This window comes from Massilia sp. HP4, from assembly GCF_005222695.1.
Lineage (GTDB): Bacteria > Pseudomonadota > Gammaproteobacteria > Burkholderiales > Burkholderiaceae_D > Telluria.
The window spans coordinates 1-56,442 of sequence record NZ_STGG01000010.1; the positions used below are offsets into that span (position 1 = coordinate 1).

Below are 56,442 nucleotides of genomic sequence, written 5' to 3' on the forward strand. Positions count from 1 at the left end.
TGATACCTGGCGGAGACGGTGGGATTCGAACCCACGATACGGGTATAAGCCATATGCATCCTTAGCAGGGATGTGCCTTCGGCCACTCGGCCACGTCTCCAATCAGAACCAACCGGTTTCGGTCAGCGCTGAGTGCAAGCATCTTAAGGGCTGGACCTCATTGCGTCAAGAACGCACGCCCAAAAATTTTGAAATTTGTTAACCTTGCTCGAGGTTAAAAGCCTTGTGCAGCGCACGGACGGCCAGCTCCATGTATTTCTCGTCGATCAGCACCGAGATCTTGATCTCCGAGGTCGAGATCATCTGGATGTTGATGCCCTCTTCCGACAAGGTGCGGAACATCTGCGATGCGACGCCGACGTGGCTGCGCATGCCCACGCCCACGGCCGACACCTTCGACACCTTGGCGTCGCCCAGCACCCGGGCTGCGCCCAGCGCTTGCTGCTGGCTCTCGAGCACGCCCATCGCGCGCACGTAGTCATTGCGCGGTACGGTGAAGGTGAAATCGGTCTTGCCGTCCACCGACTGGTTCTGGATGATCATGTCGACTTCGATGTTCGCCTCGGCGATCGGGCCCAGGATGTGATAGGCCACGCCTGGCTTGTCCGGCACGCCCAGGACGGTGATCTTGGCTTCATCGCGATTGAACGCGATGCCGGAGATGACGGCTTGTTCCATATTGCTTTCTTCCTCAAACGAAATCAGGGTGCCGGACTGGGCTTCTTCTTCCAGCGGCATCAGGGGATCGGTCAGCGACGACAGCACGCGCGTCGGCACCTGGTAGTTACCGGCGAACTCGACCGAGCGAGTCTGCAGCACTTTCGAGCCCAGCGAGGCCAGTTCGAGCATTTCCTCGAACGTGATCTTCGACAGGCGGCGCGCTTCGTCCACCACGCGCGGGTCGGTCGTGTAGACGCCGTCGACATCAGTGTAGATCAGGCATTCGTCGGCCTTCAGCGCGGCCGCAATCGCCACCGCGGAAGTATCCGAGCCACCACGGCCCAGGGTCGAGATATTGCCTTCTTCGTCCACGCCCTGGAAGCCGGTGATGATGACGATCTTGCCGGCCGCGACGTCACGCAGCACGCGGCTGTCGTCGATCGACTGGATGCGCGCCTTGGTGAACGAGGAATCGGTGCGGATGCCCGCCTGCCAGCCGGTGTACGACACCGCATCCTTGCCGATGGCCAGCAGTGCCATGGCCAGCAGGCCAACCGACACCTGCTCGCCGGTCGAGGCGATCATGTCCAGTTCACGCGGGTCCGGTTGCGGCATGATTTCCTTGGCCAGACCAATCAGGCGATTGGTCTCGCCCGACATCGCGGACGGGACCACGACGATTTGGTGACCTGCGTCATGCCACTTGGCCACCCGGGCCGCGACATTCTTGATACGGTCCGTCGAGCCCATCGACGTTCCGCCATATTTGTGGACAATTAAAGCCATATCAGGAAGGGTTCCAGCTTGTGTAAAGATCAAAGGGGACCCTTACAATAGCATGCTGCAACGCCGCATCACAAGGCTCGAAGAACGAAAAAGCTATATGGAAACAAAATAACTTAATGCGTTTTTGGAATACACTTGCCTATACAATTTAGCTTGAAACCGCTTCCCAACGCAGCCCAATGAGCGCCCCGCCGGTCGCTGACCAGTGCCGGCAATCCATGCCAATGCCCGCTGCAAACAGCAGGTCTAGGTTGCGGCTGACCGTCGGGAGCCGCTCGCGCTCCCAGGCCGGCACGCCCAGCGCCTGGTAGTGCGCCTTCAGGCTGCGCGACGGCCGATTGCTGGCCGGTTTCAGGCGCTCGCCGCCCTTGCGGAAATCGATCGTCAGGGTCTGCGCACGCAGCCAGGCAGCATCGAAGCCCTGTTCGGCCGGTTCGAAGTACAGCACACCGCCATAATCCGGGAAGGCGATCGACGCCTCGCCCTGCCATCGGAAGGATTGCCCCTCCTTGTCGAGCACGCCGATATCGTCCGGGTCGCGCATGCCGGCCAGGTCCGGCAGATGCGGCGTCAGGAGCAGCTTGCCGCGATGGCGACGGATGAGGCAGCCCGGATGGTTCACCTTCAGCTGCGCATCCTCGCGCGCCGAAAACAGCTGCGCCACCATCTCGTTCAGCCACGCGGTCGACGGCATGGCCAGGCCGCGCACGGTAAACAGATGGCGCATGAAGTTGTTCACGCGGTCCGCGCTCAGGCCGGCCAGGTAGGCCAGCTCGATCGCGTCGCCCTCCTGGCAGGCCGCCAGGTCCTGGGCCGCGAGTTCATCCAGCAGGCGCTGGGCCGAGGCCACATGCGCCGCGCCGCGCGCCAGGCGCGCCTGGAAGCCGGGGAAATTGGCCGCCAGCGCAGGCATCACCTGGTGGCGCAGCGCATTGCGGGTATGACGCGGATCCTGGTTCGATTCATCCTCGACCCAGATCAATCCGTGCTCGGCTGCATACGTTTCCAGCGCCGCGCGCGACTGCGCCAGCAGCGGTCGCGCCATCGCCAGTCCGGCGCTGCCCAGCAGGCCTCGCGCGCGATTGTCCGCATCCATGCCCGCCAGGCCGGCGGGACCGGAACCGCGCAGCAATTGCAGCAGCACGGTTTCGGCCTGGTCGTCGAGGTGATGGGCGGTCAGGAGCAAGTCGGCGCCATGCGCGCGGCACATCTCGCCCAGCGCCGCATAGCGCAGCTTGCGCGCCGCGGCCTCGATGCCGGAGCCGTCGTTCGGGATCGTCACGCGCCGATGGTCGACACCGATCCCGAGGGCAGCAGCGCTGCGCTCGCAATGCGCCAGCCAGGCGTCGGCGTTCGGGCTCAAGCCATGATGGACGTGGAAAGCGTGCAGCGCGATGCCCGCTCGCCGGCACCAGTCGTGCGCAAGCCGCAGCAAGACCATCGAATCGAGGCCGCCGCTACAGGCAACTGCTATGGATAGTGGAGAGTATTTTGCGCGCAGGCCGGACATGGCCTGCGCAAACGATGCCGGGACCAGCCCGGCCGGGTCGGCCCCGCGTGTGGAACGGCTCAGAGGATTACTCCTCGCGCGGCAAGGTTTCCTTGAACTTGCCATAGCTCATCAGCTTCGCGTGACGGGCGTCGAGCAAGTCCTTGGTTTTCACGCCCTGGAACTGGCGCAGCGTGTCGGCCAGTGCGCGCTTGAGCAGTTGCGCCATCTGGGCCGGATCGCGGTGCGCGCCGCCCAGCGGCTCGTTGACGATCTTGTCGACCAGGCCCATCGCCTTCAGACGGTGCGCGGTCAGGCCCAGGGCCTCGGCCGCTTCGCTGGCACGCTCCGACGTCTTCCACAGGATCGAGGCGCAGCCTTCCGGCGAGATCACCGAATAGGTCGAGTATTGCAGCATCAGCACGGCGTCGCCCACGGCAATCGCCAGCGCGCCGCCCGAACCGCCCTCACCGATGATGGTGGCGATCAGCGGCACTTTCAGTTCGGCCATGACGAACAGGTTGTGGCCGATGGCTTCCGACTGGCCGCGCTCTTCGGCGTCGATGCCGGGGAACGCGCCGGGTGTGTCGACGAACGTAAAGATCGGCAGGCCGAACTTCTCGGCCACCTTCATCAGGCGCATCGCCTTGCGATAGCCTTCGGGCTTGGGCATGCCGAAGTTGCGCATCGCGCGTTCCTTGGTGTCGCGACCCTTCTGGTGGCCGATCACCATGCAGGGCTGGCCGTTGAAACGGGCCAGGCCGCCGATGATCGACTGGTCGTCGGCAAAGGTGCGGTCGCCGTGCAGTTCATGGAAATCGGTGAAGATCGCGTTCACATAGTCCATCGTGTAGGGACGCTGCGGGTGGCGCGCGATCTGCGACACTTGCCACGGAGTCAATTTGGCATAGATGTCCTTGGTGAGCTGCTGGCTCTTCTTGTCCAGACGGTCGATCTCTTCGGAGATGTCGACGGCGGAATCGTCTTGCACGAAACGCAGCTCTTCAATCTTGGAATCGAGCTCGGCAATTGGCTGCTCAAAATTGAGGAAAGTTGTTTTAGTCATTGTAACTCCGGGGTAATGTCGTGGCCGCGCTCCGTTATGCGCGGCGGATCAGGGCGCTATTCTACCGTAAGCCGGAACGCCTGAATTGCTCACTTATTTTGCTCAGTTACTGGGCTGCACTGCCGGCAATACCGGGTCCAGGCTGCGCCACAAATACCATGTAGCAACCGTGCGCCAGGGTTCCCAGTTGGCCGAAACCTCGCGCGCATCGCTGCGCGAGACCGGTTCGCCCGAGAAATAGTTTTGGCTGATGCCCTGGATCAGGCCGGCATCGTCCAGTGGCAGGACGTTCGGCCGCAGCAGATTAAATATCAAAAACATCTCGGCTGTCCAGCGCGTGATGCCGCGGATCTGGACCAGCTCGGCGATGACGGCTTCGTCATCCATTTCCGACCACAGGTCGGCATGCACCCGCTTGGCCTTGAAATGGTCGGCCAGGTCGAGGATGTATTCGGTCTTGCGCTTGGACAGGCCGCAGCCCGACAGTTGGACGGCGCCCAGCTTGATCACCTGGCTCGGCGCCAGCTTCGGGCAGACGGCAAGGAGTTTGCCCCAGGCCAGGTCGGCCGCCTTCGGCGTTACCTGCTGGCCGACGATCGAACGCGCCAGGGTAGTGAACGGATCGGGCTGGCCGCGCAGGTGCAGGTCGCCAAACTGGGGGATCAGCTTGTTCATGATGCGGTCGCGCTGCATCAGCTCGCGCTTGGCCTCGGCCCAGTAGATCGGCACCGCCAGCGCGTCTTGTGGCGCCGTCGATTGCACGTCGGCGCCTGCGGCGACGCCGCCGGCCTTGTCCTTGTTCGCTGCCATTATGCGCGGCGCCAGGTCGTTCCGTCGGCCTTGTCTTCGAGGACGATGCCGGCAGCCGTCAGTTCCTTGCGGATCGCGTCGGCCTGGGCGAAGTCGCGTGCGGCCTTGGCGGCCGCGCGGCGCGCGATCGCACCCTCGATCGCCGCTTCATCCAGACCGCTGCTGCCCGGCGCGCCGGCCTGCAGGAAGGCTTGCGGCGAACGCTCGAGCAGGCCCAGCACGGCGGCCAGCGCCTTCAGCTGACGCGCCACCTCGACCGACTTGCTGCGGTTGACTTCGCTCACCAGGTCGAACAATTCGGCCACCGCCAGCGGGGTATTGAAATCGTCGTCCATCGCTTCGCGAAAACGCCTGGCGTGCGGCTCGTCCCAATTGACGGTCGGTTCGCCTGCACCGAGGTCGATGTCGTTCAACGCCGTGTACAGGCGCGTGAGCGCGCCCTTGGCGTCGTCGATGTGGACGTCGGAGTAGTTCAGCGGGCTGCGGTAATGTGCGCGCAGGATGAAGAAGCGCACCACTTCGGCGTCGAACTTTTCAAGCACTTCGCGGATGGTGAAGAAGTTGCCCAGCGATTTGGACATCTTCTCGTTATCCACGCGCACGAAGCCGTTGTGGATCCAGTAGTTGACCATCGGGCCGCCGAAGACGCCTTCGGATTGCGCGATCTCGTTCTCGTGGTGCGGGAACTGCAGGTCGGCGCCGCCGCCGTGGATGTCGAAGTGTTCGCCGAGCGTCGCGCACGACATCGCCGAGCACTCGATGTGCCAGCCCGGACGGCCGCGGCCCCACTGCGAATCCCATTTGGCTTCAAGCGGCTCGGATTCCTTGGCGGCCTTCCAGAGCACGAAGTCGAGCGGATCGCGCTTGCCCGTATTGACGTCGACGCGCTCGCCGGCGCGCAAGTCGTCCAGGGACTTGCCCGACAGCTTGCCGTAGCCTTCGAAGCCCCGCACGGCGTAGTTGACGTCGCCTTCGTCGGTCTTGTAGGCCAGGCCTTTCTGCTCGAGCTTCTCGATGATCGAGAGCATCTGCGGCACGTATTCGGTGGCGCGCGGCACCACGGTCGGCGGCAGGATGCCGAGCGCGGCCGTGTCTTCGTCCATGTATTTCTCGAAGCGCGAGGTCAGCGCGCCGATCGTTTCGCCATTCTCGACCGCACGCTTGATGATCTTGTCGTCGATATCGGTGATGTTGCGCACATAGTTGACGTCATAGCCGGACGCCATCAGCCAGCGGTACACGACGTCGAAAGCCATCATCATCCGCGCGTGGCCGACGTGGCAGTAATCGTAGATGGTCATGCCGCACACATACATGCCGACCTTGCCGCTGACCTTGGGAACGAATACCTGCTTGTCACGCGCGAGCGTGTTGTAAATCTTGAGTTGGCTCATTAAATTCCGTTTCGGAAGAAGAACACAGGCGAAGCGGAGACCGCAATACCCATCCCGGCGCAGCAAGCGGCGCGCGCCTTGGACGGGTGCGGCGTCGGGTTCGCCTGGTTCCTCGGTGTTGTTCTTATTTGATAGAATGTGACGTTGCTTCGCGAACGCCTGTTTGTAAAGTATAGCATTGATAAAATCCCGGCTGGCCGCATACGGTCCAGCTTTATTTTTCGGGAAAACCCTTGACAGCGCCTTGCGCGAGGTCCACCAGAGGAAGCCAGATGTCTTCATTGAACACCCGTCGTTCCCTGCTCGCCCGCATGACGGGCGCCACCGCCGCGCTGGCCTGCGGCCTGCTGTTCTCCGGCGCCGCGCCGGCCCAGGAGACTGCCGAGCCGGCAGCGGAACCGCAAGCTGCCGAAGCCCCGGCCATGGTCGGCCCGCAGTATGCGATCAAGACCACGATGGGCACCATCGTCGTCCAGCTCGACCAGGAAAACGCACCGAAAACGGTCGCCAACTTCGCCGCCTACGTCAAGTCGGGCTTCTACAATGGCACGATCTTCCACCGCGTGATCGACGGCTTCATGATCCAGGCCGGCGGCATGAACGAGAAGTTCGAAGGCAGGAAAACGCTCAAACCAGTCAAGAACGAGTCGAACAACGGCCTGTCGAACAAGCCCTACAGCATCGCCATGGCGCGCGAGGACAATCCCGACAGCGCCACCTCGCAATGGTTCATCAACGTTGCCGACAATTCGGGCATCGACCATCCCTTCGTGAAGGGCTCGGGCTATACCGTGTTCGGCAAGGTCGTGAAGGGCCAGGAAGTGGTCGACAAGATCAAGGGCGTGGTCGTGGACGATGTGCGCGGCATGCAGAACGTGCCGGTCGTGCCGATCAAGATCACGTCGGTCACCCAGCTCAAGGGCGACAAGCTAGTAAAATAATGTTTTTGCCGTAGTTGCAGTCGCATTTGTCATACCACGCAACCACAACAACCTTTAGAACAGGACACACCATGACGACTATCCTCATCACCACCAACCAGGGCAATATCACCGCCGAGCTGGACGCAGAAAAAGCACCGAAGACCGTTGCCAACTTCCTGGACTATGTCAACCAGGGCCACTTCGCCAACACCATCTTCCACCGCGTGATCAAGGACTTCATGATCCAGGGCGGCGGTTTCGAGCCAGGCATGAAACAAAAGCCGGCCGACACCACCGTGGAAAACGAAGCCAAGAACGGCCTCAAGAACGACAAGTACACGCTGGCCATGGCCCGCACCTCGGCGCCGCACTCGGCATCGGCCCAGTTCTTCATCAACACCAAGAACAACGCCTTCCTCGACTACCCGGGCCAGGACGGCTGGGGCTACGCCGTGTTCGGCAAAGTGACCGAAGGCCAGGATATCGTCGACGCGATCAACGGCGTCAAGACCAGCCGCAGCGGCATGCACTCGGACGTGCCGGTCGACGCCGTCATCATCGAAAAGATCGAAGTGCTGTAATGCGCGGCGCGCACCAGCTCAAGTCGTTCCAATGACGCTGCCTGCGCGCCCGCTCGCGCTGTTCATCTCCGACCTGCACCTGCAGGTCTCGCACCCGCGCACCGTCCAGGCCTTTCTCTCCTTCCTGACGGAGCGCGCGATGCAGGCCGAGCGGCTCTACCTGCTCGGCGACATCTTCGAATACTGGGCCGGCGACGACGACCTCGCCGACCCGTTCAACGCCCATATCGCCGCCGCCATCCGCGCGGTCAGCGATGCCGGCACGGCCGTCTTCTGGATGGCCGGCAATCGCGATTTCCTGGTCGGCGAGGCCTTCGCGCACGCCGCCGGCCTGCAGCTGCTCGATGAGCCGCATGTGATCGAGGCCGGCGCGCGCCGCGTGGCCCTGGTCCACGGCGACGCCCAGTGCACGCTCGACACCAGCTACATGGCGTTTCGCGCCCAGGTGCGCCAGCCCGCCTGGCAAGCCCAGTTTCTCGGCATGCCGCTGGCCCAGCGCAAGGCCATCATCGCCGGCCTGCGCGAAGGTTCGCGCGAGGCGCATACCGAAAAGTCCTGCGAGATCATGGACGTCACGCCAGAGGCGATCGACGCCGTGTTCGCCGCGACCGGGGCCGACGTCATCGTCCATGGCCATACCCATCGCCCGGCCGTGCACGAGCATGATCACGAGCACAATTCACGGCTACGCTACGTGCTGCCCGATTGGGAACTCGATGCCGAGCCGGCACGCGGCGGCTGGATCGCCCTCCACGCCGATGGCGGCATCGTGCGCCACGGCCTGGACAGCTCTCCCCTGTAAGTTGGCGGCCTGAGCCGCCAGCCCTGCATTATTTACGGATATGCATGTTTACATGTGCGTCAATAGTGTTATAGTTAAGTACAACACCACCGCAATACATCACCAAGGAGGCAGGTATGCACCGTGTTCTGCACCGCACCGGCAGGGAGGCCGACCATGACCGCCGGCTGGAACGATAACGCCCCGATCTACCGCCAGCTCAAGGAGCGGGTGGTCGGCATGATGCTCGACGGCGTATTGAAAGCCGGCGACGCCCTGCCCTCGGTGCGCTCGATCGCTGCCGAGTATCAACTCAATCCGATCACCGTTTCAAAGGCGTATCAGGAACTGGTCGACGACAATCTCGTGGAAAAGCGAAGGGGAATCGGCATGTATGTCACCGAGGGAGCAAGCGAAAAACTGCTGGCGAGCGAACGCGAGCGCTTCATCCGCGAAGAGTGGCCGGCCATGGTCGAGCGCATCCGCCGCCTGGGCCTGGATGTCGAGCAACTGCTGCGCAGCGCAAATGGAGGTGCGGCATGAATTCGCCCCGCAACGAGGTCCAGGGCACAGTCCTGTCGGCACGCGGCTTGAGCAAGCGCTACGGCAAGCAAGTGGCCGTTGACGGCATCGATTTCGAGATCCCGGCCGGCCGCATCGTCGGCCTGATCGGCCCCAACGGCTCGGGCAAGACCACTACCTTGAAAGCCGCGCTCGGCCTGATCCCTTTCGAGGGCGAGCTGTCGGTGCTGGGCCTCGATCCGCGCACCCAGCGCGACGAGCTCATGAAGGACGTGTGCTTCATCGCCGACGTCGCCATCCTGCCGCGCTGGCTGCGGGTCAGGGATGCGGTCGACTTCGTCGCCGGCGTGCATCCGCGCTTCGACCGCAGCAAGGCCGAACGCTACATCGCCAGCACCAAGCTCAGGCCGGCCATGAAGGTCAAGGAAATGTCGAAAGGCATGGTGGTGCAGCTGCACCTGGCGCTGGTGATGGCGATCGACGCCAGGCTGCTGGTGCTGGACGAGCCGACCCTGGGCCTCGACATCCTGTATCGCAAGCAGTTCTACCAGAACCTGCTGGAAGATTATTTTGACGAGGGCAAGACCATCGTCATCACCACCCACCAGGTCGAAGAGATCGAGCACATCCTGACCGACCTGCTGTTCATCCGCGAAGGCAAGATCGCGCTGGCGGCCTCGATGGAAGAGATCGGCCAGCGCTATGTCGAGGTGATGGTGCCGAACGAAAAAGCCGCCGCCGCCCGGGCGCTGCAGCCGATCGACCAGCGCGCCGTGTTCGGCAAGTCGGTGATGCTGTTCGATACCGAGCGCGCCGGCGGCCTGTCGCGCACCCAGCTCGAGGCCCTGGGCGAAGTGCGCCACCCGAGCGTGGCCGACCTGTTCGTCGCCACCATGAAAGGGAGCTACGCATGAATACGATGAAATGGCTGATCCGGCGCGAGCTGTGGGAACACAAGGGCGCCTTCATCTGGGCGCCGCTGGCGGTGGCCGCGGCCCTGATCCTGCTGATCGGCGGCGGCTTCGTCTACGGCATGGCCAGCTCGGGCGTGATTCACCTGAACGCCGGTGAAGGCGCGACGATGACGATCACCGGCCTGCCGCCCGATGTGTATGCCAAGATCGCGGCCGTCGCGGCCTCGAGCTACCTGGCGATCACGGCGCCGCTGTTCCTGGTGCTGCCGGTGGTCGTGTTCTTCTACTGCCTGGCCGCGCTGCACGACGACCGGCGCGACCGCAGCATCCTGTTCTGGAAGTCGCTCCCGCTGTCCGACCGCGACACCGTGCTGTCGAAGGCCGCGACCGCGCTGGTGGTGGCGCCGGTGGTGACGGTGGCGATCGGCATCGCGGCGGCGCTGGCGCTGCTGCTGCTCGGCCTGGTCGGCGGCGCCATCCGCGGCGTGAACCTGATCGCCCCAGTGCTGGCCAATGTCAATTTCTACCTGTCGCCGCTCTACCTGCTGAGCTTTTTGCCGCTGTACATCGTATGGGCGCTGCCGACCGTCGGCTGGCTGCTGCTGGTGTCGAGCTGGGCGCGCTCGAAGGTCTTCCTGTGGGCGGTCGGCGTGCCGCTGGTGACCCTGGCCCTGCTGGCCTGGTTCGACTTCCTGATGGCCCGCTTCGCCGGCGTGTCGATGAACGTCAAATGGTTCGGCGAGGAAGTGGTGGCGCGGGTGCTGCTGGGCGTGATGCCGGGCGTGTGGTTCGGCGACTCGAACGGCGCGGCCCTGATCGACCAGAGCGCCGGCCTCGACGCCCCCATGCTGCTGGCCCTGTCCTACGGCACCCTGGCCACGCCCGGCGTGTGGATCGCGGCGGCCGCCGGCTGCGCCATGATCTATGGCGCGATCCGGCTGCGCCGCTGGCGCGACGAGGGCTGAGCACCGTGCGCTCCCTGCCCTGCATCGCGTTCACGGTCCTGCTGGGCGCCGGCGCACCTGCCGCCGCCCAGGACAGCCAACCCGACAGTCCCGAGGAAATCAAGGTCAATGCGATGCGCGATCCAGAGGTGCGCAAGTACGAGGCGATCGTCGCCGGCCTCGATGCCTTCGACGAGTATCACCGGATGGCCCCGAAGGTACCGGTGCTGCAGTTCCGGGTCGAGCCACGGAGTAGCGCGCAAAAACCGGTGCTGCCCGCGGCGCGCCTTGGCGGCGATGACGGCTTCAGCCTGGCGCTGGCGGTCGACACGGATGGCATGTTCATCGTGCCGCGCAGCCAGGCCGCGCTCGACGCCAACAGCGAACTGGTGCTGAACCAGAAACGGCGCCAGTACCGGGTAACGCCGGTGGTGCGCTCGCCTGGCTTGCCCGGGAACGTGCGGCGGCTCGGCGACCTGCGCCTGGAGTGTCGGGTGCAGGTCGCGATCATCAAGGAAGAGATTCCGCTGTGGGTGGTGCTGGCCGCGAATACCTTGCTGCGCACGCGCGACTGGTGCGGCTTTACCTTCGAGGGCAAGTCGGGCTTCACGTTCAAGCACACGCAGACGCTGCATGCCGCGGTGCTGGTGGATGGCAATCGCAGCGCCCTGCTCGAGACCGAAGGCAAGGGTTTCCGCGTTCCACTGGGCGACACCAGCTGGAGCGACGATACCCTGGTCGAACTCGAGGGTGAACCCACGCCTACTGGAACTGCTGGCGAAACGCCTCGAACTGCCCCTTGAGTTCATCCATTTCGCCGCGCAGCGAGGCGACTTCTTCTTCGAGTTGGGCGATGCGGCCGCCTTGGGTCAGGCCGCTCGCGCTGCTCGAGGTCTGCTCGCTGCCGGCCACGATGGTGATCTCGCCGCCCAGCAACTGGCCGTAGCGCGATTCCTTGGTACCGGGCGCGCGCTCGAGCTTGACCACCAGCGGCGGGTATTTATCGATCAGGAACTGCAGCGCCGTCTCGACGTCCTGCACGCTCTTGAACTCGTGCAGGCGGCCGCTGCGGGTGCGGATCTCGCCCGCGGTCTGCAGGCCGCGCAGCATCAGGATGGTGAGCACGGCCAGCTTGTCCTGTTCCAGCGTCCACTTGATGCGCATCCGGTGCTCGTACTTGACCACGCGCGCGCCGGCCTGCGAAATGGCGTTGACCAGCTTGCGCTCGGTGAGGCGCTGCAGGGTGTCGAGGACGATGTCGTCGGACAGCTGCATCACCGGATCGCGGCTCGACAGCTGGTTGCAGCCGTTCACGATCGCGTTCAGCGACATCGGATAGTTATCGGGCGTCAGCCCTTCTTTTTCTGCCAGCACGGCCAGCACGCGCAGCTCGACGGGATCCAGCACGGCTGCAGCGTCGTTGCTGCCGGCAGTGCTGCTTGCCATTTCGTTTGTCATCCGTTTCCTTAATCTACCAACCGGTTCAGTTGTTCCGAGTCGAGTTTATCACCCTCCTCCACCCGCGGGCAGCACAGGCCGGCGGCGCGCATGGTGTCGGTGAGGCGTTCGATCTGCTCGTCCTGGCGCGCGGCGTGGTCGATCAGGCCGCGCAGGGCTTTCGACAACGGGTCGTCGCCGTTGGGCGTGACGCCATAGGCGGCGAACATGCGCGCGCTGCGCGACTGGTCTTCTTTCTGGATGATGTGGGCGGGATTGCCGACCGCGGTGGCGCCGGCCGGTACCGGCTTGACCACCACCGCGTTGGAGCCGATCTTGGCGTACTCGCCGACCGTGAAGGCGCCCAGCACCTGCGCGCCGGCGCCGACGATCACGCCGCGCTCGAGCGTCGGATGGCGCTTGGCGCCGGCCACCAGCGTGGTGCCGCCCAGGGTCACGCCCTGGTAGATGGTGCAGTCGTCGCCGATCACGGCGGTCTCGCCGATCACCACGCCGAAGCCGTGGTCGATGAAGACCCTGCGGCCGATCCTGGCGCCGGGATGGATCTCGATGCCGGTGAGGATGCGCGCCAGGTGCGAGATGAAGCGGCCGAGCCATTTGAGGCCCAGGTTCCAGGAGCCGTGGGCCCAGCGGTGGGCGACGATCGCGTGCAGGCCCGGGTAGCAGGTCAGCACCTCCCAGCCGTTGCGGGCGGCGGGATCGCGCTCGATGATGTTGCGAATGTCTTCGCGCAGTCGTGAGAAAAACATGGTGAAACTCGGGAGGGAACGGCTCTCATGGTAGCCGATCCGGGGATGGAATGCTGGTCGGGATGTTATTGCAAAGAAAAAACGGCCTGGACGCGATGCCAGGCCGTTGCGTTTTGCTACCTGCCAGTGCTACGACGATCAGCCTTCGCGCGCGATGCGCTGGCGGCGCGCCTCATACAGGCACACGCCCGAGGCGACCGACACGTTCAGGCTCTCGACCGAGCCGAACATCGGGATGTTGACCAGCACGTCGCAGGTTTCGCGCGTCAGGCGGCGCATGCCCTCGCCTTCAGAGCCCATGACCAGGGCGGCCGGGCCGGTGAAGTCGGCCTGGTACAGGCCGCGCTCGGCGTCGTCCGAGGTGCCGATCAGCAAGATGTCGCGTTCCTTCAGCTCGCGCATGGTGCGCGCCAGGTTGGTCACGGTAATGTAGGGCACCGTCTCGGCGGCGCCGCTGGCGACCTTGGCGGCGGTGGCGTTCAGGCCGACCGCACGGTCCTTCGGCACGATCACCGCGTGTGCGCCGACGCCGTCGGCCACCCGCAGGCAGGCGCCCAGGTTGTGCGGATCGGTGATGCCGTCCAGGATCAGGAGCAGCGGCGGACCCTCGATCGCATCGAGCAGCTCGTCCAGGTTGCGCGCCAGCGCCAGCTGGCTGGCGAAGGCGATCACGCCCTGGTGGCGGCGGGTGCCGGTGATCTTGTCGAGGCGCGCGGCGTCGACCGGCATCACGCGCACGCCAGCGGCCTTCGCGTTGGCGATCAGGTCCTTCATGCGGCCGTCATTGCGCTCGGCATCGACAAAGATCTCTTCCACCGACTGCGCCTCATGACGCAGGCGCGAGGTCACGGCGTGGAAGCCGAAAATCATTTTATTTTTCATTTGCTACTTCTCAATCGCTTTCAGGTGCTTTTTTCTTGCTGGTTTTGGATGCGGTCTTGGCTACCGTCTTGGTGGCGGTCCTGGCCACGGTCTTGGCCGCGGTTTTTGCCACCGCCTTTGCCGCCTTCGGCGCAGGAGCGACGACTTCGGCGACAACTGGCTTGCTCGGGGCTGCTGCCGCTTTCCTGGCTGCTGGTTTTTTGGCAGCAGGCTTCTTGGCGGCGACAGCCTTGACTGGCGCGGCGACCACCGGCTCAGGCACTGGCTCGGCCTCGACCGCGGTCTTGGCTGGCGCCTTGCGTGCCTTCGGCTTGGCGGCAACCGGTGCTGGTTCTGGCACTGGTGCTGCTTCGACGACAGGCTTGGCGACGGCCTTGGCTACGCGTGGCTTGCGTGCCGCCGGTGCAACCGATTCAGGCTGTCGCTCGACCACGGGGGCCGGACTTGGCGCAGGGGTTGGCGCAGGGGTTGGCGCTGGGGTTGGCGCCGGGGTTGGGACCGGGGTTGGGGCCAGCGCCGGTGCTGGCGCTTCCGCCGCCGCATTCGCGCGCTCTTCCGCCCTCGCCTTGGCCCGGGCCTTGCGCGATTTCGGCGGCTTGTTCGGTACTTCCATCGCGTCCTGCGCTACCTGGCGTGCACGCTCGAGCGGGGTCGGCACGTCGACCACGGCAGGCACGTCGCGCTTCGGTCCACGCGAACGGCCGCCGCGCGATTTCTTGCCGCCGCCATTGCCGCGGCCTTCGTTGCGGCCTTCGTTGCGGCCTTCGTTACGGCCTTCATTGCGAGTTTCGTTACGGCCCTGCTTGTTGCGGCCCGAGCCTTCTCCGCCTTCGGCGGCAACCGGCGCCGACGCCAGCGTCAGGTCGATCTTGCGCGACTCGAGGTCGACCCGCGCCACCCTGACGGTGACACGGTCGGTCAGCTGGTAACGCTGGCCGGTGCGCTCGCCGCGCAGTTCATGGCGCGCTTCGTCGTACTGGAAGTAATCGGCGCCCAGTTCGGTGATGTGCACCAGGCCCTCGACGAACAACTCGTCGAGCTGGACGAAGATGCCGAAGGTGGTCACGCCGGCCACGGTGCCGGTGAACTCTTCGCCGATCTTGTCCTGCATGAAGAAGCACTTGAGCCAGTTCTCGACGTCGCGCGAGGCTTCGTCGGCGCGGCGCTCGTTGGCCGAGCAGTGCACGCCGAGCGCGTCCCAGATCGTCAGGTCCTTCTCGCTCTTGGGCGCCTTGCCGTCCGCCTTGTCCTTGGCGGCCTGCTTGCGCGCCGAATTCGATTGCGTCGAATTGAGCTTGCCCAGCTCGATGCCCTTCGGCTCGTAGCGCTTGCCCAGCAGGATCGCCTTGATCGCGCGGTGGGTCAGCAAGTCGGGATAGCGGCGGATCGGGCTGGTGAAGTGGGCATAGGCCTCGTAGGCCAGGCCGAAGTGGCCGACGTTGTCAGGGCTGTAGACCGCCTGCTGCATCGAGCGCAGCAGCATGGTCTGCAGCAGCGTCGCGTCGGGACGCTCGCGGATCTGCTGCATCACCGCGGCATAGTCGCGCGCTGTCGGCTTGTTGCCGCCGCCCAGGTTCAACCCCACCTGCTTCAAGAAGGTGCGCAGCTGGTTCAGCTTTTCCTCGGTCGGCACCGCGTGTACGCGGAAGGTGCCCGGGTGCTTGTGGCGCAGCAGGAAATCGGCCGCGCAAACGTTAGCGGCCAGCATGCACTCTTCGATCAGGCGGTGCGCGTCGTTGCGGGTACGCGGGATGATCTTCTCGATCTTGCCCAGCGGATTGCAAACGATATAAGTTTCGGTGGTCTCGAAATCGATCGCGCCGCGTTCCTGGCGCGCCTTGAGCAGGGCGCGGAAGGCGTCGTTCAGGTTCAGCAGGTGCGGCACGATGCCCGGACGCTGCGCGGCTTCTTCGCCATCGGTGTCGGCCAGGATGTCGGCGACCTGGTTATAGGTCAGGCGCGCGGCCGAGTGCATCACGGCCGGATAGAACTGGTAGGCGGTGACTTCGCCACCGGCCGTGATGACCATATCGCACACCAGCGTGCAGCGGTCGACCGCCGGGTTCAGCGAGCACAGGCCGTTGGACAGCTTCTCGGGCAGCATCGGGATCACCCGGCGCGGGAAATACACCGAGGTGCTGCGCTCGATCGCATCGGCGTCGAGGGCATCGTTCGGCTTCACGTAATGGCTGACGTCGGCGATCGCAACCAGCAGGCGGTAGCCGCGGGCGGCGCCGACCTGGACCGGCTCGCAATACACGGCGTCATCGAAGTCGCGCGCATCTTCGCCATCGATCGTCACCAGCGGCACGTCGCGCAGGTCGACGCGGTCCGCCAGGTCGGCGTTGATGACTTCGTTCGGCAGGCGCGCGGCTTGCTTGAGCGCCGGCGGCGAGAAGACGTGCGGCACACCGAACTTGCGCACGGCGATCTCGATCTCCATGCCAGGATCGTCCAGCTCGCCGAGCACTTCGACGATGCGGCCGGTCGGCTTCTGGAAGCGGCCCGGCTGCTCGATCAGTTCGACGCTGACCACCTGCCCCGCGCGCGCCTTGCCCGGCGAACCGGACACCAGCACGTCCTGCGCAATGCGCTGGTCTTCGGGCGAGACGATCCACACGCCGCCTTCGTTCAGCAGGCGGCCGATGATATGGCTATTGGCGCGTTCGACGACTTCGACGATCGAGCCTTCGGGACGGCCGCGACGGTCGGTGCCGGTCACGCGCGCCATCACGCGGTCGCCGTGCAGCACTTTCTGCATCTCGCGGTCGGACAGGAACAGGTCGGGACCTGGCTGGTCCGGAATCACGAATCCAAATCCGTCCCGGTGCGCAGCGACCTTGCCCGCGACAAAGGCGGAATGGTCGGCGAGCAGATAGGTGCCGCTGCGGTCGGAGCGGATCTGGCCGTCGCGCTCCATCGCGTTCAGGCGGCGGCCCAGGACTTCCTGGGCAGCGGGCTTGACCTTCAGGGCACGTGCCACGCCGGCCGCATCGAGCGGTGCAGTAGCGTCACGGAAGACTGCGAGGATTTCCTCGCGGCTTGGAATGGTATGAGTAGGTTGCTTCAAATCGGTTCTTTTTTCTCTTGGCCAGTAATAGCGCCGCTCATGAATGGATAGGCGGCAGCGTGCTTGATTGACACCTTGACAGGCGTAGTGTAACGGAGGTCCATCCGATTCGCCTAACGTGGCGTGCTACCGGACATCGCTGGAAACTTGTGGTCCACCTCGATACGAACTTCATCGTGGGTCTTTGACTATTGAAAATGATCCGCTATAATCTCGCTCTCTTCAGCAACGGCGGCAACGACGAAGCCAAGAAAAGGCAGTAAATAGCAGGGTGTTTTGCGTGACGATCAGGAAATGTTGATCTAGCGGAAAATGACAAAGCCTGCTATTGTAGCAGAGTTGTTGCAGTGCCCACGTGGCGGAATTGGTAGACGCGCATGGTTCAGGTCCATGTGCCGCAAGGTGTGGGGGTTCGAGTCCCTCCGTGGGCACCAGAAGTTGTAGGGTTGGCGGGTTCCCCGCCGACGCGGAAGTAAAAGCAGTGTTGGCAGTAATACAGAAAACGCCCACGTGGCGGAATTGGTAGACGCGCATGGTTCAGGTCCATGTGCCGCGAGGTGTGGGGGTTCGAGTCCCTCCGTGGGCACCAACGTTTTCTGGCAGTAAGGTTGTTTCAGTGCCCACGTGGCGGAATTGGTAGACGCGCATGGTTCAGGTCCATGTGCCGCAAGGTGTGGGGGTTCGAGTCCCTCCGTGGGCACCAACATCTACCTGGTTGTAAAGTAGTATCGTAGTCGAGCAGCATCAGTGCCCACGTGGCGGAATTGGTAGACGCGCATGGTTCAGGTCCATGTGCCGCGAGGTGTGGGGGTTCGAGTCCCTCCGTGGGCACCAACATCTACCTGTAGTTTTCGGAACTTCAGTTCCGCAAAACGCCGTAGCCTTTGAAACAGGGTTACGGCGTTTTGCGTTAACCACCCTCTTTTCAATGCGCCGCCAGGTCGTCCAGGATCGGGCAATCCGACCGCGCATCGCCATGACACGACGCGGCCAGGCTTTCCAGCGTGCGGCGCATCGCTTCCATTTCCGCGATCTTGCGATTCAATTCGGCGATATGTGCCTGCGCCAGCGCGCGCACATCGGCGCTGGCCCGATGTTTATCTTCCCACAGCGCCAATAATCCCCTGATCTGGTCCAGCGAAAAACCGAGCGCGCGGCCACGATGAATGAATTGCAGCACCCGCACATCCTGTTCGCTGTACAACCGATAACCGGATTCGGTGCGGCGCGGTTCTTTCACCAGGCCGATCGATTCGTAGTGGCGGATCATCTTCGCCGTCACGCCCGAGGCGCGCGCGGCGTCGCCGATGTTCAGCTTGGGCACATGCTGCATGGGATACTCCTGTTGTTTCCAAACCCGAGCATACACCTTCCCACCGTGGGAAGCTCAAGCGGCGCTTGACTTGCAACCGAGAACGTCCGAGCATGGGGACCATGCAGATTCTTCGACCGGCCGCCCTTGCCGCGGCACTCGTCCTCTTCCTGTCCTCGGCCCTGGCCGCGCCGGCCCCCTATTACCAATGGCGCAGCAAGCTCACCGGCGAACTCGCCTGTTCCCAGACGCCGCTGGGCGAAGGCTGGGAAAAATCAAACGGCCCCTATCGGGACATGCGTTGCGAAAAACTCATTGTTGTTAAATAATGAAAGTGGAAGTCGCGGCATTGTGACAATGCTGTCCGCGACAATTCGTTCATAAATAACAGAGCATCCACTGAGGAGACACCATGTTTACCAGCCCGGAGCAGTTCGCAAACGCCACCAAGACCCTGTTCGACCTGCAAATGCAGACCTTCAACGCCCTGGCCGGCAAGACCGTCAAGGGCGTCGAGCAAGTCGTGGCGCTCAATATGAATGCGGCCAAGAGTTCGCTCGACACCACGATGGCCGCCGGCCGCAGCATGGCCGAGGCCGCGCAGGCCGGCAATCCGAAAGCCGCCTTCGACACCCTGGCCGCCCGCATGCAGCCGGCGGCCGGCGTTACCAATGCCGCCGAATACACGACCCAGCTCAAGGCCATCATCGACGAGATGCACGATGAATTCCGTGGCGCGGCTGACGCCCACGTGGCCGAGGCCAGGAACACCCTGTCGGCCCTGATCTATGACGTCACCCAGAACGTCAAGCCCGGCTCGGAAAACGCGGTCGAGATCATCAAGGCCGCGATCGAGAATGCCTTCAAGGGTTATGAGCAGGTGACCCAGGCCACGCGCCAGGCGGTGCAGACCGTCGAAGCGCAGTTCGATCGCGCCAGTTCGATGGTGACGCCAGGCGCTGCCAAGGCCGACAAGGCCGACTGATCGCCTCCCGACATCCGGCGTCACGGCGCCGGATGCTCGATTCCCAGCAAATCCTCCAGCCGCGTCAGCGAGGCGTCGTCCTTGATCACCGAACGCAGCCAGGCGTGCAGCGGCTGTTCGCCCCAGCGCGCGGCTTTCTCGGCCAGGTAGGCCACGGGGCTGTGCGGCTCGGTGCGGCGGAAGAACTCGGCGACGTGGCGCAGCTGGGCCAGTGCCTGGTCGCGATGCATTAGCTGCCCGTCGAGCCGCACCGGCAGCGCGAGCGTGGCGGCGCCGCTGCTGCCCGACACCGTGCCAGGCAGCGTCTGCACCGTTCCCGCGGGCGCGGCCGGCGTGAGAAAATCGACCGCGTCGCGCAAGGCCGCGCGTCCCAGGCTGTAGCCAGGGCCATCGGCGCCCAGCCGGGCGTCGACGACCCGCTCCAGCTCGTCCAGCGCCGCCAGGCAGGCTTCGCAATCGGCCAGCAGCGCCTGCACGAAGGCGGGTTTGGCGCGCGCGCGCACGGCGTCCAGCTCGGCCACCGCTTCCGGTCCCTTGGCGCGCGCCACGTCGCGGGCCTGCAGGGTCAGCGCGCCGCCCTCGGCCAGCGGCATTGTCTTGGCCAGCGGCGCGATGCGGCTCGCCAGCCACGCCAGGTTGCCGATGCGGCGCTCGAAGCCATCCTCGTCGGCCTGCGGGTGCAAGCCGTCCCAGTAGCGTTCGCACAGCGCCGCCACCAGTTTCATGCCATCGGCCAGGCCGCGCATGCCGCCGGTTTTGGCATTGGCCTCGGCCAGCCACACGGCCAGCTGCAAATCCTTGCTGCGCGCGGCCAGCAGAGTCGTGCAACGCTTGCCGACCAGCTTCCAGTCGGCTTCCTTGAGCGCCGTGACCCAGGCGCCCTGCTCCAGCGAAGGATCGTCGGCCAGGCGCGCGCGCGCGATCTCGTCGACCTCGGCCGAGAAGGCCAGGTCCTCGCCGCAGGGATGATCCGGCGCGATCGGCGCCAGCAAGGCTTCCATGTTCAGCATGCTGTGCTCCTTACGCCTGGGTCGGCTCGATCAGGTACTTGAACTTGCCGGCCTTGGTGGCGCCGACCTTCACGCGGGCGATGCCGCCGCCTTCGGCCATGCGGGCCAGCACGCTGTCCGCGATTTCCGGCAGCAAGGTGCCGTTCAAGACATTGTCGACGTTGCGCGCGCCGGAGTCGACCTCCGTGCAGCGCCGCAACACCGCATCCACCAGCGCCTCGTCGTACTCGAACCTGGCCCTGTGGTTGTCCAGCACCCGTGCGCCGATGCGGGCCAGCTTGAGGCGGATGATCTTGGCCAGCACCTCGTCTCCGATCGGGTAGAACGGCACCACCGCCAGGCGCCCAAGGAAGGCCGGCTTGAAATGCTTCATGAGCGCGGGCCGCAGCAGCTCCGACAGCTGCTCGGGCGTGGGCATCGATTCGGGCGGCTGGTTCAGGCACGCTCCCATCAACTGGCAAGACCCCGCGTTCGAGGTCAGGATGATGATCGTGTTGCGAAAATCGATCTGGCGTCCTTCGGCGTCGTCCATCACGCCCTTGTCGAACACCTGGAAGAACATCTCGAGCACGTCCGGGTGCGCCTTCTCGGCTTCGTCCAGCAGCACCACGCTGTACGGATTGCGGCGCACCGCCTCGGTCAGCACCCCGCCCTCGCCATAGCCGACATAGCCTGGCGGCGAACCCTTCAGGCCCGAGACGCTGTGCGCTTCCTGGTATTCGCTCATATTGATCGTGATGAGCTTGCGCTCGCCGCCATACAAGATATCGGCCAGCGCCAGCGCGGTCTCGGTCTTGCCCACGCCCGAGCTGCCGACGAACAGGAATACGCCCTTCGGCTTGTTCGGGTCGTCCAGGTTGGCGCGCGCGGTGCGCACGCGCTGGGCCACCACATTGCTGGCATGCTGCTGGCCGAGGATGCGCTCGTCGAGCATTGATTGGAGACCGACAACAGTGCGGATCTCGTCCTTGACCATGCGGCCCAACGGGATGCCGGTCCAGGCGGCGACGATCTCGGCCACCGTGTGGCCGTCGACCTGCACCGGCACCAGCGGTGCTTCTCCCTGCAGGCCGCGCAGTTTCTCGTTCAGCGCGCGCAAGTCCTTCACACCGCTCTCCATGCCCTGGCCATCGGCCGCTTCCAGCTCGCCGCGCAAGGCGCCGATCTGGCCGGCCAGGATCTGTTCTTGTTCCCAGCGCCGCTGCAGCATTTCCTGCTCGGCGGCGGCGCTGCCGCGCTGCAGGGCCAGGGCGGCCAGCACCTCGCCATGACTGGAAGGTGAGCTGAAACCCGCACTGGCGTCGCGGTTCAGGGCGCTGATGCGGGCATCGAAGCGCTCGATGCGGCGCGTGCAGTCTTCCAGCAGCGCCGGCGTGGCGCTCTGCCCCAGCGCTACCTTGGCGCAGGCCGTGTCCAGTACGCTGATCGCCTTGTCCGGCAACTGGCGGCCGCTGATATAGCGGTGCGACAGGCGCACCGCCTCGGTGATCGCATCGTCATAGACACGCACGCCGAAGTGTTTCTCCATCAGCGGTGCCATCGCGCGCAGCATGGCACTGGCCGTGTCTTCATCAGGCTCCTCGACCTTGATCACCTGGAAGCGCCGGGCCAGCGCGGCATCCTTCTCGAAATACTTCTTGTACTCGCCCCAGGTGGTGGCCGCGATCGTGCGCAGCTCGCCGCGCGCCAGCGCAGGTTTCAGCAGGTTGGCGGCGTCGTTCTGGCCGGCCGTGCCACCGGCGCCGATCATCGTGTGGGCCTCGTCGATGAACAGGATGATCGCGTGGGGGCTCTTCTTGACTTCGTCGATCACGTTCTTGAGGCGGTTCTCGAACTCGCCCTTCACGCTGGCGCCGGCCTGCAGCAGGCCCATGTCGAGCGTGTGGATCTCGACGCCTTTCAAGACATCCGGCACGTCGCCCTGGGCGATGCGCAGCGCCAGTCCTTCGACCACGGCGGTCTTGCCGACGCCGGCCTCGCCGGTCAGGATCGGGTTGTTCTGGCGGCGCCGCATCAGGATGTCGATCGTCTGCCGGATCTCCATATCGCGGCCGATTACCGGGTCGACCTTGCCGTCGCGCGCGCGCCCGGTCAGGCAGGTGGTGTACTGGTCGAGGGCTGGCGTGGCGCGGGTTGCGGCCCGGGTCAGTTCGGACGCTGCATCGGTCCCGGCCGCGGACATCTCCGGTTCCGCATCCTGGACCTCACTGGAACCGCGCGTCAGCCGCTCCAGGTCATGCTTGACGCGATCGAGCGGAAAGCGCGCGAACAGCGGCGAGGCACGCTGCGCCAGCTGGGCCAGCGACGGCTCGGTCAGCAGCGCCAGCAGCAGGTGGCTGCTGCGGATCAGGTTCGGCTGGCCCGTGCCAAGCGAGGCGATCAGCCAGGCATGCTCGAACAGCAGCGGCAGGTGGCGCGAAAACACCGGCGTGCGCGCGCTGCCGGTGGCGAAGCGCCCCACTTCGCGCCGCAGGTCGGCTTCCAGGCCGGTCAGGCTGATGTCGCACTGGCGCGCGATCGCCGCCAGGTCGCTGCCCGGCTGCTCGATCAGGCCCAGGAACAGGTGTTCGACGTCGACCTCGTACTGGCCCAGCCCCACGCAGATGCTGGCGGCGCGGGTGGCAGCGGCGCGGGTGGTGTCGTTCAGCTTGGAGATGAGCGTCTTGAGGTTGATGTCCATCGTGGCTCCTGATAATGGAAAGTACGCCTCAGCCGCGCGCGGGCCGGGCGGTTCGGTTGATCTCGTAGTGCAGCGACGACGGCTGCAGCACCGCATTGAAATTGACCGGCTCGAGCAGGCCGTCGACTGCCAGCCGCGCATGGATCGCGAAGTGCAGGCGGTTGACGTCGCCCGCCTCGGATTCGAGCACCACGCGCACCTCGGAAAGACGCGGCTCGTGCGCGGCGATCGCATCCTCGATGCTGGCGCAGACGGCGGCGCGGTCGACGCTACTGGTCAGGCAAAAGCCGGCGAAGTCGATCAGGCCGTAGTGCAGGATCGAGGCGCGCGCTTCCGGATAGCCGTCCAGGTGCGCGACATCGAGCGCGATGCGGGTATTGAGCAAGGCTTCGAGGTCGCGCGCGACGCTGTCCTTGAGCTGCTCGACGCCCAGCGCGGCGCCGGCAGCGCCGGCGTCGACCATCAGGCGGTCGAGCAGGCCCGGCGTGAAGCCTTTCATGGTGCCTCCCGGGGGATGTCAGGTGCGCAGCGGGCGCGACGCAAGATCGCGTCGCCGCCGCGCCAATGCAACGGCGAACGCCGCTCAGACGATCTTGTTAGCCGCCAGGTCCCAGCCGCCCGAGGTATTGCCGCCGGCGCCGCCGGTCACCTTCTGCTGGGTGTACTTCCACTTGATCTTCGAGAACTTCAGGCCGACCTGCTCCTGGATGATGCAGCCCTCGGACACGCTGGGGCTGATGCCGCCGATCAGGACGTTCTCGAGCTCGATCTCGAAATACTTGATGCGGTCTCCCTGGCCATCCGCGCGCATGAATTCGAGCCTGGCCTTGGGGATCGTCTTGCCGGCCGAGCAGGTCTGCAGCAGGATCGGCGACGCCAGGTCGGCCAGCTTGGTCAACGCGATCTCCTGGTGCTCGCAGCGCTCGGCCGTGTGGCCGCCGCCGGTGGACGCCGTGGCCGAGCGGGGCTGGGTCACGCCCCACGAGACCGCGGTGCACTCGATCCAGTCCTTGTGCTTGTCGTCCATCGATTCGCCCTTGATCCCGTCGATCTGCAGGTACACGTCAATTGCCATGTTCTACTCCAAGTAAGTTAAGAAGTGGTCTAGCTTTTGGTCGACTGCGGAAGCTCCGCGACCAAACGGAGCGAAACAGAGAGTTCATCGAGCTGGAAATGCGGCCGCAGGAAGGACACGGCGCGGTACACGCCGGGCCGGCCCGGCACCTCGGACACCTGCACGCTGGCTTCGCGCAGCGGGAACTGCGCCTTCTGGTCCTGGCTCGCGTTATCGTCGAGCAGGACGTACTGGGTCAGCCAGCGGTTCAGGTAATCCTCGACATTGGAGGCGGCGGCGAAGCTGCCGATCTTGTCGCGCATCATCGACTTCATGTAGTGGGCGATGCGCGAGACGGCGAAGATGTACTGCAGCTGCGACGACAGCACGGCGTTGGCGTTGGCCGCCTCGTTGTTGTACTTGCGCGCCTTCTGGGCCGACTGGGCCCCGAAGAAGGCCGCGTACGAGGTGTTCTTGCAGTGGACCAGCGAGATGAAACCAAGATCGGACAGCTCCTTCTCGCGGCGGTCGGTGATCGCGACCTCGGTCGGGCATTTCAGCGCCACCTCGCCTTCGTCGGTCTTGAAGGTGTGGGTCGGCAGGTTCTCGACCAGGCCGCCGCCCTCGACGCCGCGGATCGCCGCACACCAGCCGTAGTCCTCGAAGGCGCGCGTCAGGCGCGCGCCGAAGGCATAGGCCGCGTTACACCACAGGTATTTGGAATGGTCGCTGCCGTCCACGTCCTCGACGTAGTTGAAGCCCTCGGTCGTCATGCCGTCGGCCGGGTGGTAAGGCAGGCGGCCCAAGAAGCGCGGCAGGCAGAGGCCAACGTAGCGCGAATCCTCGGACTCCCTGAATGCCTTCCACTTGGCGTATTCGACGGTGTCGAATACCTTGGCCAGGTCGCGCGGCTTGCCCAGGTCGCCGAAGCCCTCGACCCCGAACAGCTCCGGGCTGCTCGACGTGATGAAGGGCGCATGGCTGGCGGCGGCCACGTGCGACATCTGCTCAAGGAAATAGATGTCTTCTGGCTGGCGCGAGATCTCGAAGTCGCCGATCAGGGTGCCGTAGGGCGCACCGCCGAAGGTGCCGAATTCTTCTTCGTAGATCTTCTTGAACATCGTGCTCTGGTCGAACTCCATGGCCGACTGGAAGTCCTTGACCAGTTCGCGCTTGCTGGCATTGAGCATGCGGATCTGCAGGTTGGCGCCCGTGGTGCTGTTCTTCACCAGGTAATTCAGGCCAGTCCAGCTGCGCTCGAGCTTCTGGAACTCGGGAGCATGCATCACGGCCGAGAGCTGATCGGAGATCATCCGGTCCAGTTCCGCCAGGCGCGCATCGATGGTGGCCGACAGGTTGGACGAGATCACCATCGTCCCCTGCATCACCTGGGTCACCAGTTCCGAGATCAGGTCGCGCGCGCGTTCGTGCTCGCTGCTCGAGGCGGCCACGCGGCTTTCCTCGACGATCTGGTCGAGCAGCGAAGCATCGAGCTCGGGAACGGCCGCCGCGGCCTTGGTGGTTTCGAGTACCGCCGCCATCTCACTCCTCCCTTTCGTTGTCGCCGCGTGCTTTGCGCAGGCTGTCGAGCTTTTCGGTATTGCCCAGCACCTCGGTCAGGATGTCCTCGAGCTTGTCGTTGCCGGCCAGCTTGTTGCGCAGGTCGGCCAGCTTGGTGCGCGCTTCCAGCAGGCCGGCCAGCGGTGCCACCTGGCGCACCACCGATTCGGGCCGGAAGTCGTCCATCTCGCGAAATTGCAGCTGCACCCCGAACTGGCCGCCTTCAGGCGACAGGTGGTTGTCGACCTTGAAGGCGACGCTCGGCGCGACGGCGCCCAGCACCTCGTCGAAATTGCCGGCATCGACGTTGACGAACTTGCGGTCTTTCAGGCGCTTCTTCTCGGCCGTCGGATCGGCGCCGAAGTCGCCGACCACGCCGACCACGAAGGGCAGTTCCTTGTTCTCGATCGCATCGCCGATCTCGACGTCATAGGTCATCTGCACGCGCGGCGCGCGCACCTTCTGCAAGCGTTTTTGTACGCTTTCACTCTTGGCCATGGCGACTCCGTTAAGGGTGGATTACTTCAGTACGTCGAAAGGACTGGCGCTGCTGGCCGCCGGCCGTGCCGGCGCCGCCACCGCGCTCTGGCTCGGGGTGCGGCGGGTCGCCGCCGCCGGCCGCGTGGCGGGACGCGCATTGACCAGCACCTCTTCGCCCAGGCTGGTGCGCAGCAGCTTGGCCAGGTCTTGCGCTTCGCTGCGCACCGACCCTTGCAGATTGTTCTTGCGGGTCAGGTCGGCCAGCGCCTTGCTGGCCACGCGCAGGCCGCTCACCGCCAGGATGCTGTAGGCCAGCGTATCGTCGGGATCGCGCGCCAGCGCTTCCTGGGCGCTGCTGATGGCGTCGCCGTACTGGGTGGCGTCGAAGCGGATCTGGGCCATGCGTACCCAGGGCTTCTTGTCCACCGGGTGCGCTCTGCTCGCGTCCTTGAGCAGGGTCACGGCTTTTTCGCTTTGCCCGGCCGCGAGCGCGGCATCGGCTTCGGCGTAGATATTCTCGGACACGGCGGCGCGCTTGGCGCTCGCGTTCGTGCCATCGGTGGCGCACCCGGCCAGGGCGGCGACTCCGACCAGCAGGGGTAACAGGCGTTTGCGGAACATGCTCGGCTCTCCAGTGGGTGGACAAGCCCCCATTATTCGCATCGCGCTTGCCGAGAAGTTGTGCACTGTCAATGAAAAGCGAGTTCAGCCGGAGACCGTTGGATGTCGCTTGCGTTTGCGCCCGCTCAGCGCGCCTCGTCGCGGATGGGGTTCAATCCAACGCTGATGCGATAGAACAATTGCGAGGAGAACGGCGATGAGGATGTCTTACCGAGTCGTGGCAGGTGCACTGGCGGCGTTGCTGGCAGGCTGCGGCGGCGCGGCGCTGGCGCCACTGGCCAGCGCGGCCCTGGAAGCGGCCGGCTTGCGCAAGCCGGCCGAACTGCCCGAATCACAAAAACCCCCACGCAATGTGCCACTCAAGCTGCATGCCGCCACGCGCCTGAACGTGAACGCCAGCGGCCAGCCGCTGGCCCTCGCCGTGCGCCTGTACAAGCTGCGCCAGAAGGATGCCTTCGAAGGCGCGCCCTACGCCACCTTCCTCGATCCGCGGCTGGAACGCGAAAGCCTGGGCGCCGACCTGGTCGAGGTGCGCGAAATCATGCTGGTGCCGGGCCAGCGCTATGAGATCACCGAGAAAGTGGCGCGCGAAGCCGGCCACCTGGGCATCGTGGCCCTGTACCACACCCCGGCCGCGGGACGCTGGCGCACGTCGGTAAGCAGCCTGGACGCCGAAAAGGATGGCCTGAGCATCGGCCTGCGCGATGAGCGTCGGATCTGCAAGGGTGGAAGCAACGGCAGCGCTGGCCTCTGTGCGCTGTCAATAGTCGTTCGTAACTTTCCTGCAAGCTGATTCTTTCAGAAACGTCGAGGAGGCAATGTGAGCATGCCATCCAAGGTCTTATGGGGCGAGGGATTGTTCTTGCGGCCCCAGCATTTCCAGCAACAGGACCGCTACCACGAGGCGCGCCTGAACCAGACCGCCTGCGCCATGCACCCGTATTGCTGGGGCGTGCGCAAGCTGGCGGTCGACCTCGACGCGCTGCGCAGCGACATCCTGCGCATCGACGAGCTGTCGCTGCTGTTCCCGGACGGCGAGGTGGTGCGCGCGCCGGGCGATGACGTGCTGCCGCCGCAGGTGCGCCTGGGCGACCTGCCGCCGGCGCTGCAGACCGTCACCTACCACGCCGCCCTGCCGGCGCTGCGCACGCATGGCGACAACTGCGCCAATGGCCTCGACAGCCTCGAGACCATCGACGTGCGCTTCGGGCGCCATGAGCGCGAGACCCAGGACCTGTACACCCAGGCCGCCGACGCCCCGGTAACCTACCTGCGCAAGGCGCTGCGCCTGGTGGCCGACAGCGAGCCGCTCGAGGCGTACGAGAGCTTTCCGCTGCTGCGCCTGCGCCGCGTGGCCACCGGCGGCTTCGAGCTAGATCCCGGCTTCATCCCGCCCAGCATGTCGATCGACGCGGTCGGCAGCCCCGGCGCCGGCCTGTATGTCGGCCTGGCGCGGCTGATGGAAAAGCTGCTGGCCAAGGTCGGCGCACTGTACGGCGACCTGCGCGAGCCGAGCCGCAACGTGGTCGAGATCCGCGGCGGCGACGTCTCGTCGTTCTGGCTGCTGCACACGGCCAGCGCCGGCTACGCGGCGCTGGCCCACTACCTGCACCACCGCGAGCTGCACCCCGAGCGCCTGTACGGCGCGATGCTCGAACTGGCCGGCGGCCTGATGACCTATTCGCGCAGCTACCGGCTCGAAGACCTGCCCTCCTATGTCCACGCCGATCCCGGCCCGCAGTTCGCGCGGCTGGACGGCATCATCCGCGACCTCCTGGACACCGTGATCTCATCCCGCTACTTCACCATCGCCCTGCACAAGGACCGCCCGTCCTACTACCTCGGCGCGCTCGACTCTGGCCGCATCAATGGCCAGACCACCCTGTATCTGGCGGTGGCGGCCGACATGCCGGCGCTGCGCCTGGTCGAGGCGGTGCCGCTGCAGTTCAAGGTCGGCGCCCCCGAAGACGTCGACAAGTTCGTGCTGTCGGCGCTGCCCGGCGTGAAGCTGGTGCACGCGCCGCAGGTGCCGAGCGCGATTCCGGTGCGGCCCGATACCTATTACTTCGTGCTCGAGAACCGTGGCGCGCTGTACGAGGCGATGCTCAAGGCCCAGTCGATCTCGGTCTACGTGCCGAATGGCGTGCGCGAACTGCGCCTCGAACTGATCGCGGTGTCGGCATGAGCGCCTTCGTCGAGCGCCGCGCCGCGCGACGAGGCGAGGATGGAAAACTCGCCAACCGCCGCCAGCGGCTGGTGGACATCATGTACGAAGGATTCCATGCGCTGTTCCTGCTCAAGAACGGCTGCGGTCCGCAGGACAAGGGCGCCTTCGCCGACAATATGACGGCCTTCCTGGCCGACGTCGACCGCAGCGCCAAGGCGCTCGGCATCGCGGCCGAGGACGTGACGGCGGCCAAGTATGCCTACTGCTCGGCGGTGGACGAGATCATCCTGCGCTCGTCGTACGAGGTGCGCGAAGCCTGGGAAACCCGGCCGTTGCAGCTGCGCGTGTTCGGCGACCAGCTGGCCGGCGAGCACTTCTTCCACCGGCTGGAAGACTTGCGCGCGAAGGGGGCGCAGCAGGTCGAAGCGCTCGAGGTCTTCCATATGTGCCTGCTGTTGGGTTTCCAGGGCCGCTACGCGCTGGACGGCAAGGACAAGCTGGACTACCTGGTGGCGCGCCTCGGCGACGAGATCGCGCGCATGCGCGGCCGCACGCGCGGCTTCGCGCCGCACGCCGAGCGGCCCGACCAGGTGGTCAACCGCTTGCGGAGCGACCTCTCGCTGTGGGTGCTGGCGGCGGTGTTCACGCTGGCGGGGATGGGCGCCTACCTGGGCTTCCGGACCGTGCTGGGCAACGAATCCGAAGTCGCGCTGGCGCACTACAACGACCTGGTCAAGCTGCCGCCGAAGGCGGCACATGTGACCATCACGCTGCCATAGAGATGGGAGAGTCCCGGGCCGACATGGCCCGGGGCGCGATGCCCTACTGGATCACCTTGAACTCGATCCGCCGGTTGCGGGCCTTGCCTTCCGGCGTGCGGTTGTCGGCCACCGGCCGGTCCGGGCCCTCGCCCGACACCGCGATCGATTCTTCCGCAATGCCCTGGCCCACCACATAGGACTTGACCGCCTCGGCGCGCGCCTGGCTCAGCGACAGGTTGCCGGCGCGCGAGCCGGCGTCGTCGGTGTGGCCGATCACCTCGACCTTGACGCCATCGAGCTTCTTGAGCGCCGCCGTCATCCCGTCCAGCACCTCGGTGCCGGCCGGGGTGAGTGTGGCCTTGCCCGACTCGAATTCGATGATGCGGTCGGCCAGCGCCGCGTCCAGCACGCTTTGCTGGGACACGGTCACCCGCAGGCCGTTGTTGACCGTATAGGTCGGATTGAGCCTGGCCGCGATCTCGCCGGCGATCTGCTGGCGCTGGGCCTCGCTGGCCACGTCGCCCCGCAGGCTGACACTATTGCCCTCGACTTTCAGCTGGCCGCCCTTCACCAGCCGCAGGTTGGGTCCGATCAGGCTGCCGACGTAGTTGTTCCAGTTGGCCGGCGTCGACACGGTGCCGACCGACAGCTGGTCGACCACCCGCGGCGCGCCATAGACGGCGCGCAGTCGCTCGAGCAGAGCGGCCTTGGTGGCTTCGTCGGCGACCATGCCGCTGACCATGACCGGGGCCTCGGTGGCGGGTGGCGTCTGCGCTGCCGCCGGAAAGCCGGCGGCCAGCCCGAGCAACAGGCAAAGGATGCGAGGTTTCACGTCAGGCTCCAATGAAGGTCTTCATGAACAGGTCGCGCGCCAGCGACAACGGCAGGTCGGGCTGGGCCAGGTGGCTCGACAGCTGGCGCACGTCGGCGTCGAACTGCAGCTGTTCGTCGATCCAGGCCGTGTCCAGCAAGCGCACATGGAGCTCGGCGCCGACCAGCGGATCGATCACCGCGCGCAGGGTCTCGGCCAGCGCCGCGCAAAAACCCACCACCAGCACCGGTTTCTCTTCCTGGCGCGTGATGAACAGCGCCAGGTCGAACTGCGCGCGGCGCAAGAAAGGCGCGATCAATTCGAGCCAGAAGCCGGCGACGGAAAAGCGCGCCGACGCATCCTGCGGCAGCGGCAGCACCAGGCTTTTGTGCAGCTCGGTCGGCTGGCTGTGCATCACCGGCTGCAGCAGCAAGCCCAGCGCCAGTACCAGGCGCGCCGCGCCACAGCGATCGAGCAAGGAATCGAGCGACGCGATCGTACCCTGCTCCATCCAGCGCGCCAGCCCCCCTTCGTCTCCCAGCCCGATGGCGCTGTCGGCGATCGCCTGCAGGTAGGCCGCCGGATCGCCCTCGCCCAGCACCTTGGGGCAGATCTCTTCCAAAAACACCCATAGCGGCGCAAAAGCCAGCGGACAGCGGGCGACGAAGGCCGCCGGATCGTTCACCGCCAGCGTGCGGGTGGCAAGGAAGGGAAAACGCCGCCCCGACTGGTCGTGGCTGGCCAGCAGGTGGCCGGCCACCGCGTGATGGCGCGCCGGCCCGACCAGGGCAAAGCTGACCGGCGCCATCGCGTCGTAATGAAAGCGCCAGCGCGCGTCCGACGGCAGCAGCGTCATCACCTGGGCCAGCCAGGCGTCGAGCATGCCGATCGCGGCCGGGTCGTGGGCCAGCTTGACGAAGTCGGCGCGGGCCGGCACCTTGCCGAAGTAGCCGATGCGGTCCGCGCGCATCATTGCGCTCCCGCGCTGGCCAGCGCCGGCGCCCCGCCTTGGGCTGGCTCGTGGCGGCCGACGATGGCCGGCGGCAGGCGCAGGCCGCGGAAGCCCTGGGCCTGGCCTTGGGCCCCGCCCGTCGATTGCGGGCTGCTGACGATCTTCAGGTCGACCGCCACCGACACGTTCTGCGCCGACCAGCGCAGCTCGAACACGCCGCCATCCTTGCGCTTGCGCTGCGCCGCCTCGAACAGGCGCTGCAGGCCGAACTGGCCGGGCTGGTTGAACAGTTCGACCGTGCGGCCGTCGAAGGTCACCGCCGAGACCCTTGCCCCTGAGACGCCTTGCGGCCCCGGATGGACCATATTGCTCCAGGTGGGCGGCGTGTTCCGGTAGCGCAGCTGCTGGCCGTCGATCTCGAGCGTGTATTCGAGCGTGCCGGGCGCGCTCAGGGGCAGCACCTGGAACACCGTCTGGGCCGCGCCGCTGGCGGCCACGCCATTGTTCGACAGCGGCGCCACCCAGCCCGGGAAGGCGGCCACCGCCTGCGGCGCCAGCGAGATGCCGATGTCGGCCCAGGTGCGCGCCGCCAGCACGTCGCCGCGCCGCACCACCAGCGGTCCCATCGAGGTATTGACGAACCTGGCCACCGCGCCTTCCGGACCGAACACCTGGCCGATCTCGCCCGGCGTGGCTTCGACGCTGGAATCCTGGGTGAACGGGTACTTGGTCGCCAGCGTGCGGGAAAACGGCTCGACCACCTGCGCCTGCCAGGTCTTGTTGATCTCGGCCTCGGACGGCAGCACGATCATGGCGAAGGTCTGGGTCAGCGGGCGCACCAGCAACGGACGCAGCGCCCCTTTCTGGCTGTCGCTCATCCCGGTCAGCATCTGCTCGTCGACGTAGCGCAGCGCGTCGGCCAGCTCGGAGCCGCTGCCTTCCAGCGTCTGCTGCATGAACTGCTTGGCGCCAGGGCCGGGATCGCCCTGGTTCTTCAGCGCGTTCAAGCGCGTGCGCAGGCGCGACAGGGCGTCGAGGTAGCCGGTCATCAGCGACGCTTCCTTTTCCCTGGCGCCGACCAGGCGCGCCACGCCGGCGAATTCGCGGCCGATCGGGCCAGCGCCCTGTTGTTGCTGGGCCAGCAGCTGGCTTGGGTCGACCGTGTCGGCCAGGGTGCGCGCGTCAGACGGCGCACGGCGCAGGATCACCTGCTTGACCCACTCGATCACGCCGCGCTCGGTCTTGCCGACCGGCGCACGCAGCCCGCCCGGATTGTCCCAGGCCGTCTCTTCGTAGATCGTGCGCAGCAGCTTGGCGATTGGCGAGGCCTGCGGGTCGCCCAGGCGGTTCATGGCCTGCACGCTGGCGTCGAAGCCGCGCAGGTCGGCGATCGCCACGCCCTGCACGAACCTGGTCCACTCGCGCGCGTAGTCGGCTTTATACAGATCGATCAGCGCCTTCTGGATCTGCTCCGGGCTGCCTTCCAGGGTCAGATCGTCGCGCGCCGTGGTCTTGAGCACCCAATCGACCGTGTTCAGCTCCTTGTTGGACGCATCGCGGATCGCGCCGAGCACGAACTTGTCCCAGGCCGCGCGGGTGAAGGCGCCGCTGACGGCGTGGCTGCCGGCCACCAGCGCCGCATCCTGCTCGCCGACGATGCGCGCCACCGTGACCGCCGGGAAGCGCGTGGCGGCGCGGGTCTTGATGTCGGCAAACACGCGCTCGCGCGCCGGCGTGCCGCGCACCACCCGCCGCAGGTGTTCGCGCGTGGTGTCGAGCAGCCCCAGCTTGGTGGCGACCTGCGGCCAGGCCGGATCGTTGATATGGGCCAGGTGGAAGGTCATCAGGCGCTCGGCGCTGCGAATCATCTGCTCGCGCGGCATGCTGCCGCGGTTCGCTTCCAGCCAGCCGCGCCAGTAGCGGGTCAGCTGGTCGTTCAGGTGGCCCGGCTCGGCATGCGCCTTATTGCCCAGCATCAGATAGGTCTTAAGCGCGTTATAGGCATCGCCGACATTGGTGGGCGACGCATGCTGGTAGGGCTGGCCCGGTTTCGCGGCCGGGGTGGCCACCTGGCTCGATGGATCGAGGCCGGCCGCGTTATTGTTCACCTCCGCCAGCATGGTCTCCAGCGCGCCGGTGACCGGTTCCACCATCACCGCGCGTACCCCGGCGAAGTATTCGTCGCGCAGTTTGCGCGCCAGGACCTCGCCCTGGTACAGGCCGAAGCCCAGCGCCCACGGCTTGTCGTCGGCATAGCGCTCGAGCTGCTCGATGCGATCTTGCAGGATGTCGAGCGCCTCCAGGCGCGACTGCAGGTCGATGCGCCCTAGCTGCAGTTTCTTGACCTTGTCGAGGTCCGACTGCACATTGGCGACCAGTTGGCGGTTGCCCATATACGACCACGACCAGCCGCCCATCGCGCATCCGAGCAGGATGGTGGCGGCGAAGAAGGCGCCCAGCTTCCAGCGCGCCGCCGCGGGATTCGTGTAGCGCTTGACCAGATCGCGGTCGGCGAAGATCACCTTGCGGAACAGCTCGAGCAGAAAGTATCCCGACTGCGCGCCGGCCTGCTCGGCCTCACCACCCTTCTTCTCTTGCAGCGCCAGGTCGAAGCGGCTGGCCACGCGCCGGCTCGACAGGTCTTGCACGCTGCCTTCCTGCAGCGCGCTGGTGAAATAAAAGCCGCGGAACACGGGCTTGAACTGGTAGGTGTTTTCTTCGAACAGAGTGGCAAGAAAGGCCCGCAGCGGGGTGCGGATCGCGGCGAACTCCAGCGGGAAGGTGAACACGCCGGAACGCATCGCCGTGCTGCGGTTGGCGCCCATGCCGGCCAGGCTCATTTCCTTCAGGCCGTCGACCAGCTCGTCGAAGTGTTCGTCGAAGAAGGCCAGCACGTCCTGCGGCGCGCTGCGCCGGTTGTAGCGCAGCGTCGCGCCCCAGATGCGCTCGCGCTCGGCCTGCTCGCTGTCGTGGAAAAAGTCGAGGAAGCCGGCCACCAGGTCGGCCTTGGTAAAGATGACGTAGACCGGCGCATGCACGCCCAGGCGCTCAGTCAGTTCCTGCACCCGGGTGCGCAGGTTCTTTGCCAGTTCGTGCGAGGCGGTGGCCGGGCCGGCCACCAGCTCGGCCACGCTGACGGCGATCAGGATGCCGTTGATCGGCGCGCGCTGGCGGTGCCGCTTGAGCAGGTCGAGGAAGCCGAACCACTCGGCGCGGTCGTCATCCTGCATCGAATAGCGCCCGGCGGTGTCGAGCAGGATGCCGTCGGTGGTAAAGAACCAGTCGCAGTTGCGGGTGCCGCCCACGCCCTGCAAGGCCTTGTTGCCGGGGATCGGGAACGTCAGGCCCGAACGCACGATGGCGCTGCTCTTGCCGGCCGCCGGGTTCCCGATGATCATATACCAGGGCAGCTCGTACAAGGCCGCCGCGCCGCGCATCAGGCCCAGCTTGGAGCTCTTGATGGTGCCGACCGCCTCCAGCAGGTGTTTGCGCAACACCGCAATATCTTCCTTACCCCCAGCGTCCTTGCCGCCCTCGTCCCTGGCGCCGACGGTGGCGATGGCGGTGGCCAGCTTGCGCGCCTTGCGCGCACGCCAGGCGCGCCGCACCATCCACCAGATGCCCCAGCAGGCCAGCAAGGCCAGGCCGCCGATCGCGGCCCACACGATGCCGACGCCGAGCAGGCCGGCGCCGATTACCAGGATGGCCGCCAGCGCGGCGAGACCGATCGCGGCCAGCACGCGGCTATCGGTCAGGAATTTCCAGAGTCGGGCCATGGCGGGGTCTCTTGTAGAAAAAGCTCACAGGAAATGGTCGCACGGGCAAACGGCACGCTGCTTGACTCTGCGCAATGCGGCCAAAATCCGAAAAACTGCGCAACAATGACGTGATCGGCTCTTCAGCGCTGCATCACGCCGCGCATCCGCAATTCGATATGGCCGAAATCCATCATCTTCCAGCGCCCGCCCCAGGTCAGGCCCAGCGATTCGGCCACCTGGCCGTACAGCTCATAGCCGCGCATGGCCCAGGGATCTTTCTCCGAAATCACTAGCTTGCCGTCGCGCAAGAAGGCGCAATCGGCCGCCAACCCATACTGGTGCCAGCTCTGGAAGGCGCGCGCATTGGTGACGTGGCCGCCGGCCGCCGCCAGCTCGTCCTGGCGCGCCGGGCTGCGATAGCCTTCGAGCAGCGCCATCTCGTAGCCGTGCTGTTCCTTCATGATCTTGAACGCCAGCAGCAGGCGCTGGCTGAAATCGGGATGCAGCAAGCCCCAGTTACGGCTGGCATTGACCAGCATCGGCCGCACCAGTTCGACCTCCGCCGTGGTGAATGCGCCGGGCGGCAGCGCCACCGGCGGCACCAGTTGCTCGCCAGCCAATAGCGCCGCCACCTGCTCGTCGGGCAAGGCGGCACTGCCCTCGTACACCGGCAGCATCGATGGATTGCTCAGGGCCAGCGCCAGCAGCGACGGGATCAGCACCGCCGGCGCGCCGATCGCCAGCAGCACCCGGTGGCGGCGCAGGCCTTGCACCACCCGCTCGCGGAGCGACAACGCCACGCTGTCGCGCATGGCTTCGGCAGCGCGCGTCCGGGCGTGGCGCCAGGCGCCGGCACGGTCGGCCAGGCCGCGCACGGCATGGACGCCGCGCGACACCAATGCGCGTCCGCTTGGAAAAAGAACAAGCCAAGCCAGGCCGGATGCAAGACAAACGTACAGAAGGGCGATAAAGATCAGCATCGGACTCCCCAGGATTGTTTCTAATCAGAACAGGAGAAGCCAATCTTAGGAGTAATGTCGTGCGTCCATCAGACGAAAATCAAGACAACCGCATGCATGCCCATCTGCGCCCCAACCTGATGTCGTCGTCGCGCCGCGCCGGCCATGAAGACAGCATACTTGCCAAGCTCGAGCGAGAGCCAGCGCGGCGCAAGGGCGTCGGCAATGGCCCGCGCCTGGCCTGGTATGGGACGGCGGCCATGGTCGCGCTGGGATTGACGGCGACCCTGGCCTGGCTGGCGGCCGGCACCGGCCCGGCGCCGCTCGCGATGGCCCGCTCCGATGACGCCCCTCCCGCTGCGGCCAGCGCCCCGCCGGCGCCGCTCGAGACGGCCCTGATCGTCGACGCAGCGCCGGAAGCTGCCGTGGCGCCGCCGCCGGCGCCGGTTCTCCCGCTGCGGCTGCTCGAACCGGCTCCGGTGCAAGTCGATCCGGCCAAGGTGACGCCACCCGTGGCAAAGGCGGCCCCGCCGCGGCGTGTGGAACCGCGCGCCGCGCCGCCGGCACGTGCCCGCGCCCAGGCGGCGCGCCCGGCGCCGCGCCAGGCTACCCGCACGGCGCGCACGGTCAACCCCGCGCGCGCCGGCGAGACGCCTGACGATAGCGACGTCGCGCTGATCTCGGCCGTGATCTACCACGCCAACGGCCACGCCGCGCCCGACGACGTCGAAGCGCCCGCCGCCTGCGGCGACGAGTCTTGCCGCGTGCGTCCTTCTCGCTAGGACCGTTGTAAAAACGTCCGCGCCTGGATGCGGCGCGGGCAAACTGCCGGGCAACCGGGGCCGGAAAGCGCTATACTGTATATAAGCACAGGTAGGCGTTTCGGTCATGATCAGGGTGTTGGAAAACGAGTTTTATTATCTGGATAACTTCCAGCGCGTCCTCGATTGGATCGGCGCCCGCTATGGCGACCTGCTCGACGACGGCGAACGCGCCTTCCTGGCCGCCTTTCCCGCCCTGCCGCACAATGCGCGCGCCCTGTTCGTACGCATGGTCATGCGCAAGGGCAATCTATTCCGCGCCAGCAAACTGGCGTATGCAGAAATCGGCTGCCCGATCGATGCCGCCGGGCACCTGCTCGGCACCGGCTGGATCGAGGCCGACCCCAAGCTCACGCTTGACGAATTGTTCGACCTGCTATCCAAGCCCGAACTCGCCGACGCCTTCGGCGCGCAGTTGCAGCGCAAGACCGCGCGCAAGGAAGAACAGCTCGACGCCCTGCGCGCCGTGTTTCCCGAGGCGCGGCGCTTTTCCGGCTGGCATCCGGCCTGTCCCGATGTCGCCTGGCGCATCCTGGTCAAGCCGCTGTGCGACCGCCTGCGCCTGGTCTTCTTCGGCAACCTGCACCAGGGATGGACCGATTTCGTGCTGTCCGACCTGGGCCTGTTCCGCTACGAGACCGTCGATATCTCGCCCGCCTCGCGCGGATTCCGCCGGCGCGCCGACGTCGACCACTACCTGCAGCTGCATGCCTGCCGCGAGCGCTTCGCCGCCGGCGAAGACGTCGACGATGTCATGCGCGACCTGCCGCTGCACGCCTTCGACAACGACTGGCTCGAAAGCCGGCGCGAAAAGCTCGTGTTCCACATCGGACAGCACTACGAAAAGCTGAAGGACTGGGATGGCGCCTACGCCGCCTATGCGCGCTGCCGTTTTCCCGGCGCGCGGGCGCGCGCGATCCGGGTTCTTGAAAAACACGAGCGCTTCGACCAGGCCCACGCCCTGCTGACCCTCGCCCAGGCCGAACCCGAGAACGAGGCCGAGCGCCAGCACCTGTCCCGCATCGCGCCACGACTGGCGCGCCGCCTGGGCCATCCGCGCCTGGCCGCGCGCGGCAAGACGGCGGTCGACCGCATCGAGCTGAGCCTGGCGCCGCCAAACGGCGAGCGCTGGGTCGAGGGCGCCGTGCGCGGCCACCTCCACCGCGATGAAGCGCCCGTGTTCTACGTCGAGAACGCGCTGGCCAATTCCCTGTTCGGCCTCTTGTGCTGGCGCGCCGTGTTCGCGGCGATTCCGGGCGCCTTCTTCCACCCCTTCCACCGCGGCCCGGCCGACCTGCACAGCGCCGACTTCCACCAGCGCCGGCAACAGGAATTCACCGCCTGCCTGGCGGAGCTGGACAGCGGCAGCTACCGCGACACGATCCGCCGCAACTACCGGGAAAAGGCCGGCCTGCAGTCGCCGTTCGTGCACTGGGATGGCATCACGCCCGATGTCATCGAGCTGGCCCTGGCCTGCATCCCACCCGCCCACCTGCGCAGGTGGTGCGAGCGCATCCTGGCCGACGTCAAGGAAAACCGCACCGGCTTTCCCGACCTGATCCAGTTCTGGCCGGGCGAAGGCCGCTACCTGATGATCGAAGTGAAGGGCCCCGGCGACCGCCTGCAGGACAACCAGCTGCGCTGGATCGACTACTGCGCCGCGCATGGCATGCCGGTATCGGTGTGCTACCTGCAGTGGCTCGAATCCGACATGGCGGCATAAGCACACGTGAGCTACACCATCGCCGTACGTGCCCTGTGCGAGTTCACCGCCAAGCAGGGTGACCTCGACCTGCGCTTTACTCCCTCTCCCAGCGCCCAGGAAGGCATCGCCGGCCACGCCGTGGTGGCCGGCCGCCGCGGCGACGGCTACCGCAGCGAGGTCGCGCTGTCGGGCCAGTGGAACGAGCTGCATGTGCGCGGCCGCGCCGACGGCTACGACGCCAATGAAAACCTGATCGAAGAGGTCAAGACCCATCGCGGCCGTGTCGACGCCATTCCCGACAACCACCGCCACCTGCACTGGGCCCAGCTGCGCGTCTACGGCCACCTGATGTGCCAGGAGCAGGGCATGGACGCGGTCAAGCTGGCGCTGGTCTACTACGACATCGTCAGCGGCGTAGAAACCGTGCTGCGCGAGACCCGCGACAGTGCCTGGCTGCGCGCGCACTTCGAGCAGCTGTGCGAACGCTTTTCGCACTGGGCCGCCAGCGAAGCGGCCCACCGCGCGGCGCGCGACGCCGCCCTTGGCGAATTGCGCTTCCCGCACGCCGACTTTCGTCCCGGCCAGCGCCAGCTCGCCGAGGGCATCTACCGCGCCAACGCCAGCGGACGCTGCCTGCTGGCCCAGGCCCCGACCGGCATCGGCAAGACCGTGGGCAGCCTGTTCCCGGTGCTCAAGGCCATGCCGCGCGAGAAGCTGGACAAGGTATTCTTCCTGGCCGCCAAGACGCCGGGCCGGCGCCTGGCGCTCGATGGCGCCGCGACCTTATGCGCGGCCAGCCAGGCGCCGCTGCGGGTGCTGGAACTGACCGCGCGCGACAAGGCCTGCGAGCATCCCGACAAGGAGTGCCATGGCGAATCCTGTCCGCTGGCGCGCGGCTTCTACGACCGCCTGCCGGCCGCGCGCGTGGCCGCGGCCGCGGTGCCGGTGCTGGACCGCGACGCGCTGCGCGAAGTCGCGCTGGCACATGAGGTCTGCCCCTACTACCTGGGCACCGAGATGGCACGCTGGGCCGACATGATCGTCGGCGACTACAATTATTATTTCGACGGCAGCGCCATGCTGTACGCGCTCGCGCTGAACAACGGCTGGAAGACCAGCGTACTGGTCGACGAGGCCCACAACCTGGTCGGCCGCGCGCGCTCGATGTACAGCACCGAACTCGATCGCGAACAGCTGCGCCTGGCGCGCGCCGCTGCGCCGCCGGCCATCAAGAAGGCATTGGAGCGCGTCGGCCGCGCCTGGACCGCGGTCGACAAGACGGCGCCGGCGCCGTACCAGCTATTGGAAAAGATCCCGTCCAGGCTGGTCGACACGCTGCAGGAAGCAGGTAGCGCCATCAACGAACACCTGGCCGCCTTCCCCGGCCCGCTCGAGCCCGACCTGCAGCGCTTTTACTTTGGCGCGATGCAGTTCGTGCGCCTGGCAGAATCGTTCGGGCCGCACTCGCTGTGCGACCTCCAGCGCGACGCCGACCGCCCCACCCTGCGCGATTCGACCATCTGCATCCGCAATGTGGTGCCGGGGCCCTTCCTCGGCCCGCGCTTTGCGGCCACGCATTCGAGCACCCTGTTCTCGGCCACGCTCGGTCCCTGGCATTACTGCCTCGATACGCTCGGCATGCCGGAAGACACGGCCTGGATCGAGGTCGAGTCGCCGTTTCGCGCCAGCCAGCTCGAGGTCCATGTCGCGCATGGGATTTCGACCCGCTACCAGCGGCGCGCCGCCTCGGTGCAGCCGATCGCCGAACTGATCGCGCGCCAGTACCGCGAACGGCCCGGCAACTACCTGGCCTTCTTCAGCAGCTTCGATTATCTCGACCAGGTGGCGCAGGCGCTGGCGCGGCTGGACCCGGGCATTCCGGCCTGGCGCCAGGAACGGCGCATGAGCGAGCACGAACGGCAAGGCTTCATCGACCGCTTCGCCATTGGCGGCGCGGGCGTCGGCTTCGCCGTGCTGGGCGGCGCCTTCGGCGAAGGCGTCGACCTGCCGGGCGAGCGCCTGATCGGCGCCTTCGTGGCCACCCTCGGCCTGCCCCAGGTCAATCCCGTCAACGAGCAGTTGCGCGAGCGGATGCAGGACTTGTTCGGCGCAGGCTACGACTACACCTATCTGTATCCGGGCATCCAAAAGGTGGTGCAGGCGGCCGGCCGCGTGATCCGCACCGAGCAGGATCGCGGCGTGGTGTGGCTGATCGACGACCGCTTCGCCCAGCCTGGCATCCGGGCCCTGATGCCAGCCTGGTGGGAACTCGAATCGCGGCAAAATTCACGTTAAGAGTTCGCGCACCTTCTGGTAACCGCTGCGGCTGATGGGAAGCTTCGCTCCGCCCTTGAGCACCGCGCAATGATTATCCTTGCTGACCGGCTCGATGCGCTCGACCGCGCCGACATTGACGATATACGAGCGGTGGATGCGCACGAACACGGCGCCATCGAGCTGCGCTTCGAGTTCCGACAGGCGCTGGTGCTTCAGGTAGGCCTTGCCGCCGGCGCAGACCTGCACATAGTCGTCCTGGGCCTCGATATAATCGATGCTGCCAACGGCGACCACGTGCACGCGGGCGCCGTCGCGGATCAGGATGCGCTCGAGCGGCTGCTGGCGCGCCTGCGCCTCCTTTACCACCGCCTCGATCCGGGCCGGCTGCGGCGCGCGCAGGCGCACCTGGGCTAGCGCCTCGGCCAGGCGCTCGCGCGAAAACGGCTTGAGCAGGTAGTCGACCGCATGCACCTCGAAGGCGCGCAGCGCGAACTGGTCATAGGCGGTGGCGAAGACATAGTGCGGCTTGCTGCCGGCCAGCTCCACTACCTCGAAGCCGTCCAGCTTGGGCATCTGGATGTCCAGCAAGACCAGATCCGGTGCATGTTCGGCGATCGCCTTCACCGCCTCGAAACCGTTGGCGCACTCGCCCACGATCTCGACATCCGGGTGCGCCGCCAGGTATTCGCGCAGCAGCGCGCGCGCCAGGTGTTCGTCGTCCACGATCAGGGTTCGCATCCCTTACTCTCCTGTATCCGCGGGCAGCACCAGGTCCACCCGAAAGGTATTGTCAACGCGTGTCGCATGCACGCTCGCTTCGATCCCGTATGCCGCCAGCAGGCGCTCGCGCACATTGGCCAGGCCGATGCCGCCCCCCACCTTCGTCGTCGCTTCCGGATCGACGTCGTTTTCCACCCGCAGCCTGAGCTGCGAACCGGCGCGCTCGGCCCGCACCCGCACCACGCCGCCTTCGAGCAGTTGGCCGATGCCGTGCTTGACCGCGTTCTCGACCAGCGGCTGCAGGATCATCGGCGGCAACAGGCAGGCCTCTGCATCCGCGCTCACCTGGCGCTCGAAACCCAGGCGCGGGCCGAAGCGCACCCGTTCGATCGCCAGGAAGCGCTCGACCAGTTCCACCTCGGCCCCCAGCGTCACCTTGCGGTGCGCTTCCAGCCCCAGCGTATGGCGAAAGAAGCCCGCCAGCTGCAAGGTCATGTCGCGCGCCGCGCCGGCATCGATCGCGGTCAGGGCGCTGATCGAGTTGAGGCTGTTGAACAGGAAGTGCGGATCGATCTGGGTGCGCAGCATGCGCAGCTCGGCGTCCTGGGCCAGGAGCTTCAGTTCGAGCTCGCGCCGCTCGAGGCCGCGCGCACGCTCGAACTCCAGCGCCAGGTAGTGGCCGCAGGCCGTCATCCCGTACAGCAGCACGCCGACGCCGAACATCACCGCCGTCAACGCCCGTGACATGACGACGCCCTGCCCCTGGCTTTGCGGCGCCAGCCACTGCCACCACGCCGCCCAGCCGGACGCCGCCGCGCACCACAGCAGGGCCGCAAACACGGCGGTGAGGAAGAACACCCCCAGCACCGCCGGCATGGGCTTTCTCCCCAGCGGATAGGCGCGGCACAGGTAATACGCCGAGAAGCCGCACACGGCGGCGTAGACCAGCACCAGCGGCAGCGCGAACAGCAGGCTGGCCGCCAGGCCGGCGCCGCTGGTCGCATCCAGCAGGCCGGCCAGCATCAGCCCCAGCATCAGCCAGGCCGCGAGGTATAGCGCGGCGCTGCGCCGCGCCCAGAAGCCGCCGCCCATCAGTTGCGGATTTCCACGCCACCCATGATCGCGTAGCCGCGGATGACCAGGCGCTTGCTGCTATCTGGCGGCGCGATGGTCTTCTCTTCGAAGCCGCCCAGGATCGGCGTGCCCTGCAGGACGACGTCCCAGTCGGGCGGACACTTGATGGTGACGCCGCCCCAGAAGGCGAACACATTGATCACCGCCTCGCCCCGGATCGAGGCGCCGCGCATATCGAGTTCGCAGCCGCCCATCACCGCCGTGATCTCGCCGCCGCGGAAATCCTGGGTGGTGACGCGGCGCTCGTAGGCGCCCAGGATGGCGGTGACGTCCACTACCTCGCCGGCGCCGACGGCGACGCCGTCGGCCATCGCCACGCCATGCTCGACCGCGCGCTTGCTGCGCACCGCCTTCGCCACCAAAAAGCCGCCCAGGCCGATCAGGACCAGCGGCCAGATGGTACGCCAGCTGAAGTCGATGATGTCCATCCGGTCCAGCATCAACAGGATGCCGATGCCGACCAGGCCGCCCCCCAGCAGGGTGCCGCCCTGGGTCCGGGTATCGCACAGCTTGACGGTGCCGACGATGACGAACAACATCGGCCAGAACGAGAAGGCGCGGTGCATGTCGACGAAGCCCAGGTTATCGAGCAGGAACAGGAGGCCCATCGCGATCACGAGCAGGCCGAGCACCACCTGGCTGGTCGCGCTTTTCGGATGCGGATCATTTTTCATGGCGGTTCTCCTGGCGGTTGTTGGCGAAGCGGCGTGCGATGAAGGGATCGAGCACCAGCTTGACGCCCCACATCAGGATGAACAGCGGCCAGCTGTTGCGGAAAGTGAGGCCGAAGGCATTCTCGAACACGGCAAACAGCCACAGGCCGGTGAACACGGTCCACAAGCCGTTGCCGAATTCCTTCGGGCTCGGGTAGCCGATGGTCTGGTTGATGCCGACCACGACCAGCAGCAACGGCGCGTAATGCCAGTAGTCCTGGGCATCGATGTAGTACAGGCGATCGAGCAGCACGATGGCGCCAATGACGATCAGGAGCAGGCCCCAGACCACCTGCTTGCGCCAGCGATAGGCATCTTCGGTATTCATTTTTCTTGGCTCCGGTTGTTATCGAACTGGATACACGATAACAAGGGCGATGGCAACCGCGATAGCGGTATTCGGTGAACGGCGGGTAGAGGGCGGCGAATGGCGAACGATTCGGCGGGCGGCGTTCGCGCGCGGCGAATGGACGTAAAAAAGCCCGCCTCGCAGGCGGGCCGTGTACAGCGTGGGGGTGGTTCAGGCGGCCGTCTGGGCCTGTTCGCGCTGCGCCTGGCCTTTCGGCTGGTTGCGGTACTTGGCGCGGGCTTCAAGCTGGCGCACGGCTTCGCGCGCGACGTTGGTGCGCTTGATCTCGAGGCGCTCCTTCTTGCCGCGGTGCTGGGCGATGTGTTTGCTGCCGATCTTGCTGGTCATGGATGTCTCCTGTGGTGGGCTGGGCGCCGCGTCCTCTCAGGACGTCGGCGCGGAAATCATGGTAACGGTCAGGAACGGTTGCTGCCCATCTTGAGGTCGGCCGGCATCAGCATTTCCCAGCCAAGCTGGCGCCGGATTTCTTCCGGCGTCGGCGGCGGTTTCGGGTCGCGCGAACGACGCTCGAGATAGGCGCGCACCAGGTGCTTGGGTGGATGCTTGACATCGGACATGACGACCTCCGCTTCCGTTGCGGGCCGCCGCCTTGACTGCTGGCGGCAGCGGCCCTGAATGTGGTGCCGATCCTCGAGGCGACCGGCTAACCTGTTGAGGTTTCGGATGGCAGCGATGCGAATCGCGCGTTTCCTCACTCAGACAAGTGCATCTTATCGAAACCGGGGCAGTTGCACCGTTAGGTGACGCACACTGCGCGCGTCAATACTGCCGAGCAGGCCAGGTGACACGCATATGACAGCGGCGCATATGAAAAAAGGGAAGCCGCAGCTCCCCTTCGTGTCACGCCATGGCGGCGATCAGAACTTGTACTTCAGGTTCAGGTAGTACTGGCGGCCGCTGACGTCCAGCTTTTGCTGCTCTTCCTCGCTGTAGCGATACTGGGCGCGCTTGGCATTGGTCAGGTTGGTCGCGTCGAACGTGAGCACCAGGTTCTTGGCCAGGTTGTAGCTGGCCGAGAAGGCCAGCGTGGTGACCGCATCGGCATAGGTCGGCGCGGTCGGCATGGCCACGCCGTTGATCACCGACAGGCCCTGGCTGTTCGCGGTCGGCGACGGCGCCGTGGTGCTGTTCACGTATTCGCCGCGGTAGTTGGCCACCAGGCGCGACGAGATCTTGTCGTCCTCGTAGTACAGGCCCAGGTTGCCGGCCCATTCTGAAGCACCGACCATCGGACGTCCGTCGTCCACGCGGGTCTTGGCGCGGCTGACATTCGAGGTGAAGCCGAAGCCGGTAGCGCCGAACGGCTGCTCGTACTGCACCTCGATGCCGTGGATCTTGGCGCCCTGCTGCGAGGAGCTGTTGATCGCGAAGCTCTTGACCGTGTTGTCGCGCGGGTCGACCAGGTCGACCGTCGAGGAGCCGGTGGCGCCGGTCTTCACGTAGCCGTCGATCTTGGAGTGGAACACCGACACGCCAACCAGCGAGCGTGGTGCGAAGTACCACGACCAGGCGAGGTCGATATTGTCCGAGGTGAGCGGCTCGAGGTCGGGGTTCGGACCGGTCACGCGGCAGCCGTTGGCGTCGCAGGTCGGGGCGCCGAAGCCGCTGCCCAGCAGGTTGTAGTTCTGGCGCCCGATGGTGCGGCTGGCGCCGAAGCGCGCGATCATGTCGCGATTGAGCTCATAGCGCAGGTTAAAGCTTGGCAGCCAGTTGTCGAAGGTGCGCTTGGTCGGCACCTTGTAGTACATGGTGCCGGCCTTCGGATCGAAGGGCTGGCCATCCGGGATCGGCGTGGCGTCGCCGGCATCGGTGATTGCGCCCGGATAGCCGGCGCAGACGGTGGCCGGCTGGCCCGGCGCCGAACGGTCGCAGGCGCCGGTCGGGATCGGGGTCGCGATATTGGCCTTGACTTCGGTGCGCACGAAGCGCAGGCCGAGGTTGCCCGACCAGCGCTCGCCTTCCAGGTTGGCCATCGCATAGGCGGCGCTCTGGCGCTCCTTCATGTCGATCTCGGAACTGACGCGGCGTTCCCACGCGTCGGAGGTTTCCTTGGTGGCGCCGTTGATGTACTCCTTGGTGCCGTCCTTGGTATAGGTGAAGCCGGTGTTGTCCCAGCCGTTGCCATCCAGGCCATCGCCAAAGTCGCCGGGATACGGCTGCCAGCCGGTGGTCGGGGTCACTGGGTTGCCAACCAGTGCGCCGGTGCCGGGCGCGGTCAGGTTGGCGCGGAAGGCCGGGCCGCGGCGGCCGCTGGTGCGCTCGTGGTCCGAGAAGCGCACGCCGCTCTCGATCGACTGGAAGATGCCACGGTCGACGCGGTATTCGGCGTCGAACTGGGCGCTCCATTCCTTGTCGACGGTACGCACGCCCGAGGCGGCGCGGTCGACCACGCGGTAACCACTGCCATCGGCATTGATGCCCGGCTGGTTGGCGCCGGCGCCGTGGTACTGGACATATGGCGCATCGTGCAGGCCGCCCAGCGCATACGAGATGCCGGTGCCGTAACGGGCCAGGGTCAGGCCCTGGTCGAGTTCGGTCGAGCCGACGCCGCGGGTGCTCGACAGCAGGGTCTTGACGGTCAGGTCGTCGTTGACGCGGTACTTGGCGTCGAGGTCGAGGAAGGAGCTCTCGGCCTTGGCGCCTTCGCGGAAGAAGCCCTCCGAGTTGCCGACGTATTGCGGGCTGGTCCCGTCCGGGAACACGATGTCGGCGGCCTTGAGCACCTTGAGCGGATGGCCGTAGACCGTGGTCTCGTTGGCGATCACCGGGTTGCGGATCTGGGCGTAGACACGCTGGCCCTTCGAGTCGGTGTTGATGGCGGCGGCGGCGGTCGAACCGAGCGGATGGTTCTTACCGAGCAGCATGGAGTAGATCGCGCTCGAGGTCAGGCGGCCATGGTTGTCGGCGTCCATCGACGAGTGGAAGCCGGTGAGGCTGACGTCCAGGTCGCGGTTCGGCTTGAACTGCAGCGACAGCATGCCGCCCTTGCGGTCGCGCACCGACTCCACGAATTCCGAGCTCATCGAGCCCGGCAGGCGCACGCCGTTCAGGTCCGAGGCCTTCAGGCCGGTGCCGGCCAGCGATTCGTCGGTAATGCCCAGCATGGTCGCGGTGTTGATCACGTCCCAGCCGCTATTGGTGCCGTAGGCGAAGCGCGACACCGAGTCGCGCCGCACGTAGCGCTTTTCCGAGAACAGCGAGGCCAGCACGCCGAAGGTGCCTTCCTCGTTCTTCCAGGTGACCGAGCCGTTCATGTCCGGCGCGTAGCGGCCCGGCAGGTCGGCGTAGCTGGCGCCGACGCTGACCACGCCCGAGAAGCGCTCTTTCTGCTGCAGGGGCTTCCTGGTGGTGACGTTGATGGTGCCGGCCAGGCCGCCATCGATGATGTTGGCCTGCGAGGTCTTGTAGACCACGGCCTGGTTCAGCACGTGCGACGGCATCAGCGACAGGCTGGTCGAGCGCGAGCTCGAGGCCTGGTCGGCGACATACCAGTCGGCGCTGCTGACGGTGTGGCCGTTGAAGACGATCAGCGACATGTCCGGGTTGGTGCCGCGCATCGAGACCTTCTCGGCCTCGTCGTAGTCGGTGCGCACGGCCACGCCGGCCAGGCGCTGCAGGGAGTCGGCCAGGTTCTTGTCCGGCATCTTGCCCACGTCTTCGGCGGTAATCACCTCGACGTTGGCCGAGGCATCGCGCTTTACCGCCAGCGACTTGGCCATCGAGGCGCGGATACCGGTCACCTCCACGGTCTGCATCGGGGTGTCGACGGGTACGTCCTGGGCCATGGCCGGCAGGGCTGCAAGGCTCCAGACTGCCATCGATACGGCCGCTGCCAGCGGCTTCTGCTTGAACATCATCTCTCTCCTGGGATTAGTGCTATCGTTATTGCTTAAGACAGACTGAAGGCTGCCATGCTCGGAGTATTCATGATCCATCACGCTCGTGAATAATCACTTGTGATCGCTTCTATATAACTTGAAGGAATGTACATAATCGGCGCCTTGCGGGGGTTATGGCCGGGTGAAGAAATTTCATTACCCAAGCCGGGCGCACCAGATTAGCGTGACGTTTTTTCCCCACATTGATGAACGCCATGCGCCTTGCCTGCCTGCTGCTTGCCAGCGCCGTCCTGACCGGGTGCGCGACCGCGCCCGCCACCAAGTCCCTCCCCGGTGCCCCGCCCGCGCCGACCCCGCTGCCGGTCCTGCTGCAAAAACAGGTCTACCAGATGACGCCGTTCGAAGCCGGCCAGTACATCGCCCACATGCAGGGCGCGCAGCCCGACCTGCGCAAGCGCATCGCCGCGATCGGGCGCCAGAACATCGGCCAGCCCTACTCGCTGCACCTGCTGGGCGAGTTCCCCTACGAACTGCACGACAGCCTGCCTTTATATAGCCTGGAGCAGAGCGATTGCGTCGTGTTCGCCGAGCACACCTATGCGATGGCCCTGTCCGGCTCGTGGGAAGAGTTCTTCTGGATGCTGCAGCGGATCCGCTACAACGACGGTGTGATCGGCGTGGCCACGCGCAATCACTACACCGAGATGGACTGGAACGTGGCCAATCGCTGGCTGCTGACCGACGTCAGTGCCGAACTGGCCGGCGCCGGTGGCCCTTCCTACGAGATGAAGGTCGACCGCGCGCGCTTCCTGCGCACCCGCCACAACACGGTGCGCGACATTCCGGTAGAAACCAGCCGCCAGGCTTATGTGCCAACGGAACAGGTGGCAGCCATCGCCAGCCAGTTGCAAGAGGGCGATTTCGTCAACGTGATCTCGACCCGCGACGGCGAGTACTGGGCCTCGCACGTCGGCCTGGTGGTGCTGGGGCCGAACGGCGAGCGCCACTTCCTGCACTCGGCCGAGCCAAAGGTGCGCGAGGAAACCTTCGAATCGTATATCGGGCGCACGCTCGAGCGCCAGGCGCGCAATGCGCGCGCGGGAAAGCCGGGCCAGGCCCTGGCCGGCTTCAAGTTCCTGCGCCTGAACGAGGAGGTGACGGTGCCGCCGATGGCGCCGCAACCGCGTCCGGGCCAGCGCGCGCCCTGATGCCTGCACGGCGTTCCGGCCTGCCGGGCCGGAACGTTTATTCATGCCATTCCCAGCAGCCGATATTGCTGCCCCGCCTTTTGCTGGATTAAATCCCCCCAAATAAATAGCCACTGGAAATTATTATCCGGGGTTATTTCTTATTTTCACTTATGAACTTCAACTTCGCAGTTCATGCATTATATCCCCGATCGCTGTTGAGTGATCTCAAGCCTGCCATTCAATCGGGAACAGATAATAAACTTATAAAGACGAGGGCAATTCACCGGACGCACCAGTTTATGCGAACAACTGGCCGTGCAGTAAACCATTATTTTAAATGCAGCAGCACGTCGTTCTCTTTCAGCGAGAAGCCGATTGCCATGTCAATTCAACGCCATAGCCTATCCAGCCAGCTTTGCGCAAGCATCGTGTCCATGCATCGCACCGCAAAGGTCGGCCTGGCCGTCGTGGTCGACCTGGTTGCGCTTCCGGCGTGTTTTTTAATCGCAATGATATTGCGCGGTGGCGATTTACAATTGGCAAAACAATTTGGCCCAGGCTCTTATTTACTGGTAGCCGTACTCACGATAGCGGCTTTCTGGCTTTCCGATTTATACCGGGCCGTCATTCGCTTTATCGACCATCGCCTGCTCACCCTCACCGGCCTGGCATTGGCAATTGCCGTATTGTGCGCCTATTTGACCCTGGTCATTCTCAATGAAGCGCGATTTCCGCGCAGCGCATTGGCAATATATTGGTTTATCGCCTTTTCCTATGTCGTCATGTCGCGCATTGGCGTGCGTAAGCTGCTGCGCAGCAAGCGCGGTCCCTGGGCCGGCAATTCCCTGGCGGTCGCGATCTATGGCGCCGGCGAGGCCGGCGCCCGGCTGGCCCAGACCATGCGCGACGGCGACGACTATCGTCCGCTGTGCTTCTTCGACGACAAGCGCGCGCTGAACGACCGCACCGTGGCCGGCCTGCGCGTGTTCCACACCTCGCGCCTGGTCGAACTCGGCGCCGCGCTCGGCATCCGCACCATCGTCATCGCCCTGCCCGCCGCCGCGCCAGAGCGCTTGCGCGAGCTGATGCAGCGCCTGGGCCAGGCCGGCGTGCCCACCAAAATCCTTACCCGGCTGGTCGACCTGGCCGACGACAAGGCCCACGACAAGGCCGCCTTGCGCGACGCCATCCGCGAGATCAAGTTCGAAGACCTGCTCGGCCGGCCGCCGGTGCCGCCGCGGCTCGACCTGTTCGCGCGCTGCGTGCGCGGCAAGGGCGTGCTGGTGACGGGCGCCGGCGGCTCCATCGGCAGCGAGCTGTGCCGCCAGATCGTCACGCTGAGCCCGGCGCGCCTGCACCTGATCGACCATTCCGAATACGCGCTGTACACGATCCGGCAAGAGCTGGCGGCGCGCTTCCCCGACCTGCCCATCCACGCCCACCTGGGTTCGGTCTGCAATGCCGACCTGGTCGAGCGCGTGCTGGCCGCCGGCGGCATCGACACTATCTATCACGCGGCCGCCTACAAGCACGTGCCGCTGGTCGAGACCAATATCGTCGAGGGCTTGCGCAACAATGTGCTGGGGGCCCAGATCATCGCCGCTGGCGCCGCGCGCCATGGGGTGCAGACCTGCGTGCTGATTTCCAGCGACAAGGCGGTGCGGCCCACCAACATCATGGGCGCCAGCAAGCGCATTGCCGAGCTGATCTTCCAGGCGGCAGCGGCGCGCGCGGGCGGCGGTGCCGGCAAGCGAGGTGGCAACAGTGGTGGCAACGGCGGTGGCAAGGGAGCCGGCAACTACGCCCCCGGCAGTACCGGCAATGGCGCCGGCACCACCTTCTGCATGGTCCGTTTCGGCAATGTGCTGGGTTCCTCGGGTTCGGTGATTCCCCTGTTCCAGCGCCAGATCACGCGCGGCGGGCCGGTCACGATCACCCACCCTGAAGTTTCCCGCTATTTCATGCTCATCCCCGAGGCGGCGCAACTGGTGATCCAGGCCGGCGCCATGGCCAAGGGGGGCGACGTGTTCGTGCTCGACATGGGCGAGCCGGTGCGCATCCTCGACCTGGCGCGCACCATGATCGCCATGCACGGCCTCACCGAGCGCACACCCCAGCAGCCGGGCGGCGACATCGAGATCCAGTTCGTCGGGCTATTCCCCGGCGAGAAATTGCACGAGGAGTTGTTGACAGACGGCACCGTCTTCCCCAGCGAGCATCCGCGCATCATGCGCATGAAAGAAAGCGCGCTGCGTCCCAGCGTGCTCGAAACCTGCATCACCTGCCTGATGATGGCCTGCGAGACCCACGAGCGCGGCCCCATCGAGTCGATGGTCAAGGCCATCGTGTCCGAATACATGCCGTCGACGCCGGTGCCGCTGCCGCCGGCGCCGGTCGAGGAGCCGGCGCCGGCGGGCCTCATCCGCAAATTCGTGCCGTTCCGGATCTAGGGAGGCGATCGCCGCCGCACCTGTCAGCACTAACAGCACTAACAGCATTGCCAGCACCGTCAAACCGTCACTGTCATATCGTAACTGTCGAGGAAACCCATGCGAGACGAGAACCAATCAGTTCACCTGGAGCAGCTGCTGGCCCGGCTGCGCGACCGCCACGCCGTGATCGGCATCATCGGCCTCGGCTATGTCGGCCTGCCGCTGGCGCTACGCTATGCCGCCGAAGGTTTCCGCGTCCTCGGGATCGACGTCGATGCCGACAAGGTCGCGCGCCTGAATCGCGGCGCCAGCTATATCGCGCACATCGGCGCCCCGGCGATCGAGGCGGCGCGCGCCGCCGGCTTCGTCGCCAGCACCGATTTCGCGCGCACGAGCGAGGCCGACGCCCTGGTGATCTGCGTTCCCACCCCGCTCACCGCCTACCGCGAGCCCGACCTGTCCTTCGTCACCGGCACCGTCGATTCGCTGCTGCCGTATATGCGGCCCGGCCAGCTGCTGTCGCTCGAAAGCACCACCTATCCCGGCACCACCGAAGAAGAACTGCGCCCGCGCCTGGAGTCGCGCGGCCTGCGCGTGGGCCAGGACGTGTTCCTCGTGTTCTCGCCCGAGCGCGAAGACCCGGGAAATCCCGATTTCCATACCCGCACCATCCCCAAGGTATGCGGCGGCTCGACCAATGCCTGCCTGGAAGCCGGCCTGGCCCTGTACCGCTCCGCGATCGACACCGTGGTGCCGGTCAGCTCGACCCGCGCGGCCGAACTGACCAAGCTGCTCGAAAACATCCACCGCGCCGTCAATATCGGCCTGGTCAACGAAATGAAGATCATCGCCGACCGCATGGGCATCGACATCCACGAGGTGATCCGCGCCGCCGCCACCAAGCCGTTCGGATTCACGCCCTATTATCCGGGCCCAGGCCTGGGCGGCCACTGCATCCCGATCGACCCGTTCTACCTCACCTGGAAGGCGCGCCAGTATGGCCTGCACACCCGCTTCATCGAACTGGCCGGCGAGATCAACAGCGATATGCCGGGCTGGGTGATCGGCAAGGTGGCCGACGCGCTCAACGAGCGCGGGCGCGCGGTGATGGGCAGCCGCATCCTGGTGCTGGGCATTGCCTACAAAAAGGATGTCGAAGACATGCGCGAATCGCCGTCGGTGGCCTTGATGGAGCTGCTGCGCGCGCGCGGCGCCGCGGTCGACTACTCCGATCCGCACGTGCCGGTCTTCCCGCGCATGCGTGAACACCGCTTCGAACTGTCCAGCGTGCCGCTCACGCCTTCGTCGCTCGCGTCCTATGACGTCGTACTGCTGGCCACCAGCCACAGCGCCTTCGACTACGACCTGGTGCGCCAGTATGCAAACCTGATCGTCGATACGCGCGGGGTGTACCCGAACCGGCTGCCGAACGTGGTGCAGGCCTGAACGGCCAGCCCCGATCGCCCACGCCGCATCGACGACAGCGAATCGACGACACCCAGTCGCCCAGCCAGACTCATCCACGCCCGACTTATCGAAGCCCACCGTCACGCCCGGAGCCCGCATGCGCCATTACCCCCCTCCCATCCTCGACCGCAAGATCCGGTTCGCCCTGGTCGGCTGCGGCCGCATCGCCCGCAACCACATGAACGCCATGCGCGAGCACGCAGACCGCTGCGAACTGGCCGGCGTCTGCGACATCGACCCGCGCGCCCGCGAAGAAGCGGCCGGCAGCACCGGCGCCCGTCCCTACGCCAGCCTCGACCGCATGCTGGCCGAGCTCGATGCCGACGCCTTCGTGCTCGCCACCCCGTCCGGCCTGCATCCGGGCCAGGCGGTGCGCATCGCCCGGGCCGGCCGCCACGTCATCACCGAAAAACCCATGGCCACGCGCTGGGAAGACGGCAAGCGCATGGTCGCCGCCGCCGACGAGGCCGGCGTGCGGCTGTTCGTGGTCAAGCAGAACCGCCGCAACGCCACGCTGCAGCTGCTCAAGCGCGCGGTCGAAAAAAAACGCTTCGGCCGCATCTATATGGTCAACCTCAATGTGTTCTGGAGCCGGCCAGAAGAGTATTACCGCAGCGCCGACTGGCGCGGCACCTGGGAATTCGACGGCGGCGCCTTCATGAACCAGGCCAGCCACTACGTCGACCTGCTCGAATGGATCGTCGGCCCCATCGAGAGCCTGCAAGCCTATACCGCCACCCTGGCGCGCGACATCGAGGTCGAGGACACCGGCGTGATGAGCCTGCGCTGGCGCAATGGCGCACTGGGCTCGATGAACGTCACCATGCTGACCTGGCCGCGCAACCTCGAGGGCTCGATCACCATCCTGGGCGAGCACGGCAGCGCGCGCATCGGCGGCGTCGCCGTCAACGAGGTCCAGCAATGGGAGTTTGCGCAAGCCGACCCCGACGACGCGCTGGTGCCGGATGCCAGCTACCAGACCACCTCGGTCTACGGCTTCGGCCACCCGCTCTACTACGACAATGTGATCCGGGTGTTGCGCGGCGAAGCCGAACCCGAGACCGACGGCCGCGAAGGCCTGAAATCGCTCGAGGTGCTGGTCGCCGCCTACCGCTCGGCGCGCGACGGCCGCCGCGTCGCCCTGCCGCTGGAGTATTGACCATGGCCGTCATCATCCATTCCAGCGCCATCGTCGACCGCGGCGCCCAGCTCGGCGACGACACCCATGTCTGGCACTTCGCCCATGTCTGCGCCGGCGCCCGCATCGGCGCCGCCTGCTCGCTGGGCCAGAACGTCTTTGTCGGCAACGACGTACACATCGGCAACCAGGTCAAGATCCAGAACAATGTCTCGATCTACGATGCCGTGACGCTCGAGGACGAGGTCTTCTGCGGCCCCAGCATGGTGTTCACCAATGTCTACAACCCGCGCGCCGCAGTGCCGCGCAAGCACGAATACCGGCGCACCCTGGTACGCCGCGGCGCCACCATCGGCGCCAATGCCACCGTGGTGTGCGGGGTGACGATCGGGCAATACGCCTTTGTTGCCGCCGGGGCCGTGGTCAACCGCGATGTCGCGCCGCATGCGCTGGTGGCAGGCGTACCGGCGCGCCAGATCGGCTGGATCAGCCGTACCGGCGACCGCCTTGCCCTGCCCCTCACCGGCAACGGCGAAGCGCGCTGTCCCCATACCGGCGAACCCTACATCCTGCAAGACGGCGCCTGCCGCCCCGCCGACTCGCCGTTCGGCATCGATCCCGGCAACATCAACAGCACCAGCACCAGCACCGCACGAGGCTAAGCCATGGAATTCATCGACCTCAAATCGCAGTATCTCGCCTCGCGCACGCTGATCGACGGCCGCATCCAGGCCGTCCTCGACCACGGCCAGTACATCCTGGGCCCCGAGGTCGGCGAGCTCGAGGCGCGCCTGGCGGCGCGCACCGGCGCGCGCCACTGCATCACCGTGTCGTCCGGCACCGAGGCGCTCGTCATCGCCCTGATGGCCCTCGGCATCAAGGCCGGCGACGAAGTGATCACCACCCCGTTTTCCTTCATCGCCGCCGCCGAGGCCGTGATGCTGGTCGGGGCCACCCCGGTGTTCGCCGACGTCGAGCCCGCCACCGGCAATCTCGATGCGCGCCTGGTCGCCGAGCGCATCACGCCCCGCACCCGCGCCATCCTCCCGGTCTCGCTATATGGCCAGCCGGCCGACATGGACGCCCTCAACGCCCTCGCCGAGCCCTATGGCATCGCCGTCATCGAAGACGCCGCCCAAAGCTTCGGCGCCACCTACCGCGGCCGCCAGAGCTGCCACCTGTCGACGATCGGCTGCACCAGCTTCTTTCCGAGCAAACCCCTCGGCTGCTATGGCGACGGCGGCGCCCTGTTCACCGACGACGACGTCCTGGCCCAGGCGATGCGCGAGATCCGCGTCCACGGCCAGTCGCACCGCTACGTGCATACCCGGGTGGGCGTGGGCGGGCGCATGGATACCCTGCAATGCGCGGTGGTGCTGGCCAAGCTGGAGCGCTTCGACTGGGAAATCGAACAGCGCCAGCGCGCCGCCGCCGACTATGACGCGCTGCTGCGCCGCCAACTCCCCGTGCTCGCCGTGCGCAACGACCGCAGCAGCGTCCATGCCCAGTACACGGTACTGGTCGACGAGCGCGCGCGGGTGCGCGGGCGGCTGTCCGCGGCCGGCATCCCGACCGCCGTCCATTATCCGGTGCCGATCCATCGCCAGGCCGCCTATGCCCACCTGGCGTCCGGCGATGCCTATCCGGTCGCCGAAGGCCTGGCCCGGCGCGTCCTGAGCCTGCCGATGGGTCCGTTCCTCGATAGCGCCAGCGCGCAGCGGGTGGCCATGGCGCTGCTCGACGCCTGCCGCCCGGGCGCCGATGGCGGGCAGCCGCTGTCGACGCCGATGGCAAGGCCGGCACCGGCCGCGACAACCCCGTCCACCCCGGTCGCCACTTCATGAAGCAACTGCCGCCATTCTGGCGCCACGTCGCCACCGTCCTCGGTGGCGCGCTCGGCGCCCAGGCCCTGCCGCTGCTGGCGGCGCCGCTACTGACGCGCACGTGCACGCCGCAAGAGATGGGCGCCTACAGCGTCTGGCTCGGCGTGATCGCGCTGTCGGCGATCGGCGCCACGCTGCGCATGGAGGCGGCCATGATCCTCGACCACGAAGAAGCCCACCAGCGCACCTGTTTCCGGGTCGTGTTCTACAGCGCCACCATCGCCGCCCTGCTGCTGACCTTGCTGGCCGCGGCGGCACGGCTGGCCGGCTTCGCGCCGGCCCTGCACCTACCGTGGGCGGCCCTGCTCACCATCGGCGCCGGCGCCTGGCTCACTGCCTGCATGCAGACCACGCTCGCCTACGCCACCTCGCACAATGCCTTCGGCAAGGCGGCGCGCGCCAAGGTGGTGACCGCCGCCGTCATCGTTTTCACCCAGCTCACCCTGCTGTATTCCGGCCTGGGTGGGTCCGGCCTGATCGCCGGCCACCTGTGCGGCCTGCTGGCCGGCTACCTGTGTGTGCGCCGCCTGCTGCGTCCGCCGCGCGCGCCGATCCGCTGGCTGCCGGATGCCGAGCAGCGCGCCTACCTGCGGCGCCACCAGGCCTTCTGGCGC

Annotated in this window: 50 protein-coding genes and 5 tRNA genes (1 of these 55 only partly in view); 26 read left to right on the forward strand and 29 right to left on the reverse strand. The window is 66.1% G+C overall.

Going from position 1 to position 56,442, the window contains the following annotated elements:
• Nucleotides 1-7 precede the first annotated feature (7 nt).
• The 6 genes from E8M83_RS02640 to cysS form a co-directional block, all read right to left on the reverse strand.
• Nucleotides 8-100, reverse strand: a tRNA-Ser gene (locus E8M83_RS02640).
• Between the two features lie 98 nt (nt 101-198).
• Nucleotides 199-1,446 (reverse strand): aspartate kinase, encoded by a 1,248-nt coding sequence (locus E8M83_RS02645; protein ID WP_137171849.1) that lies wholly within the window; start codon nt 1,444-1,446, stop codon nt 199-201.
• 148 nt (nt 1,447-1,594) lie between these two features.
• Nucleotides 1,595-2,956, reverse strand: a complete 1,362-nt coding sequence (gene tilS, locus E8M83_RS02650) for a tRNA lysidine(34) synthetase TilS (protein ID WP_137171850.1) — start codon at nt 2,954-2,956, stop codon at nt 1,595-1,597.
• Between the two features lie 67 nt (nt 2,957-3,023).
• Complete coding sequence (locus E8M83_RS02655; RefSeq protein ID WP_137171851.1) at nt 3,024-4,001, reverse strand: acetyl-CoA carboxylase carboxyltransferase subunit alpha; 978 nt, start codon at nt 3,999-4,001, stop codon at nt 3,024-3,026.
• A 102-nt stretch (nt 4,002-4,103) separates the two neighbouring features.
• Nucleotides 4,104-4,811, reverse strand: coding sequence for a DNA-3-methyladenine glycosylase (locus E8M83_RS02660; protein ID WP_229491392.1), 708 nt, complete (start codon nt 4,809-4,811; stop codon nt 4,104-4,106).
• Nucleotides 4,811-6,205, reverse strand: coding sequence for a cysteine--tRNA ligase (gene cysS, locus E8M83_RS02665; protein WP_137171852.1), 1,395 nt, complete (start codon nt 6,203-6,205; stop codon nt 4,811-4,813). Before cysS ends, E8M83_RS02660 begins: the two co-directional genes overlap by 1 nt.
• 272 nt (nt 6,206-6,477) lie before the next feature.
• On the opposite strand from cysS, the gene E8M83_RS02670 reads away from it, so the two are divergent.
• From E8M83_RS02670 to E8M83_RS02700, 7 genes are all read left to right on the forward strand, one after another.
• On the forward strand, nt 6,478-7,146 hold the full coding sequence (locus E8M83_RS02670) for a peptidylprolyl isomerase (protein WP_137171853.1): 669 nt from the start codon (nt 6,478-6,480) through the stop codon (nt 7,144-7,146).
• 71 nt (nt 7,147-7,217) lie between these two features.
• The gene (locus tag E8M83_RS02675) at nt 7,218-7,709 is read left to right on the forward strand and encodes a peptidylprolyl isomerase (RefSeq protein ID WP_137171854.1); all 492 of its coding nucleotides are present in this window, start codon (nt 7,218-7,220) and stop codon (nt 7,707-7,709) included.
• Between the two features lie 31 nt (nt 7,710-7,740).
• A complete protein-coding gene (locus E8M83_RS02680) occupies nt 7,741-8,511 on the forward strand; it encodes a UDP-2,3-diacylglucosamine diphosphatase (protein WP_137171855.1) in 771 nt (256 codons plus the stop codon).
• Between the two features lie 156 nt (nt 8,512-8,667).
• On the forward strand, nt 8,668-9,033 hold the full coding sequence (locus tag E8M83_RS02685; protein ID WP_137171856.1) for a GntR family transcriptional regulator: 366 nt from the start codon (nt 8,668-8,670) through the stop codon (nt 9,031-9,033).
• Entirely contained in the window at nt 9,030-9,926 is an 897-nt protein-coding gene (locus E8M83_RS02690; RefSeq protein WP_137171857.1) for an ABC transporter ATP-binding protein, read from the forward strand. Before E8M83_RS02685 ends, E8M83_RS02690 begins: the two co-directional genes overlap by 4 nt.
• Nucleotides 9,923-10,891 (forward strand): hypothetical protein, encoded by a 969-nt coding sequence (locus E8M83_RS02695; RefSeq protein WP_137171858.1) that lies wholly within the window; start codon nt 9,923-9,925, stop codon nt 10,889-10,891. The genes E8M83_RS02690 and E8M83_RS02695 overlap by 4 nt, the downstream gene beginning before the upstream one ends.
• 5 nt (nt 10,892-10,896) lie before the next feature.
• Nucleotides 10,897-11,673, forward strand: a complete 777-nt coding sequence (locus tag E8M83_RS02700) for a hypothetical protein (RefSeq protein ID WP_229491393.1) — start codon at nt 10,897-10,899, stop codon at nt 11,671-11,673.
• On the opposite strand, the gene E8M83_RS02705 is transcribed toward E8M83_RS02700, so the two are convergent.
• From E8M83_RS02705 to rnr, 4 genes are all read right to left on the reverse strand, one after another.
• The gene (locus tag E8M83_RS02705) at nt 11,633-12,316 is read right to left on the reverse strand and encodes a YceH family protein (RefSeq protein WP_229491394.1); all 684 of its coding nucleotides are present in this window, start codon (nt 12,314-12,316) and stop codon (nt 11,633-11,635) included. The genes E8M83_RS02700 and E8M83_RS02705 overlap by 41 nt on opposite strands.
• A 20-nt stretch (nt 12,317-12,336) precedes the next feature.
• Nucleotides 12,337-13,077 (reverse strand): serine O-acetyltransferase, encoded by a 741-nt coding sequence (gene cysE, locus E8M83_RS02710; RefSeq protein ID WP_137171860.1) that lies wholly within the window; start codon nt 13,075-13,077, stop codon nt 12,337-12,339.
• Nucleotides 13,078-13,215: 138 nt separating this feature from the next.
• Nucleotides 13,216-13,959 (reverse strand): 23S rRNA (guanosine(2251)-2'-O)-methyltransferase RlmB, encoded by a 744-nt coding sequence (gene rlmB / locus E8M83_RS02715; protein WP_137171861.1) that lies wholly within the window; start codon nt 13,957-13,959, stop codon nt 13,216-13,218.
• A 10-nt stretch (nt 13,960-13,969) separates the two neighbouring features.
• Entirely contained in the window at nt 13,970-17,029 is a 3,060-nt protein-coding gene (rnr, locus tag E8M83_RS02720; RefSeq protein WP_137171862.1) for a ribonuclease R, read from the reverse strand.
• Between the two features lie 349 nt (nt 17,030-17,378).
• On the opposite strand from rnr, the gene E8M83_RS02725 reads away from it, so the two are divergent.
• The 4 genes from E8M83_RS02725 to E8M83_RS02740 all read left to right on the forward strand — a co-directional run bounded on the left by E8M83_RS02725 (nt 17,379) and on the right by E8M83_RS02740 (nt 17,863).
• Nucleotides 17,379-17,463, forward strand: a tRNA-Leu gene (locus tag E8M83_RS02725).
• A 70-nt stretch (nt 17,464-17,533) separates the two neighbouring features.
• Nucleotides 17,534-17,618, forward strand: a tRNA-Leu gene (locus tag E8M83_RS02730).
• 29 nt (nt 17,619-17,647) lie between these two features.
• Nucleotides 17,648-17,732: transfer RNA gene (locus E8M83_RS02735), tRNA-Leu, on the forward strand.
• A 46-nt stretch (nt 17,733-17,778) separates the two neighbouring features.
• Nucleotides 17,779-17,863 (forward strand) — tRNA-Leu (locus E8M83_RS02740).
• 91 nt (nt 17,864-17,954) lie between these two features.
• Here E8M83_RS02740 and cueR read toward each other — a convergent pair.
• On the reverse strand, nt 17,955-18,362 hold the full coding sequence (cueR, locus tag E8M83_RS02745; RefSeq protein ID WP_137171863.1) for a Cu(I)-responsive transcriptional regulator: 408 nt from the start codon (nt 18,360-18,362) through the stop codon (nt 17,955-17,957).
• Between the two features lie 101 nt (nt 18,363-18,463).
• Here cueR and E8M83_RS02750 point away from each other — a divergent pair, with 101 nt between their 5' ends.
• On the forward strand, nt 18,464-18,670 hold the full coding sequence (locus tag E8M83_RS02750) for a hypothetical protein (protein ID WP_137171864.1): 207 nt from the start codon (nt 18,464-18,466) through the stop codon (nt 18,668-18,670).
• An 83-nt stretch (nt 18,671-18,753) separates the two neighbouring features.
• A complete protein-coding gene (phaP, locus tag E8M83_RS02755; RefSeq protein ID WP_137171865.1) occupies nt 18,754-19,326 on the forward strand; it encodes a TIGR01841 family phasin in 573 nt (190 codons plus the stop codon).
• A gap of 20 nt (nt 19,327-19,346) precedes the next feature.
• Here phaP and tssA read toward each other — a convergent pair whose 3' ends face one another.
• The 7 genes from tssA to E8M83_RS02790 all read right to left on the reverse strand — a co-directional run bounded on the left by tssA (nt 19,347) and on the right by E8M83_RS02790 (nt 26,731).
• Nucleotides 19,347-20,336, reverse strand: a complete 990-nt coding sequence (gene tssA / locus E8M83_RS02760; RefSeq protein WP_137171866.1) for a type VI secretion system protein TssA — start codon at nt 20,334-20,336, stop codon at nt 19,347-19,349.
• A gap of 10 nt (nt 20,337-20,346) precedes the next feature.
• A complete protein-coding gene (gene tssH, locus E8M83_RS02765) occupies nt 20,347-23,016 on the reverse strand; it encodes a type VI secretion system ATPase TssH (protein ID WP_137171867.1) in 2,670 nt (889 codons plus the stop codon).
• Between the two features lie 28 nt (nt 23,017-23,044).
• Nucleotides 23,045-23,515 (reverse strand): type VI secretion system baseplate subunit TssE, encoded by a 471-nt coding sequence (tssE, locus tag E8M83_RS02770; protein ID WP_137171868.1) that lies wholly within the window; start codon nt 23,513-23,515, stop codon nt 23,045-23,047.
• A gap of 84 nt (nt 23,516-23,599) precedes the next feature.
• Nucleotides 23,600-24,091, reverse strand: coding sequence for a type VI secretion system tube protein Hcp (locus tag E8M83_RS02775; RefSeq protein WP_137171869.1), 492 nt, complete (start codon nt 24,089-24,091; stop codon nt 23,600-23,602).
• 29 nt (nt 24,092-24,120) lie between these two features.
• Nucleotides 24,121-25,611: a type VI secretion system contractile sheath large subunit gene (gene tssC, locus E8M83_RS02780; RefSeq protein ID WP_137171870.1), complete on the reverse strand. Its 1,491-nt coding sequence runs from the start codon at nt 25,609-25,611 to the stop codon at nt 24,121-24,123.
• 1 nt (nt 25,612) lies between these two features.
• Nucleotides 25,613-26,128, reverse strand: coding sequence for a type VI secretion system contractile sheath small subunit (tssB, locus tag E8M83_RS02785; protein ID WP_137171871.1), 516 nt, complete (start codon nt 26,126-26,128; stop codon nt 25,613-25,615).
• A 21-nt stretch (nt 26,129-26,149) separates the two neighbouring features.
• Complete coding sequence (locus E8M83_RS02790; protein ID WP_137171872.1) at nt 26,150-26,731, reverse strand: M48 family metallopeptidase; 582 nt, start codon at nt 26,729-26,731, stop codon at nt 26,150-26,152.
• 202 nt (nt 26,732-26,933) lie between these two features.
• Between E8M83_RS02790 and tssJ the strand changes: the two genes are divergently transcribed.
• The 3 genes from tssJ to icmH are packed head-to-tail and all read left to right on the forward strand — an operon-like array spanning nt 26,934 to nt 29,677.
• Nucleotides 26,934-27,524 carry a type VI secretion system lipoprotein TssJ gene (gene tssJ / locus E8M83_RS02795; protein WP_229491395.1) on the forward strand — a complete coding sequence of 197 codons (591 nt, stop codon included), beginning with the start codon at nt 26,934-26,936 and terminating at the stop codon, nt 27,522-27,524.
• Nucleotides 27,525-27,551: 27 nt separating this feature from the next.
• Nucleotides 27,552-28,916 carry a type VI secretion system baseplate subunit TssK gene (gene tssK, locus E8M83_RS02800; RefSeq protein WP_206077420.1) on the forward strand — a complete coding sequence of 455 codons (1,365 nt, stop codon included), beginning with the start codon at nt 27,552-27,554 and terminating at the stop codon, nt 28,914-28,916.
• Nucleotides 28,913-29,677, forward strand: coding sequence for a type IVB secretion system protein IcmH/DotU (gene icmH / locus E8M83_RS02805; RefSeq protein ID WP_137171873.1), 765 nt, complete (start codon nt 28,913-28,915; stop codon nt 29,675-29,677). Before tssK ends, icmH begins: the two co-directional genes overlap by 4 nt.
• 43 nt (nt 29,678-29,720) lie before the next feature.
• Here icmH and E8M83_RS02810 read toward each other — a convergent pair whose 3' ends face one another.
• From E8M83_RS02810 to E8M83_RS02825, 4 genes are all read right to left on the reverse strand, one after another.
• Entirely contained in the window at nt 29,721-30,491 is a 771-nt protein-coding gene (locus tag E8M83_RS02810) for an OmpA family protein (RefSeq protein ID WP_137171874.1), read from the reverse strand.
• A gap of 1 nt (nt 30,492) precedes the next feature.
• The gene (gene tagF / locus E8M83_RS02815; protein WP_229491396.1) at nt 30,493-31,443 is read right to left on the reverse strand and encodes a type VI secretion system-associated protein TagF; all 951 of its coding nucleotides are present in this window, start codon (nt 31,441-31,443) and stop codon (nt 30,493-30,495) included.
• Complete coding sequence (tssM, locus tag E8M83_RS02820; protein WP_137171875.1) at nt 31,440-35,198, reverse strand: type VI secretion system membrane subunit TssM; 3,759 nt, start codon at nt 35,196-35,198, stop codon at nt 31,440-31,442. The genes tagF and tssM overlap by 4 nt, the downstream gene beginning before the upstream one ends.
• Nucleotides 35,199-35,320: 122 nt before the next feature.
• Nucleotides 35,321-36,160: a M15 family metallopeptidase gene (locus tag E8M83_RS02825; protein ID WP_170976666.1), complete on the reverse strand. Its 840-nt coding sequence runs from the start codon at nt 36,158-36,160 to the stop codon at nt 35,321-35,323.
• A 92-nt stretch (nt 36,161-36,252) separates the two neighbouring features.
• Between E8M83_RS02825 and E8M83_RS02830 the strand changes: the two genes are divergently transcribed.
• From E8M83_RS02830 to E8M83_RS02840, 3 genes are all read left to right on the forward strand, one after another.
• Entirely contained in the window at nt 36,253-36,921 is a 669-nt protein-coding gene (locus E8M83_RS02830) for a hypothetical protein (protein ID WP_170976667.1), read from the forward strand.
• A 106-nt stretch (nt 36,922-37,027) separates the two neighbouring features.
• Nucleotides 37,028-38,683, forward strand: coding sequence for a VRR-NUC domain-containing protein (locus E8M83_RS02835; RefSeq protein ID WP_137171878.1), 1,656 nt, complete (start codon nt 37,028-37,030; stop codon nt 38,681-38,683).
• Nucleotides 38,684-38,689: 6 nt separating this feature from the next.
• Nucleotides 38,690-40,960 carry an ATP-dependent DNA helicase gene (locus tag E8M83_RS02840; protein ID WP_137171879.1) on the forward strand — a complete coding sequence of 757 codons (2,271 nt, stop codon included), beginning with the start codon at nt 38,690-38,692 and terminating at the stop codon, nt 40,958-40,960.
• On the opposite strand, the gene E8M83_RS02845 is transcribed toward E8M83_RS02840, so the two are convergent.
• The 7 genes from E8M83_RS02845 to E8M83_RS02865 all read right to left on the reverse strand — a co-directional run bounded on the left by E8M83_RS02845 (nt 40,952) and on the right by E8M83_RS02865 (nt 47,736).
• Nucleotides 40,952-41,680, reverse strand: a complete 729-nt coding sequence (locus E8M83_RS02845; RefSeq protein WP_137171880.1) for a LytTR family DNA-binding domain-containing protein — start codon at nt 41,678-41,680, stop codon at nt 40,952-40,954. The two genes, E8M83_RS02840 and E8M83_RS02845, sit on opposite strands and share 9 nt — an antisense overlap.
• 3 nt (nt 41,681-41,683) lie before the next feature.
• A complete protein-coding gene (locus tag E8M83_RS02850; protein ID WP_137171881.1) occupies nt 41,684-42,754 on the reverse strand; it encodes a sensor histidine kinase in 1,071 nt (356 codons plus the stop codon).
• Nucleotides 42,754-43,470 (reverse strand): LiaI-LiaF-like domain-containing protein, encoded by a 717-nt coding sequence (locus E8M83_RS02855; RefSeq protein ID WP_137171882.1) that lies wholly within the window; start codon nt 43,468-43,470, stop codon nt 42,754-42,756. Before E8M83_RS02855 ends, E8M83_RS02850 begins: the two co-directional genes overlap by 1 nt.
• On the reverse strand, nt 43,460-43,837 hold the full coding sequence (locus E8M83_RS02860) for a LiaI-LiaF-like domain-containing protein (protein ID WP_137171883.1): 378 nt from the start codon (nt 43,835-43,837) through the stop codon (nt 43,460-43,462). The genes E8M83_RS02855 and E8M83_RS02860 overlap by 11 nt, the downstream gene beginning before the upstream one ends.
• Nucleotides 43,838-44,029: 192 nt before the next feature.
• Nucleotides 44,030-44,206 carry a hypothetical protein gene (locus E8M83_RS25850; protein WP_170976668.1) on the reverse strand — a complete coding sequence of 59 codons (177 nt, stop codon included), beginning with the start codon at nt 44,204-44,206 and terminating at the stop codon, nt 44,030-44,032.
• A 68-nt stretch (nt 44,207-44,274) separates the two neighbouring features.
• Entirely contained in the window at nt 44,275-44,436 is a 162-nt protein-coding gene (locus E8M83_RS25855) for a hypothetical protein (protein WP_170976669.1), read from the reverse strand.
• 300 nt (nt 44,437-44,736) lie between these two features.
• Nucleotides 44,737-47,736: a TonB-dependent receptor gene (locus E8M83_RS02865; protein WP_229491397.1), complete on the reverse strand. Its 3,000-nt coding sequence runs from the start codon at nt 47,734-47,736 to the stop codon at nt 44,737-44,739.
• 227 nt (nt 47,737-47,963) lie between these two features.
• Between E8M83_RS02865 and E8M83_RS02870 the strand changes: the two genes are divergently transcribed.
• The 7 genes from E8M83_RS02870 to E8M83_RS02900 form a co-directional block, all read left to right on the forward strand.
• Nucleotides 47,964-48,926, forward strand: coding sequence for an N-acetylmuramoyl-L-alanine amidase-like domain-containing protein (locus E8M83_RS02870; protein WP_137171884.1), 963 nt, complete (start codon nt 47,964-47,966; stop codon nt 48,924-48,926).
• Between the two features lie 416 nt (nt 48,927-49,342).
• Nucleotides 49,343-51,358: a nucleoside-diphosphate sugar epimerase/dehydratase gene (locus E8M83_RS02875; protein ID WP_229491398.1), complete on the forward strand. Its 2,016-nt coding sequence runs from the start codon at nt 49,343-49,345 to the stop codon at nt 51,356-51,358.
• Nucleotides 51,359-51,457: 99 nt separating this feature from the next.
• The gene (locus E8M83_RS02880; protein WP_137171886.1) at nt 51,458-52,786 is read left to right on the forward strand and encodes a nucleotide sugar dehydrogenase; all 1,329 of its coding nucleotides are present in this window, start codon (nt 51,458-51,460) and stop codon (nt 52,784-52,786) included.
• A 118-nt stretch (nt 52,787-52,904) separates the two neighbouring features.
• Entirely contained in the window at nt 52,905-53,966 is a 1,062-nt protein-coding gene (locus tag E8M83_RS02885; RefSeq protein WP_137171887.1) for a Gfo/Idh/MocA family protein, read from the forward strand.
• Nucleotides 53,967-53,968: 2 nt separating this feature from the next.
• Nucleotides 53,969-54,607, forward strand: a complete 639-nt coding sequence (locus E8M83_RS02890; RefSeq protein WP_170976670.1) for an acyltransferase — start codon at nt 53,969-53,971, stop codon at nt 54,605-54,607.
• A 3-nt stretch (nt 54,608-54,610) separates the two neighbouring features.
• On the forward strand, nt 54,611-55,789 hold the full coding sequence (locus tag E8M83_RS02895; protein ID WP_229491399.1) for a DegT/DnrJ/EryC1/StrS aminotransferase family protein: 1,179 nt from the start codon (nt 54,611-54,613) through the stop codon (nt 55,787-55,789).
• Nucleotides 55,786-56,442 carry the 5' portion of a lipopolysaccharide biosynthesis protein gene (locus E8M83_RS02900; RefSeq protein WP_137171888.1) on the forward strand. 591 nt of this gene lie beyond the right edge of the window, so only the first 657 of its 1,248 coding nucleotides appear in the window; its start codon is at nt 55,786-55,788; its stop codon lies off the right edge, out of view. Before E8M83_RS02895 ends, E8M83_RS02900 begins: the two co-directional genes overlap by 4 nt.

What these genes read in the sequence shown, in the direction of transcription:
- E8M83_RS02645 (WP_137171849.1), bottom strand. Translation starts at nt 1,446, where the DNA reads ATGGCTTTAATTGTCCACAAATATGGCGGAACGTCGATGGGCTCGACG.
- tilS (WP_137171850.1), bottom strand. Translation starts at nt 2,956, where the DNA reads ATGTCCGGCCTGCGCGCAAAATACTCTCCACTATCCATAGCAGTTGCC.
- E8M83_RS02655 (WP_137171851.1), bottom strand. Translation starts at nt 4,001, where the DNA reads ATGACTAAAACAACTTTCCTCAATTTTGAGCAGCCAATTGCCGAGCTC.
- E8M83_RS02660 (WP_229491392.1), bottom strand. Translation starts at nt 4,811, where the DNA reads ATGGCAGCGAACAAGGACAAGGCCGGCGGCGTCGCCGCAGGCGCCGAC.
- cysS (WP_137171852.1), bottom strand. Translation starts at nt 6,205, where the DNA reads ATGAGCCAACTCAAGATTTACAACACGCTCGCGCGTGACAAGCAGGTA.
- E8M83_RS02670 (WP_137171853.1), top strand. Translation starts at nt 6,478, where the DNA reads ATGTCTTCATTGAACACCCGTCGTTCCCTGCTCGCCCGCATGACGGGC.
- E8M83_RS02675 (WP_137171854.1), top strand. Translation starts at nt 7,218, where the DNA reads ATGACGACTATCCTCATCACCACCAACCAGGGCAATATCACCGCCGAG.
- E8M83_RS02680 (WP_137171855.1), top strand. Translation starts at nt 7,741, where the DNA reads ATGACGCTGCCTGCGCGCCCGCTCGCGCTGTTCATCTCCGACCTGCAC.
- E8M83_RS02685 (WP_137171856.1), top strand. Translation starts at nt 8,668, where the DNA reads ATGACCGCCGGCTGGAACGATAACGCCCCGATCTACCGCCAGCTCAAG.
- E8M83_RS02690 (WP_137171857.1), top strand. Translation starts at nt 9,030, where the DNA reads ATGAATTCGCCCCGCAACGAGGTCCAGGGCACAGTCCTGTCGGCACGC.
- E8M83_RS02695 (WP_137171858.1), top strand. Translation starts at nt 9,923, where the DNA reads ATGAATACGATGAAATGGCTGATCCGGCGCGAGCTGTGGGAACACAAG.
- E8M83_RS02705 (WP_229491394.1), bottom strand. Translation starts at nt 12,316, where the DNA reads ATGGCAAGCAGCACTGCCGGCAGCAACGACGCTGCAGCCGTGCTGGAT.
- cysE (WP_137171860.1), bottom strand. Translation starts at nt 13,077, where the DNA reads ATGTTTTTCTCACGACTGCGCGAAGACATTCGCAACATCATCGAGCGC.
- rlmB (WP_137171861.1), bottom strand. Translation starts at nt 13,959, where the DNA reads ATGAAAAATAAAATGATTTTCGGCTTCCACGCCGTGACCTCGCGCCTG.
- cueR (WP_137171863.1), bottom strand. Translation starts at nt 18,362, where the DNA reads ATGCAGCATGTGCCCAAGCTGAACATCGGCGACGCCGCGCGCGCCTCG.
- E8M83_RS02750 (WP_137171864.1), top strand. Translation starts at nt 18,464, where the DNA reads ATGCAGATTCTTCGACCGGCCGCCCTTGCCGCGGCACTCGTCCTCTTC.
- phaP (WP_137171865.1), top strand. Translation starts at nt 18,754, where the DNA reads ATGTTTACCAGCCCGGAGCAGTTCGCAAACGCCACCAAGACCCTGTTC.
- tssA (WP_137171866.1), bottom strand. Translation starts at nt 20,336, where the DNA reads ATGCTGAACATGGAAGCCTTGCTGGCGCCGATCGCGCCGGATCATCCC.
- tssH (WP_137171867.1), bottom strand. Translation starts at nt 23,016, where the DNA reads ATGGACATCAACCTCAAGACGCTCATCTCCAAGCTGAACGACACCACC.
- tssE (WP_137171868.1), bottom strand. Translation starts at nt 23,515, where the DNA reads ATGAAAGGCTTCACGCCGGGCCTGCTCGACCGCCTGATGGTCGACGCC.
- E8M83_RS02775 (WP_137171869.1), bottom strand. Translation starts at nt 24,091, where the DNA reads ATGGCAATTGACGTGTACCTGCAGATCGACGGGATCAAGGGCGAATCG.
- tssC (WP_137171870.1), bottom strand. Translation starts at nt 25,611, where the DNA reads ATGGCGGCGGTACTCGAAACCACCAAGGCCGCGGCGGCCGTTCCCGAG.
- tssB (WP_137171871.1), bottom strand. Translation starts at nt 26,128, where the DNA reads ATGGCCAAGAGTGAAAGCGTACAAAAACGCTTGCAGAAGGTGCGCGCG.
- E8M83_RS02790 (WP_137171872.1), bottom strand. Translation starts at nt 26,731, where the DNA reads ATGTTCCGCAAACGCCTGTTACCCCTGCTGGTCGGAGTCGCCGCCCTG.
- tssJ (WP_229491395.1), top strand. Translation starts at nt 26,934, where the DNA reads ATGTCTTACCGAGTCGTGGCAGGTGCACTGGCGGCGTTGCTGGCAGGC.
- icmH (WP_137171873.1), top strand. Translation starts at nt 28,913, where the DNA reads ATGAGCGCCTTCGTCGAGCGCCGCGCCGCGCGACGAGGCGAGGATGGA.
- tagF (WP_229491396.1), bottom strand. Translation starts at nt 31,443, where the DNA reads ATGATGCGCGCGGACCGCATCGGCTACTTCGGCAAGGTGCCGGCCCGC.
- tssM (WP_137171875.1), bottom strand. Translation starts at nt 35,198, where the DNA reads ATGGCCCGACTCTGGAAATTCCTGACCGATAGCCGCGTGCTGGCCGCG.
- E8M83_RS02825 (WP_170976666.1), bottom strand. Translation starts at nt 36,160, where the DNA reads ATGCTGATCTTTATCGCCCTTCTGTACGTTTGTCTTGCATCCGGCCTG.
- E8M83_RS02830 (WP_170976667.1), top strand. Translation starts at nt 36,253, where the DNA reads ATGCATGCCCATCTGCGCCCCAACCTGATGTCGTCGTCGCGCCGCGCC.
- E8M83_RS02835 (WP_137171878.1), top strand. Translation starts at nt 37,028, where the DNA reads ATGATCAGGGTGTTGGAAAACGAGTTTTATTATCTGGATAACTTCCAG.
- E8M83_RS02845 (WP_137171880.1), bottom strand. Translation starts at nt 41,680, where the DNA reads ATGCGAACCCTGATCGTGGACGACGAACACCTGGCGCGCGCGCTGCTG.
- E8M83_RS02850 (WP_137171881.1), bottom strand. Translation starts at nt 42,754, where the DNA reads ATGGGCGGCGGCTTCTGGGCGCGGCGCAGCGCCGCGCTATACCTCGCG.
- E8M83_RS02855 (WP_137171882.1), bottom strand. Translation starts at nt 43,470, where the DNA reads ATGAAAAATGATCCGCATCCGAAAAGCGCGACCAGCCAGGTGGTGCTC.
- E8M83_RS02860 (WP_137171883.1), bottom strand. Translation starts at nt 43,837, where the DNA reads ATGAATACCGAAGATGCCTATCGCTGGCGCAAGCAGGTGGTCTGGGGC.
- E8M83_RS25850 (WP_170976668.1), bottom strand. Translation starts at nt 44,206, where the DNA reads ATGACCAGCAAGATCGGCAGCAAACACATCGCCCAGCACCGCGGCAAG.
- E8M83_RS25855 (WP_170976669.1), bottom strand. Translation starts at nt 44,436, where the DNA reads ATGTCCGATGTCAAGCATCCACCCAAGCACCTGGTGCGCGCCTATCTC.
- E8M83_RS02865 (WP_229491397.1), bottom strand. Translation starts at nt 47,736, where the DNA reads ATGATGTTCAAGCAGAAGCCGCTGGCAGCGGCCGTATCGATGGCAGTC.
- E8M83_RS02870 (WP_137171884.1), top strand. Translation starts at nt 47,964, where the DNA reads ATGAACGCCATGCGCCTTGCCTGCCTGCTGCTTGCCAGCGCCGTCCTG.
- E8M83_RS02875 (WP_229491398.1), top strand. Translation starts at nt 49,343, where the DNA reads ATGCATCGCACCGCAAAGGTCGGCCTGGCCGTCGTGGTCGACCTGGTT.
- E8M83_RS02880 (WP_137171886.1), top strand. Translation starts at nt 51,458, where the DNA reads ATGCGAGACGAGAACCAATCAGTTCACCTGGAGCAGCTGCTGGCCCGG.
- E8M83_RS02885 (WP_137171887.1), top strand. Translation starts at nt 52,905, where the DNA reads ATGCGCCATTACCCCCCTCCCATCCTCGACCGCAAGATCCGGTTCGCC.
- E8M83_RS02890 (WP_170976670.1), top strand. Translation starts at nt 53,969, where the DNA reads ATGGCCGTCATCATCCATTCCAGCGCCATCGTCGACCGCGGCGCCCAG.
- E8M83_RS02895 (WP_229491399.1), top strand. Translation starts at nt 54,611, where the DNA reads ATGGAATTCATCGACCTCAAATCGCAGTATCTCGCCTCGCGCACGCTG.